The sequence below is a fragment of the Halobacillus litoralis genome, assembly GCF_009856355.1.
Taxonomy (GTDB): Bacteria; Bacillota; Bacilli; order Bacillales; family Halobacillaceae; genus Halobacillus; species Halobacillus litoralis_B.
On sequence record NZ_WMEW01000011.1, the window covers coordinates 1 to 55,439 of the forward strand.

The window sequence follows — 55,439 nt, forward strand, 5'->3', positions numbered from 1 at the left end:
AGCGACCCATGTAAATCTTGTGTTCTCACGTCTTGCTTACGATCTTAGACCATTTTTAGTGAACCGCCTTCGACCGGTAGGAACGCTAAAACATCCTTTTCAGCCACCGCCTTTTTATAAGAGAACCGTTAGTTCAGGAACGAAAACGATTTATATCAATGGTACGTATCTATTTCCCATTGGCAATGTGAAAACATCCAATGCAATGAACTTCAGTTCAAAGCTTTCGCTTTACACGAAGAAGGGCAGAGAACAAATACACAAAAGTCTCCGCCCGGATATCCAGATAGAAATTGGACATTTAATGAGGGCTTCTCTACCGAAAAGAAGTATTGAATATCTGGATAATCGTATTAGTCGGTATAGTATGAAGATGGGGAAATGCGAAATTACAGGTGAGTACCTCCATGCATCAGACGTTCACTGTCACCATTACGTGCCCAGGAACCAGGGAGGATCTGATCAATTTCAAAATCTCCGTATTCTTCATAAGGATATTCACCGACTTATCCATATGAAAGATGTAGAGAAGATAAAGGTTTATCTTGATAAGTTACCACAGAATCGATTGATCTTAGATAAAATCAATCAATACCGAAAGGTATGTGGGGTGGAAGGGATCGTTGCATCCAGTCTCGAAGAGTAACAAAGGAACTTATAATGTAGTACATACCTTTAGATGGAGCGCCGAATGCTGGGAAACTAGCACGTTCGGTGTGGAGCAGGGGAAAAGCTGGAGATAACTTCAAACGCTTACCTATTGCTAACAAATATTCAATTAGGATGGTTGCCTTTTTCTATATATTCAGTAGTGAACAGTGCTTCTAAGATAGTGAAATTATTAAAGGTTGTTCATTATCTTTTAGCGAATTCACGTAAATAGAGCTTAGTTGTAAAAGGGGGGTATTATTTTGAAGAAAATAAAGATCGCATATGTTCTTAACACGATCTTGATTGGTTTAATCGCTATTCTTATATCTACTTTTTTTGCTGGAGGTACTATAGCTGAGAACTATACTGACGAGACTTGGGTCTCCCCAGTGTTTTTTGTGATTTTACCTATATGGGCTTTAGGATTTCTACTAGGATTGCTTATTTTTAAAAGTAAAAACCCTGGAATATATTTGTTTATATCTATTCTTATCACATGGATTTCAATCCTACTTGGAGTACAATTGGGGTTTAATCTAGCTACATAATATTCCATAGTGAGTATATGTCTTGAAATAAAGTCTTGCGGAAACGGTGGCGTTTCTTCAATTGAAGGATCGCCTTTTTTACATTGGTATAGTTTGGGAATGTACTCCGTTGGTAATAGAGGTCAGTAAGGACAGAGATTAAATATAGGTAGTAGGAGGAGAATCGTAATATGAACAAAAGAATTGAAGACGGCATAATCTCTGCATTTGCTTGTGCAGTCGCTGCTATTCTCTTCGAATACTTGATATACGGTGAAATAAGATGGGGACTTGTATTAGGTTTAACGCTAGGCAGTATCACTTTTTCTATAACACGCAAGTTTAGAGATAAAGAAAAATTGTAAAGACCTCTCGTATTTGTTTCTTCACCAACGTGGACAAGTGCAAAATACTTGATTGCTGGGTGGTGCTGGTTTTGAGGAGGGAGACATTATTAAAAATCATCGGTATTCCTGTGCTTGTTTATGTGGTCATATCGTTATATGAATTCATAGTTTGGGATGATATGGCTCTGACTAGCAAGGTGGTTTTTATTGTATCAACTACAATTTTGTTATATATCAGGTACTTCACAAATTTCTTTAGTAAGAAATAAGAAAGGGAATTGATTTAGGACATTTTATATCTTATATCTCGAAAAAGAGTCTTACTGAAACGGGGGCAATTTGTTCAATAGAGCATTAGCCCATTACATAAGCGCAAGGAATATCCTTTCATTTAATTATTTAACTGACGGAGCAGATTAGTGGAAGAGTGTTTTAGTATAATGTTCCGCAAACGGGACATTTTGTTGAGGAGAAATTAGAAAGAAAAAATGAAGGTGGGATGAAAAATGTTCGATGCTGGTTGGCTTAATATCGGCAGTTTGGTACTTGGATTAGTATCTTGGATAATTCCTTTTGTTATTCTTGCGGTAGGTAAAAAACAGATGAATAAGAAATGGATTGCGCTTACCATTATCAGTTTCAGCGCTTGCGCTATTGCAATATGTTTACAAATTTTTTATAACCTTCACTTAGTAAACATTGAAGACTGGTCTGCTCTGTCAGAAATGCGCGCTGTAGCTGTTGCTTCAACTGTACTTGTCATTGTTACCATATTATTAAATTCATCTACGTTGTTTTTATATCGGGATAGGGGCGCATTGTAAAACTAACGGATGAGGTAGTTGAAAATCTGATTAAACATCTCGAAATCAAGTCTTCCGTTATAGGGGACGATTTTTCAATAGAGCGTTCGCCTTTAATACATGAGCATAGCTATACAAAGTCTATAAATAGACAAATAATTGGGGGAGTATATGACAAATAAACAAAAGAATTATTTAGAAGCTAATATCGTAGCTTTATTATTTTAGTCATCTTATACTTTTTAGATGTACCTATATTTCTGTATGTTTTACTTGGTTCATGTATGCTCATAACAATATTTTTTATTGAGATATGGGACTACAATAGAAAAAATTGAGATCAACACTATTTTAAGGGTGGTGTTAGTATTATCAAAAGTTTTCATTCTTGGTAATATCGCCATTGTATTATCCGCTTTCCTATTCGTCATCGATCTATTCATCATTAATGATCTATTGATTTACTGGGACACCTTAGTCCTTATCAATCAATTTACTGTTGGATACAGGTGTTACTTTAAAGAGGGTAGTAAGATATAGGGTACTATTTTGATGGGCACGATTGCGGTAGCATTTATTTTCATAGCAATCATTCTCGTTACTTAAGCTTTGGTGGAGCGGAAATAATAGTGTGGAAGGTAATAAGTATCTTGAATTCAAGTCTTAAAGAAACGGGGCTAATCTAAAAAATCTCCCAATTAATTTTCAGGATTGCATTGACTATATTTGGAAATAAATATATAGTGAAATAAATTTAAAATAATTTGTGATGAAGAGGATAAGAGCTATTATGAACGGTTACCAGAGAGGGAAGAAAAGGTGGAATCTTCCTAACGCAGCGTAATAGCTTACCACCTTGGAGCTGCATGGGCGAATATGAGTAGTTCATGCCGTATTGCTACGATACAGCAAACCAAAGCCGTTACTTTATCCATGTAACGGGAAGTTGGGTGGAACCACGAGTACAGCACTCGTCCCTTTTTTAGGGACGGGTGTTTTTTTAATTGAAGAAGTTATAGTGAAGAAGAGGACAAGAGCTATTAGGACGGTTATCAGAGAGGGAAGAAAAGGTGCGATCTTCCTAACGCAGCGTAATAGCTTACCACCTTGGAGCTGCATGGGCGAAATGTGAGTAGTTCATGACGTGTGCTACGATACAGCAAACCAAAGCCATTACTTTGAAAGGTAGTGGGAAATTGGGTGGAACCGCGGGTAAAACCATACTCGTCCCTTGTAGATAGGGACGAGTATGGTTTTTTAATTTTATCAAAGGATGTGTATGTATGAATCATGACAAAATGGTAATTTCGTTTCCGGATGGCAGCGAAAAATCTTACTTAAAAGGGAGTACATTGGGGGATATTGCCCAATCTATAAGCCCTGGCCTTAAGAAAAAGTCAGTAGTTGGGAGAGTCAATGGATCCTTATATGATATGCAGAGGCCAATCAACTCTAATGCTGAGATTGAATTATTTCCACTTCATTCTTCAGAGGGATTAGAGGTGATGAGGCATACCGCAGCTCATATTATGGCTCAGGCGGTTAAGCGACTTTTCGGAAGCGCGAGGCTGGGTGTAGGTCCTGTTGTGGAGAATGGTTTCTACTATGACATCGATACGGATCAGAGTATATCTAAAGATGATCTATCTAAAATTGAAAAAGAAATGAGGAACATTGTAGCTGAGAACTTGTTTATTAAACGGGAGTTAGTATCTAGAGATGAAGCTGAGAGCATTTTTTCGAATGATCATTTAAAGCTGGAGCTATTAAAGAAAATTCCTAGGGAAGAAGATGTCTCCATCTACAAACAAGGAGAATTTATAGATCTATGCAGAGGTCCCCATTTACCGTCAACGAAATTACTTAAAGCTTTTTCCTTAACAAATATCTCGGGGGCCTACTGGCTGGGGAATAATGATAACCAGATGTTACAACGAATATATGGTGTAGCTTTCTCAACAAAAAAAGAACTCAATGAATACTTTCATTTTGTCGAAGAAGCCAAAAAGAGAGATCACCGCAAATTAGGGAAACAGCTTGAATTGTTTATGTTTTCAGATGAAGCTCCAGGAATGCCATTCTATTTAAGTAATGGTCAGGTGATAAGAAATGAGTTGGAAGCATTCCTTAGAAGTCTGCAGGAATCGTTTAATTATAAAGAAGTGAAAACTCCATTAATGATGAATCAGAGGTTATGGGAACAATCGGGGCACTGGAATCATTATAAAGACAATATGTATTTCTCTGAAGTTGACCAGCAGCATTTCGCTCTTAAACCAATGAATTGCCCAGGACATATGCTTATTTTTAAGGACCGTTTGCGCTCCTATAGAGACCTTCCAATACGTATGGCTGAATTCGGTCAAGTTCACCGTCATGAATTCAGTGGAGCATTAAACGGGTTATTGAGAGTTCGTTCCTTCTGCCAAGACGATGCTCATATCTTTGTCACACCTCATCAGATAGAAGGCGAGATCACTTCAGCCTTGCAGTTGATTGATGATGTTTATCGAACTTTTGGTTTCAATTATGAGATTGAGCTATCTACTCGTCCTGAAAAATCTATGGGGGGTCCAGGGTTGTGGGACCAAGCAGAAGATGCCCTTAAAAACGTTTTGGATAAACTAGGTTATGATTTTAGAGTGAATGAGGGAGACGGTGCTTTTTACGGGCCTAAGATTGATATCCATATAAAAGATGCCTTGAATAGGAGTCATCAATGTGCAACTATGCAGCTGGATTTTCAAATGCCGGAAAAATTCGATCTGGAATATATAAATGAACATAATGAAAAAGTTCGTCCAGTGGTTATTCACCGGGCTGTGTTTGGGTCCCTTGATCGCTTTTTAGGCATACTCATTGAGCATTATAGAGGGGCATTTCCAACTTGGTTAGCACCTGTTCAAGTAAAAATACTACCTGTATCAAACGACGTTCATAAAGAATATTCGGATCAAGTAATGAATCGGTTAAAACAAGAAGGGATTAGAGTGGAAAAGGACAGTAGAGAGGAAAAGATAGGGTACAAGATCAGGGAAACTCAAATAAACAAAACACCCTTCATTCTGGTGTTGGGAGACAAGGAAGTTGAAAAAGGATGTGTGAACGTTAGGTCTTATGGAGATAAAGCAACGAAAGATATGGGATTAGATGAATTTGTAACAAGCATTAAACAGTCTATAGTCAATAAAGATTTACTTGAATAATTATTATCAACATCAAATTACATTATCCTACAAATACAGAAGGTATAGATCCTTACATTGACCACGTCGTCAAGCATAGTAAGAGCGAAAAGAAAAGGAAATTCTTTGCTGATGGTGAGCTTCTTTACTGCATGGCATCTTGGGATATGAATGGTCATGAATAAACAATTTCTTCTGATTGCAGGCTGTTTTAAATATGAATCTTCAGTATAAGGAGGCAATTATGAAAAAAGGATTGCCTCTTTTATTTTTTGCAGGATTGTGGAAGAATCAACCTTGGAAATATAAGGTATATTGAAACTAAATTGGAGAAGTATCGTATGAGTAATAGGAGGAACCAGAATAGGTGAAGGGGGATAACGATTGTACCTCTGAAATGGAGGCGTTAAAACGTTGAGAATACTGGAAGCCATCATAGAACATACGGTAATGCTGGAGCCTAAAATACATTAAAGGTTATTCAATAGATAAGGGGGAGAAGAAAATGGTCATTAAAGTTGTACTCTTAACGCTGCTTCTTTTCCAAGTCTTATATTTATCGGTAAAAGTTAAAAATGATAAATATATCAAATATTATATACCTGCCTTTATTGTAAGTATAGTTACAGCTTGGTCTATTTATAAAACCTTTACAATGAGTGAATTTGGTATTGTTACCTCAGCTATTTTTTCTACTATAGGATTATTCATTTTATTTGTCTTTACCAAGCATCCTCCGTTTTCAAAAGAAAAAATGTAATCCCTTCTTGAAATTGAGTCTTCCACTAACAAGGGCGACTATTCTATACGAGTGGTCGCCTTTTTCATAAAGTTTAGGGTTGTGGTTGATTTCTAAATGATAAACAGTTTGAAAAAAGGTCGGATCTTCTCTCTTAGATACATAATTGGAACGGCTGAAATAATGACGAAGGAATAGTAACAAGTGTACGTCTAAAGATAAGAGGTGGTTAAAGTGCTGGGTTATATTAGGTTTTTCTTCTTCATGATTATTGGTCTTTTACTATGGAATGCATTGTTTTCATCCAATAACCAGTCAACCATTGAAATAATAGGGATCTCTTTTTTTTCAACATTATTTAAATGGTTGTATGAGGAATTTTTCGAAGGATCAGAAGGTACTGATGGAAACTAAATGTAAGGTCACAAATAAAGTAACGATGACAAATGTTCAATACTGATGGTCGTCTTTTCTTTATTTTGGACTGAGGTATCAGGGAAGAAAATGGTCCGGATAGTATTATGCGGTTTGGAGGAGATAACTAATGACCGCTGAGAATAAAGAAATAATGAGTCAGACGAAGAAAAACAAGGATATATGTAGGTTTATTTTCGTTATTCCTATTTATTGTTGCGTGAGTAGAAAGGATACAACGTTTGGAATTTAAGAATGAAAGAATAAGGGTTTTCACCTGTCTTATCGGTTAGCTTAATAACTTATCACTTTTTCGTGGTAGAAACTTATGGAACTTGTTATTCCTGGCTTTAATTATTGTATTCATAGGAGCATTATCTCTTTAAATTTAAAAAGGGTGACCATCTGCCTGAACTAAGTAAGGTGGGAAGGTTAATGAATTACATAACATATCCCGTGATCAAGTCTTATGGAAACGGGGGAAGCTGTGGAATAAGAACCAGCACCAACCGGGATGACATGGGAATACAGATGTCTATCACCTTCTTGTGGGAGTGATAAAGTGAGTAAAAAAATCTTTAACATCATTGGATGGGGTCTGCTTCTGGGAATGGGTGCTTCATGGATAGGGTTTGGTTATTCGAATTGGTATTTATTATTACTTCCAATGACGTACATTTCTTTTTCAATTAATGATGGCAGCATTAAAAATATAGGAAAGATAAAACAGATGTCTATACTCCAAGTGATTCTAATATTGTTTGCATATGTTGTGTCAATTGCTATCGTTTATGGTCTTTTGCAATTATCCAGTTACTTGATAAGCGACATATTACACTTAACTGGAGGTATAAAGACCTTTAGTGTGATTATTGCAGTGATTCTTTCGCTGTATCCTGTTAAGTTCACTTTTGGTAGAGTTGTTTATAAACTAACAAATGGGTTGAGCGCTGCAAGGTAAGAAAGTTCCCTATGTATTAATTAAGTAGAATAGTGAAAACATCATACGGTAAATTGAATATGTTGGAAAAACGGTTATGATCCATCAAACTTTCTGGAGGTAAATATGGCCATAAAAGTCAACTACACTACAAATGCTGAAGATATAGATCCATATATACAACACATCTTAAAACATAGTAAAAATGAACAAATAAGGAAAATTATAACTATTATATTATGGGTCATTATCCTTGTATCCTACGATTTAGTTTATAAGGCCATGAGGCCCGGGGTATATATAGGTCCTCTTAGTTACATTTTTTTGTATACGTTTGGTTTAGGGTTCTATTTAGTTGGAACGTTCATTCTCATAAAAAAACGGAATAAAAAAGCACTATTAAAGAAAAAGGATGTTTTTTTTGGAGATAAGGAAGTCTATTTAACTGGTGATCTTATTCAAGTAATTCATAAAGGAGAAACTAAAGAAGAGTGTTCTTGGAATGAATTGAAATTTTTTGTAAGGAACGACCCTTACATCTACTTACATACGAATAAATATATTCATCAAGTTAAGTTAAGCAGCAAAATAGAAGAAGTACAATACTACCTAAAACAAAAAGGTATTAGAAAAAAGATGTAGGGACAAGTCTGCACCTTTTTTCTAAGCACGAGTCAACAAGGGGATTCACCCACATATTTGTTGAAACTGAATTGGATTGGTATCGTAGGTGTAATAAAAGACATGATTTTTGGTGCGGTTGGATGAGCATGAGAAAGAAGCTTTTAGAAAGTAGAACAAGGGAGGAGGGTTATTAATAATGGACGATATGCTCAGATGCCCGGAGTGTGGGAATGAGTTGAAGGGTGGATATATTTTCTCTCCACGAAGAATTTGCTGGTCAGACTCGCCTGATTCAATTTTTGCTGATTTTGGGAGTGAAATATTAATAGAAGATGCATGGTTAAAAGTCAAAAAAACACCGGCTTCAAGGTGTGAAGAATGTAATTTAGTGCTTTTCAAACACAAGGAAAACAACGAGGAGAATTAGCCGTCATGTATTCCTTCACTTCTTTAACACGGGGGCAGTCTTGAAAGAAAGGAGCTGTCTGGAATGTCTTTTATAATTCCCGGGCTAATCTCTGCAATCGTCATTGCCGTCTTATCTATTAGATATAAAAATAAAGGCAAACAAGACAAAGGGTTTAAACTAAATTATTTTGCACTTTCGTACAGAAGGAAATTGGTAAGGACGGTCACCCTTACACCGGTGGTCATTTTCTCAGCCCTTATTCTTTACTACTCTTCAGCAATTACGACGATGACAAAAATGGTGTTTATCCTAGTATTGCTTATGGTTTTTGTTTTTCAAGTTATTTATAACTTTTATATGTGGAAGAAAAAAGAAGCATGAAGATTCATATGTTCATTTGTGGTTGGTACATGGGTAAGGCCATGGTAATTGGAGGTGCATGATGGATTTTTTTGATTGGAAAATAGAGATGCAGGAAAGCTTCAAGACATATGTAGACCTTGAAAACAAAAGGGTTGCTGTTCTTACAGCTGATGATGATGACATTCATATGGTTTTGGAATTTGATGATTATGATCATTTAGTTATGCACCCCAGGTGGAACATCAGCATTACTATTTTAGGGGAAAAACATTTAAAAATTACTACGAATTCATAACGACATACTTCGTGTGTCGGGTGCGTCCATTGAAAATTACCTGAATGACCTTGAGGTTTAAACAATAAGGTGGTTCAGTTGAATAGAAAAAGGGACTTCCATGAAATTGGAAGTCCCTTTTGTCTTCATAGGACTGTTGAATTTTCAAAGAAACATAGATACGAATACAGCGGTGATGAAGCTGGCAAGTGTGCCGCCGATGATTGCCTTCAAACCGAGGCGGGCAACTTGGGACTGCTTCTCCGGAGCCAGTGATCCGAGTCCGACAATCAACTGGCCGATCGAGGATAAGTTGGCAAAATTGCAGAGGGCCACAGACATGACAGCCATCGTCATCGGAGAAAGATCCCCGGCCATCTGCTTCAGGTTGGAGTAGGCGAGAAACTCATTCGCCGCAAGCTTCGTTCCAATTAAGGAAGCCGCCTGGAAGGCATCGGAAAAAGGAATGCCGATCATCACGGCAAAGGGATAAAAGAGATAGCCGAAAATGGTGGACAGATCTGTTCCGATCAATCCCAATCCCCCGTTGACCAGGGCAATGACACTGATAAAAGCGATCATCAAACCACCGATGCTGGCCGCAAGTTTTACTCCATTAACCGCACCGTCGGAGATGGCTTCAAAGACGTTCGCCTGCCCGGACTTTTCGAGAGAGACGGTTTCATTCAACTCGGAGATTTCTGTTTCCGGCTCCAACAGCTTGGCCATGACAAGAGAAACGAAGGGCACGCTGAAGATGGCGATCAATAGATACGTTAAATCAATGCCCATTTCTACATAGCCGACGAGGATCGCCCCGCTGGCAGAGGCTGTTCCACCGACCATGATCGCAAAGGTTTCCGATTTGGTCATGCGGCTCAAGTACGGCTTCACCAGTAGAGGAGCTTCGGCAACTCCAAGGAAGGTATTCCCAACCGCGCTGAATGACTCCACCTTTGAGGTTTTCAAAAGCTTTCCTACGATCGTGCCGAGGAACTTCACAATGACCGGCAGGATACGGAGGTAATATAATCCGGAAATCAGGGCGGAAATAAAAATCAGGGCCCCTAGGACATGGATGGCAAATACAAAGTTGACGCCTGTTTCCGCAAGCAGTGGACCAAAGACAAAATCGATGCCGGCCGAGCTGTAATCAATGATGTGCTGGATGAAAAGAGCGGCCTTTTTCAAAGCGGCTTGACCGATAGAAATGTTCAGCATCGTATAAACGAACAGTCCTTCAATCAATAAGCCGGTCAGGATCGTCCGCCACTTGATGTTTTTTCTGCTGCTGCTCAACAGCCAGCCCAGTCCAATAAGGGCTGCGAGTGAGAGCAGTCCGGTGATGATCTGCATGATGTAATCCTCCCTGAATATGACGGATCCCTTAAGGAGATTAGACGTCAGACAACAAAAAAGCCTCTTTCCTATAAACATAAGGAAAGAGGCCCGGGGACCTACCTGCGGCTGTAAGATCCCTGTCTATTCTTTCCTTATAGTCCGGCTCTTTACGGCAGCCGGGTAGAAACTTGCGGACCATATCTCCGCATGTATATAAGGAATCCGTGTGAAATTGTATGTTCAGCATTCTAGCAGAATACAGGAAAGGGAACAATAGATTCAAAGGAAGTTGTAAAATTGGAAACTTTCAATCCTATAAAAAGATGGCGGTGATAGGCAGGGAAGCAGCCGCGAGGACTGGAATGACGGACGTCAAAGAAAAGCTCGGCCGGACAGGTGCGAGAAAATCAACAGGGTTATCGGCTGGTGACGCAAGGTAGTGAACCAGGCGGCTCCAACGGCTCTTTTTTCGGGGGATATATGGAACGTCGACGTCGTATTCGGCGAGCTTACGGTCGAGCTCTGTGTGATCATGGAGCTTATTTTTCACAGGTCTTCCACCTCCAGGTGCGTTTTTAATGTTTGAATGGCTTGATGCCGTCTCGATTTCACAGTCCCTAAGGGGATGTGAAGGATGTCGGCGATTTCTTTTTGAGGAAGGTCATGGTAGTAGTAGAGAAGAATCACGGCACGCTGCAGATCCGGAAGGCCGCTGACTGCCTGCTGGACCGTCAGCTTTTCTGCAGGATGGAGCGTGCTCTCCTGTGAAGGAACTAAAAAGGGAAGCAGGCTCCGCCACTTTTTTCTCCGGTTCAATTTGTTGACCATCAACCGGTAGGCGATCTGAAACAGGTAGGATTTCAAAGTCCCCTTGGAAGACACATACTGGTGCTTATGTGTCTGCAGGCGGAGAAACGTATCCTGAACGATATCAACACTGAATGGTTCGTCTCTCGTATAGCGGTAAATAAACGCATACACCGGCCTGTGAAAGGCGGTATAGATCTGTTCGAAAGCTTCTTCATTTCCCTGCTGCCAGTCCTCCATGACGGCTTCCGGGTGGTTCACGAAGCTTCTCCCATACGGGCGTGTACAGACTTTAATGTGCGGCTTAAACGACTGAATAAATACAGGATGACGACAATCGTCCATGCCTGTGCCTGGTTCGTGAAAAACTGGACATATGGATTTTCAACGGTGGCGCCTGAGCTGATCATCAGGTTGAGAACCTGTACGCAGATAATCGTATATACGGCAAGGATGACGGTTAAGGTATCAAAAACATTCCAGCGCAGAAAAAGCTCCGTTTTCTTATAATCAATCTTTCCTTTGCTGCGTATGATGTACTTTTTCTCCATTGGTATCGTCACGGCCAAAATGACCCCCATCCAGACAAACATGACCCCCATTGAAATGATAAAACCGATGCCCATCTTCATTCCTCCTTTGATCTCTTCTACCAACTATACCAATGAGAAGCAGGAAAGGTTCGCTCGAAAAGGAAAAAATTGTTTTATTTTTCGCCATCTGAAATAATTGAAGAAATATAGAGAAGGAGTGGAATGGTATTGAGACGCTTACGTAAAGGGGATACCATTGGTGTATTTACACCTTCAGCACCTGCGACGGTTACAGCTGAGAAGCGCTTCACCAGGGCGAAGGCTTTTCTTGAAGGAAAAGGATTTCATATCAAAGAAGGCAGCCGGACAGGTAAACAGGAAAGCTACCGTTCCGGTACACCAAAAGAACGGGCGGAGGAATTGAATGAGCTGCTGAGGGACCCGGAAGTCACAATGATCATGCCGACGATTGGTGGAACGAACTCCAACAGTCTGCTCCCGTACATTGATTATGAAGCCTTTCAAAGGAACCCGAAGCTTATCGTGGGCTATTCGGATGCTACCGCTGTTTTGTTGAGCCTGTATGCCAAAACAGGGAGGACGACCTATTACGGCCCAGGCTTGATTCCGTCGTTCGGGGAATTTCCACCGTTTGTCGGAGATACGTATGATTATTTCAAGAGCTATTTCATGGAGAAGCCGGACCTTCCTTACACCGTTCCAATGCCCGCCTACTGGTCGGATGAACCGGTGAACTGGCTGGACAAAACGACAGAAAAGACCCTGTATGAGAACGACTGGGTGACCGGTCAGGAGGGGCAGGCGGAAGGGCGTGTCATCGGCGGCAATGTCAATGCCATGTACGGATTTATCGGGACGGAATACTTCCCGGAGATCCATGAAGGAGATGTTTTATTGTTGGAAGACTGTCGGAAAACCGCAGCCGTGGTCGAGAAGAATTTTGCCATGCTGAAAGCACACGGTCTTTTCCATAAAGCCGGTGGTATTCTGATCGGGAAGCATGAGTTGTATGATGATCTCGGTACAGGCAAGCGTCCTCTCGATCTCCTGTTGGAGCAGCTGGATGGTCTTGAAATCCCGGTGCTGGCTGAGTTTGATACGTGTCACACACACCCGATGCATCCACTTGCTATCGGTAAAAAGGTAAGGATGGATGCCGGCAGGAAAACCGTTCATAGTATAGAAGAATGGATAGAGTAGAGGGGAAAGCAGGAGTAATGAGAGAATACAGACAGGCTTTTTTCAAGCAGGACTTTGTGATGTCCTATGAAACAACCAAATCCATGGAGTTCGAACAACGCGGCACAGGTGAAGTCATCCATATGTTGATGAATAAGGAGATTACGATTGTCAGGGACCCGGACAGGGTGGAGGATACGGAGAGTTGGAGGCCGGTCCATAACACATCCCTCCGCCGGTTCTGTAAAAAAACGAACCAGGGACAGACGCCTACATCCTATGGATACCCGGTCACATTCAACAGCGCAGAGGAATTGAGTACATACCTGCAGAAGCAGATTCAACAGCCTGAACGGTAAAAATCCTGCGATTTAACACTTCCGTAAACCACAAAGGGCCTTCATCCATGTATAATAGAGGAAGAGAGAAAACGGAAACAGTGCCTTTGTTTCCGGTCGTTCTTGGACAATACTGGAGAAGAAAAGGAGGCCCTGCATGCGACACGATATACAACCGAATGAGCGCGCTTTTTCAACGAAGGAAGTGGCTGAAGAAGTAGGGATCGCAACAACTACCGTTCGTCGTTATGGGCAGATTCTTGAACGGAACGGATACGAGTTCTTTAAAGATGGGGACAGGCGGATTTTCGTCGCGTCTGATATAGAAGCCTTGAAGGAAATCCGCGACACGGACCTTCCTCAGGATGAACAGGCAAGGATTGTCGTGGAGGAGCAGAAGGAGAAATTGAAGGGATACACAGAAACGGCGCTGACTGTATCAGATACATATTCCTCAGCTCTTGGAAACCCTGGACAGACCGGGGAACTTCTGAAGCTGCTGGCCGGTGAACTTGCCGCCTCAAGGGAAATGAACGTCCAGCTGAAGCAGGATATGGCCGAGTTGAAAAATACGGTTTCTCGTCTCCAGCAGGATCACCACGTCATCAGTTCAGGTGTCGGCAACTTTTCACAGAAAACTCATACGAAGCTTGACCGGATGATGGATGATCAGAAGGAGCAGTATGAAGAGATGCTGGAGCGGGAGAAAGAGAAAAGCGATCTGTTGAAAGAAGAGCTCCGGGCGATGCGTGCCGAACAGAAGCAGGAGTGGCAGGCACAGAATGATTTCAACCGCCGTCTGGAAGTCACCGTGAAAAATACCAAAGGCCCATGGGAAAAGCTGTTTTCCCTGTTTCGGAAATAAATCGAGCGGGAACGCTCTTTAACGTAAAGAAGACGCAGCCGTTTTTGTGAAGGTAAAAAGGCCGGGCTGTACGTAACAGGTTTTGGACAATAAAAGGGGGATCTCATTGATTGAAAATCTTCTTTGGGGCGGTACGCTGCTCCTCGTCGTGATGTTGATGGTGTTTGTGGACATCAAAAGGGAAGGGCACCACAGAAGCCATCCCAGCCGCCTCCAGATTCCCGAAGATCAGCCGGAACAGGACCCGATCAGAAAGGGAAGTATCCGGCACTGACAAGAAAACCTGTTGAAAAAAGATGCATCTCCAGCTGAGATGTTTCTTTTTTTATGGTCAAGCCCGGTCGAAAGGTTCACACGTCTACAAGAAGGATGGTTGTCGAATGGAAGTATTCACGGAGAAAGTCCTTTACATAGCTTTGTTCATTTTAGTCATCCATACCATTGAAACGCTGGCCTAGGCGGTGCGGCTCATCATTGGAGCGTCGACGGTGGGTACTGGTTTACGACGTGTATCGTTTAGTATAAAGGAGAGAATGGAATGATGTTTACATTTGTCCCTCTGACCATGGAGCTGGTCGATGAGATTGATGCGTGGGATTACGAAGGGTTCGTTGAGCAGGTGGGGATGACTCCTTATTATGAGTCCCATAGTGAGGAGGGGAAGCTGAAGGGGCCCGGCGGCTGTGAAGGGTATGCCGCTCTTTTGGATGGAAAAACAGCGGGGCTGTTCGAGTTTATTCCAAAGAAGGCGTCTCTTGAAATCGGACTCGCTCTGAAGCCTGAGTGGATCGGGCGGGGGTTTGGAGTGACCTTCGTCCGTGACGGCATCGCTTTTGGTCTTCAACAGTATGAGGGGATCCGGTCGGTGACCCTCACTGTTTCCGTGGAGAATGAACCTGCCGTGACGGTCTATAAGAAAGCGGGTTTTTCCATTGTACGTGAACAGGCCGGGGAAGTGGAGATGGAGAAGGTCATGAATTAAACACCCGCTCTTATGTACTGGTGGTACCTTCAGGTGCTCCGACGATTCCCTTTCCGCGGACGAACGTCCGAGCCTCCTCGGGAAAACCACCCTGTGGGGTCTCGCCCGCCCGTTTTTCCGCAGGAGTGGAATCGTCTGCACACCTTCCGGAATACAAATAGATTCGCTTCCACTCGCTCTCAGCCGTATGAATCTGGAGTTTTTTTGCAGTAAAAAGGGATGATCTTATGTTTAATAGATGTCATCCCTCGAGGTTCTCCTTGTATGGCGGTCACGAGGAGCGTTCGGTGGTGACGCCTGCGGGAACAGCACGAGCTGAAGATCCACTTGGGCAGGTGCTTTCCCTGACCAAGTTAGCTGAAGCCGTGCCCGCGGCAAGCATCCACCGATAAGCGGCATGTGACCACTTCAAGAGCCTGATGGCAGATGCACGTAGGATTACTGCATCTGTTGTTCGTGCAGGTGGAGCTTGGTTTCTTTCGGCTTCGTTTCGGCGATAATTTTTCCTTTGCGGATCGACCAGCGGACAGCGGCCTGGTGGCGGATGGCTTCATATTCATCCGCTGCATCTAAAACGATCAGGTTTGCCGGCCTTCCGACCTCAATGCCGTACGCTTCATCAAGGTTGAGAATGGCGGCGCTGTTCGTTGTGATAAAATTCATCCCCTGTACAATCTGGTCATAGCCCATCAAGTGGGAGAGGTGCAGCCCCATATGGAGCACTTGAAGCATATTCCCTGTTCCGAGCGGATACCACGGATCGAAAATATCATCATGTCCGAATCCGACGTTGATTCCGGCTTCCTGAAGCTCCTTGATTCTTGTCAGTCCGCGGCGCTTCGGATAGCTGTCGAAACGTCCCTGCAGGTGAATGTTGACAAGTGGATTGGCAACGATGTGAATGCCGGAGAGCTTCAGCACACGGAACAGTTTAGATGTATAGGCATCATTGTAGGAGCCCATCGCTGTTGTATGACTGGCCGTAACTTTATGCCCGATGCCACGCTCAAGGGCTTCTGTCGCAACGACTTCTACGAATCGGGACTGTTCATCATCGATTTCGTCACAGTGGACATCGACGAACCGGTCGTATTGCTCGGCGAGGTCAAAAGCGATTTTCAACGACTGCACGCCGTATTCTCTTGTGAACTCAAAGTGAGGGATGGCACCGACACCGTCCGCGCCTAACCGAAGCGCTTCTTCAAGGAGTTCGGCTCCGTTTTGATACGAAAGGATGCCTTCCTGTGGAAAAGCGACCAGCTGAAGGTCTACGTAAGCCTTCATTTCCTGTTTCACTTCAAGCAGAGCCTTCAAGGCTGTCAGGTCAGGGTCCGTCACATCGACGTGTGTGCGTACGTGCTGGATGCCATTGGCAATCTGCATGGAGAGCGCCTGTGCTGCGCGCGTTTTGACGTCCTCATGCGTCAATTTTTCTTTTCTTTCCGACCAGCGCTGAATCCCTTCAAAAAGCGTTCCGCTGTGGTTCCAGTCCGGATCACCGGCTGTCATCGTCGTATCCAGGTGAATATGTGGTTCTACAAAAGGAGGCAGGACAAGATTTCCACCTGCATCCAGTATTTCTTCTTCGTGGCCATTCACAACTTCCTTCGTAATGGATGTGATCTGTTCACCCTCTATTTTTATATTCCAGGTTCCAGCTTTACCCCTTAGTCGTGCGTTGGTGATAATCATATAACTTCTCCTTTTTCTTCATTGATTTCAGATGCTTCAGCTTTCCAGGGAATTTTTGTAATGATGATATAAATAAGCGCTGCTCCGGCAAGAGCGTTGACAGGGGCGAGTCCCGGCACGAACTGGGAGGCACCCACGCCGGCTGCCCAGGCAGCGAGTCCCTGCCAGCGGAAGTTTTTCAGTGGTGTATCCTGGTACGCCTGCTTCCGGTAGTGTAAGAAGTAATCGGCAAGCAGCACCGCGCCAATCGGCGGCAGGGCTGTTCCAAGGACTGTCAGCCAGCTGACGAAGTTGTTATACAGCCACATCGCAAGCAGTGTGCCGACGATTCCGTTGAAAATGACTACTTTATTTTTCGTGATTTTCGTGATGCTGGAAAATCCGAGACCGGAGGCGTAGAGCGCGTTGTCGTTGGTTGTCCAGATGTTCAAACCGAGAACGAGGATGGCCGGAATGATCAGCCCCTGCGTGAACATGACTTCAGAAATGTCCGCCTTGCCCGTAGCCATTGCTCCAACAGCCCCGAACAGGAACATGAGTGAGTTTCCGATGAAAAAGGCAGTCACGGTACTGAAGACAGCCGATGTCTTCGTCTTTGCGAACCGGGTGAAATCAGGTGTCAATGTCCCTGCACTGATGAAAGACCCGATACAGATGGTTAAGGCAGCTGCAAGACCAATCGATTTCTCCGGTGTATGCTCCCAAAGACTGCCCAACCCTCCCATATCCGACGTCGCCTGGAAGACAGAAAAGCTTCCGAGCACCGTAATCATCGGCACAGCGATAAAGCTGAGCAGCATGAGGGCTTTCATTCCGAAAAAGGCAGTGGCTGTCATAAGAAGGCCGGCCCCGCCAATCAGCCAGATCATATCAATGCCCGTCGCCTGATGAACGGGCAGGGCGAACATGACCACCCCTACACCGAACCAGCCGACCTGGGTGCCACCAAGCAGGAACGAAGCCAGGTATGAACCTTTTTCTCCAAACGCCCAGCGGCTCAACAGATGGGTGGAAAGTCCGGTTTTGGCGGAAATGTAAGCAAGACCACCGGTGTAGGCTCCTAAAATCAGATTGCCAAGCAGGACGATCATTAAGAATTGCGGAAAGGTCAAGCCTGTTCCGAGTGTCCCCCCGGACCACATGCTCGCGGAGAAAAATGTCAATCCCATCATGACCATCAGCATTTTCCAAAACCCCTGCCGCTCCGACTGCGGGACGGCGGTTAATGCATAATCCTTCATATCTCATTCCTCCAGTATCTTTTGATAAGACACTGGTACCAGGCGCGGAAGGGTTCAGGAAACGAAAAGAGGCTCCCTGCCGTTTCCGACAAGAAGCCTCACAGACGCCACCAAAAAGAAGAGGCGCTGCGTCTGCCGGCTTCTCTGGTGGTCGTTTCCTATACGCTGTCCTTGTCAGCCTCACGGGACTGAATTAAAGGTACCAGTATGATATTGCGTTCATTATGCAGGTATCTATTAACGTTGTCAACGCCGTTTTCTTAACTTTTCAACATCAAGCGCTTTCAATTAAAAAGAGGAGTGGATCGTATGCTAAGATAGAATGAAAGAGTCTTAGAAAAGGGAGGAGAAAGTTCATGTCTTCGATGTCTGAGCGTTTTTACATGTTTGCAGAGCAGGAGTGTTCCGGGTCGAGTCCTTTGTATGAGCACCTGGCTGAACAGATGGCTGGAGACGACGATATCCTTCAGCTGGCAGAACAGGCACCGGATGGTCAGCCCGTGCCAAACCTGCTGTTCGGGGCTGTCCACTACCTTTTAATGGGAGAACGGGACCATCCGCTCCAGGCGTTTTACCCAACATTCACGAATCACCCGAAGCCGAAGGAACGGGCGTATCCCGTTTTCCGGAGTTATGTATTTACGAATAAACAGGCGGTTCAAAAGCTCATACGGGAAAAGCGTGTGCAGACGAATGAAGTGCGTCGCTGTGCCTATCTCTATCCGGTTTTCTGTCACATTGCCGTCCGTACGAACCGTCCGCTCGGCCTGATCGAAATCGGCACGAGTGCCGGCCTGCAGCTGCTTGTTGACCGGTATTCGTACAGTTATGGCAGGGATACGATCTATGGCTGTGCCCGATCCCAGCTGTATCTTAATTCAGAGGTCCGTCACGGGAAGCTGCCGGGTTTTATGCATCAGCCGCCAGTCATTAAGGAAAAGATCGGAGTGGATCTGCACGTTTGTGATGTGACCCATGAGGAGACGATGCTGTGGTTGAAGGCGCTTATCTGGCCGGAACATAACCAAAGGCGGGAGCATCTGGAGCAGGCCGTGCAGGAACTGCGCCTGAACCCGCCGGATTTCTACGAGGGGGATGGGGTGGAGGTTCTCCCTGAACTGGCTCGACGGATACCGGAAGATCAGGCGTTGTGCATCTTCCACACCCATGTGGCCAATCAGATGCCGGTTGAAGTCAAGACACGACTTCATGAACGCCTCGTGGAAATCAGCGGAACCCGACAGGTGTTTCATATCTATAACCATATGAATGACTCCGATCTTCATATGGATGTGTATGAGGACGGGAGAATTGAAACCCATACGATTGGAGCGACGGACGGCCACGGCCGCTGGTTCGACTGGTATCTTGAAGAACCCGTTCCAGAGAGGACAGAACAATGACAACGACCTTTGAAAAACTAACCGTTCCCACCGAGGAACACGTCGCAGCCTTCAACCGTTGGAACAACGATGATCAGCTGATTCCGCTGATCCGTCCCAACAAAAACGAAGAAGAGCTGTCCGGCCGAAGTACTATGACCCTCGCGGACTTGGAAAAACGCCTGAGCGACCATACGATTTTTCTGATCTATGCGGATGGAAAACTGGTTGGGGAAATGAATTACATGATTGACCCTCCACACCTTTTCAAAAAAGCACCCCGGTCGGCATGGATCGGCATTACAATCGGTGAACCTGAAGGGCGTGGGAAGGGGATTGGTGTTCTCGCCATGGCTCATATAGAGGAAAAAATCAAGGAAGCCGGGTTGGAGAGGATTGAACTCGGCGTATTTGAATACAATACAAGAGCCCGGCGGCTGTACGAAAAAATGGGGTACAGCGAACTGGCACAGCAGGCTGATTTCACGTACTGGCAGGGCCGGATGTGGGCAGACGTGCGCATGGAGAAGCAGATCTTTCATCTATAGGGGAAGTTGAGAAAGGAGCGGCCTGTCGGCAGCTCCTTTTCTATATCTCACTCTTCTGTTTCTTTGAAAAAAACGTGTACACAACGTAAGCAATAACAGCCACAACCCCGATGTCTTTGAACGTCGTATATCCAATGTCACCTTGAACGATTTCAAAAACAATAAACCCAAGCATAACCAAGCCTCCGAGCGCTATAAGGATGGCTTTCGTTTTCTTTTTCATAATATCCTCCCTTTCCTTTTCTTCTCCACTACCCTTTCTGATGAGTGGTAAACAGAAATTGGAAAGCGGGGAATATCCGTTCTTATGGAATCCTTTTCTGATAATTTGCGATTTTTCTGAAAAAAGGATTGCCAGGAAGTGAATAAACTGGCATAATTATTCTCGTCATTACATTTCAGGGGGTGGAAGGGTGGAACATGTAGTAGCCATTTGGAAAGATGAGAAGAATGGGCTCGGCATTATTGAGGTGAAAGATCAAGTGTTTGGTTCATCATTTCACCCGGTCTGTTATCAGAAAGAAAGCGAAGGAAAATACTCGATTATCAATGGGTTGTGGTATACGACCTATCACGGTGCGCGCCAGTATTTCCGTGCGAAAACAAACCCATACAGTGGTTACGGACGTATGCGCAAAATCCAGTAGCTTATCCTTTAGGGAGGCAAAGCTGTAAAGGGGAACATAGAATAGCTGGACACAGCCGGTGCTCTCGCTGGGTTACATAGGTACGCCCGGCTGAAGGAGCTTCTTTTTCTTCTTGAAAGCTGGAACAAGGCCTGTGCAGCTCAAATGCTTCATCAGCAGCCCTTAGTGACTCGTAAAAGGCTGGCTGATGACCTCTGCTTTTTGTCAGACCTATGAAAAGATTACGTGGCCTTATAGAATTGTATTTTATATTGAACGAACCCCGGAGGGTGCTCCGGGGCTTTTTTGATTCAAAAGAATTAGTCTATTTATCCTAAATACGTGAAATTAGTTAAAAATGAGAGAAATATTGAAATATCCATTGGTTTTTTGTTCGTTATAATGGAATATCCGGAAAAATAGAACTTTTCTATTCGGAAAAAGCATTTTATAATGAACACAATCATTCTCTAAAACGAACGAAAAGAACGAGGCGTTCTGCTGGGACTGTCATACAGGACTACGGAACGAACCAATGGAGGTAATGAAATGGAAAATGTGGTGTCCATCCCGTCTGTCCAGGAAGACCGGCCGTCGCTGAACATCCACGGTGTCAAACATACGTACATGAAACCGAGAATTACAGCATTCATTCCTGCTCACAATGAAGAAAAGTCCATCCGTGACTGCCTGGCCGGCCTCGGTGATCAGACGCTGCCCAAAGACGTGGAACTTGATGTTATTGTGATCGCCGACAACTGCACAGACCGGACAGAGGAAGTTGCTCTCGCTGCAGGGGAAGAATTCAATCTCAACTTGAAAGTGTTGACGACTGTCAATAACAAGCAGCGGAAAGTAGGCGCGTTAAATGCTGCCTGGAAGAGCATTTACGGTGACCCTCTGGACCTCTACGATAAGAAACCGAGCGTTTATGAGGAATTTTACAAAACCTCCGTCAAAGCGGTTCTCGGGATGGATGCCGACAGCCGGCTTGCTCCAGATGCCCTGACACAGCTGTGGGAAGGCCTGATGAGCGCCCGGAATATCGGCGGGGTGATGGCGAAGTATACGATGCGCATGCCGAAAAAGAAGAGCCTGATCTCTAAAGATGATGTTCATTACGAGGAAATGATTGCAAGTGGTCAGTACGGCGGTCCGATAACGCGCTGGTGGACCCACCAGCAGAAGCAGGATATGGCGAGCTGGCTGCTTGATCTGCAGTACCGGGGCGGGAGCACCTATGTTCTCGGAGGACAGGCGACACTGTTCCGCCCGGAAGCTCTTCAGGACATTATTGAGGAAAACAAGCTGGATGGCCCATGGCAGGATGAAAGTGATGTAGAGGATATGCTGTTAACCTGGCAGATCCAGAAAAGGTGGAAAACCCTCATCAGTCCTAAGGCCCGCTGTTTTGTAGATTCCATGCGTTCCTACCACACCTTCCGTCAGCAGCGGAATAAATGGCAGGGAGGGACGGTGGAGCTTCTGACCAACAGTGACATCGGCGTAAAATCGAAACACCGTTCGAAAATCTGGCGGTCCCAGATTAAAACATTCATTGATTTGATGATCCGCCTGTTGTTCCTCAGCCTTCTGACCGTATCGATAGCGACTGATCAATTCTTCTGGTCATGGATCTGGTTGACGCCGATTATTCTTGCGTCCGTCCTGAATACGATCCTTGCCTTGAAAACACCGATGCACCGACCCATTGATGTGATTCTCGCCGGGTTGTTGATCAGTCCTGAAATGTATATGTGGGTCAACTTTGTGACCTTCTCCCACGTCTGGCTCGGCAAGCTTTCCGCCCACAAAAAAGATGGATGGGCGATCCAGTACAGTGCCGAAAGAGGAGCAACGCGGAGTAAACTGGCTGAAGGACTGGTCGGCATCGCAGCCGCTGCTGGAGTGCTCGTCTATCTGGCTTTCCATTACCGTGACTTCCTGACAAGTACCCCTGTACAGGAAGCGGTGTACCCTTATCTCGATACAGGCTGGGTGATCTTAACCGCGCTTACCATTTATACCTCATTGCTGATGGCGTACCAAATCTGGACACTTCGTGGCAGACATACAGCGTGACCACTCGATTTGAAGGAGGACATAACGATGAAAGTAAAAAAAGCGATCATTCCAGCGGCTGGTTTTGGAACGAGGTTTCTTCCGGCTACGAAAGCCCAGCCGAAGGAAATGCTGCCGATTGTCGACAAGCCGACGATTCAATACATTGTAGAGGAAGCTATTGAAGCGGGCATCGAAGAAATCATCATCGTGACCGGGAAGGGGAAGCGGTCAATCGAGGATCATTTCGACACCGCCTTTGAATTGGAGAAAACACTTCTGGATAAAGGAAAACAGCAGCTGCTTGACCAGGTCCGCTACACATCAAACCTCGCTGATATTCATTACATCCGGCAGAAGGAGCAGAAAGGTCTCGGCCATGCAGTCTGGTGTGCCCGCCATTTCATTGGGGACGAGCCGTTTGCTGTTCTGCTCGGCGATGATATCGTAAGGAGTCCACGGCCGGGGATCCGCCAGTTGATGGATATCTATGAAGAAACCCAGTCGCCAGTCATCGGTGTCAAAGCTGTGCCGATGGAAGACACGCACAAATACGGTGTTATCCAGCCGGCTGCCCAGCAGGGACGCTGGTATGATGTGGAAGGTTTTGTTGAAAAGCCGAAACCGGGGACAGCACCTTCCAATATGGCGATTATCGGTCGCTACGTCCTGACACCTGAAATCTTTGCCTTCCTGGATCGTCAGGAAATCGGAGCCGGTGGTGAAATCCAGCTGACTGACGCGATCGATCGTTTGAATGCCATCCACTCCGTCTACGCGTGGGAGATAGAAGGACGCCGCTATGATGTAGGAGAAAAACTGGGATTTGTCCAGACGACCATCGATCTTGCTCTCGAGCGGGAAGAGCTGCAGGAGGATCTCTATCATTATATGAAAAAGGTTGTCGCAGACTATGAAGCGGTCCGCAGAAAAACACAGATCTCTTAAACGAAAAATGTCTCCGCCTCTTAAGGGCAGGGGGCGTTTTTTTTTGTAAAGAGCGTCCAGGAATGATGGTCCTTGTCACGGTTCATCCATGTTACGATGGAAAAGGTGTACCAAAAGTAGGGAATCTCTCTTCAGGGCCTTTAGAAAAAGAAGAAGGAGGAGTGGACATGGACAATGAACAGGCGGTCAGGTGGGGAACGCCCGCCTTGATGAATGCCGCCTTCCGTTTGAAATAGACGTCATACATAAAAAAAGATCGATCACCTGATGACAAAAGGTGAGGTGGAGGGATATAGATAGTGATTGTCGGTCGGATTGTTTTTGTTCTAGGATTGTTTTTTGTATTTTTTAGTGCGATCGCTGCAATTGAGATGCTTTTTTTAGGCGGGGGAGAATCCGTCCTCCCCTGGTTTGGCTTGTTGAATGGATTCACAGCCATGGGCGTCGGCGACCTTGTAACCAAAGCGAATCAGACGGTGGAGTAGGTGATGATGGTGAATGGATTTATCGTTCTTGCAGGCGCAGGTTTGTTTTTATATGTCGTCTTTACGGTAAGTTATATAGATAAAAAGATGAGCAAGCAGGAGAGGGATATAGAGGAAGTGAAATCTCTTTTAAAAGTAGTGATAAAGGAGCAGCACAGTAAGGAGAGTACAGGAAAGGAGTGAATGTTGTGAATCTATGGTTACTCATCGTTGGCGGGATTATTCTCCTTTTTGCTCTGGATGTTTTGTTGAAAAAGCTGCTGGGGGTAAAGAAGAGGAGGTCCGTTCATGAAACATCTGGAAAAAAGGCTTATCAATGGGTGAGAGGTGTGGCGGCCGTTGTTTTTGTAAGTCTGCTCTGGCCTGTGCTCTCCTTGGATTCCCCCTTTTATCTAAGGGTATTCTGGGTCAGCTTTTTTGTCATCATGACAGGCATTGAGGTCTGGTTTGAATACCGATACATCAAAGCATCCAGACAGTTTATCAAAACGCTCGCCCTCGGGTCGGTATTGATCACATTTGCCCTGTTTCTCCATTAAATAGGAAAGGCGGGAAAGACGATGAAGCTTGAAAATGCCGTGTTTTTGAATGCGGAAGGATCTTTGGAAAAAGGTGGATTCCGTATTGTGAACGGGAATATTACCTTTCAACCCGGGGCTCAAGGAGAAGAAGTGATGGACTGTGAGGAGTACATCATTGTGCCTGGTTTAGTGAATGCCCACTTTCACAGCTATTCCCCTTTAGCAGCCGGGCTGATGAAAGAGATGGCCATCCAGGACTGGGCTGGTGATTCGGACCAGGGCCGCATCCAGCAGCTGTTTTTTGATTATCTGGATCACCATATGCCCCGGGAGCTTTTCTATAAGGTGGCGCAGAAGAGTTACATCGAAATGGTGAAAGGCGGCGTCACCTTCGTGAGTGACTCCGACCCCGGACCATCCCCGTGGCAGCTGAGTGAAGCCGTGAACGACCTGGGAGTCCGGGGAATCGTGGATACCTATGAGGAAATCGGCGGGTATCATAACAAAATGAACGGACGGGTGATGTTCGGCACGCATCTCCTGGAAGAGGAAGACCTGTCCGAAGAGGAGCTGCGGAAGCTGCAAGACGAGAAAGAAGCGTACAAGGCCGTCCGGATGACTCACTGCATGGAAAACAAGTGGCGCCATGACCTCGTTTACGAGGCGTTCGGCCGGTCCAGCGTCGAGCTCTATCAGGAGCGCGGCCTGCTGGATAAGGAAACCGTCCTTTTTCACGGCGTCTATCTGTCAGAGGAAGATATCGGGATGATTGCGGATCAGGGAAGTTCCGTTGTGCACTGTCCGTTATCCAACCTCGACACCGGAGCAGGCGTGGCGGATGTTCCTTTAATGCTCGAAAAAGGGGTGAATGTCTCTCTAGGCACCGATTTTGTCCACACGAATATGTGGCATCTCATGAGGATGGTGTATTACGGCTTGAAGATCCATCAGCCGGTTGAACGCTTTTCCGCTGCGGATGTATGGAAGATGGCAACAGTGAATGGCGCGGCCGCGTATGGACTGCAGGACAGGCTGGGTCGAATCGAAGAGGGATGTGAAGCGGATCTCGTCTTTATCAAAAAGAACGAATATACAGGCGCCCCTTTTGAAGATGAAGGTTTTTCCACTGCCCTGAACAACCTGATGTTTCAGACGAGGGAAGCGGATGTGCACCACGTCATGGTGGCAGGGGACTGGGTGATGAAAGAGAGCAGGATGACGAAAGTCGATGAACAGGAAATCAACGAGGCGTTCTCCAAAGCGCTGAAGGGGTTTCAGGAATATGTGAATGAGCGGAGGGATGGCTGATGCAGGCGGTTTTGTTTGATCTGGATGGAACGCTGCTTGACCGGGACGCTTCTGTCCGGGCGTTCATCACCCGGCAGCATGAGCGGTGGCAGGGAAGGCTCGGCTTTATTCCTATAGAAACGTACGTGCGGAGGTTTCTAGAACTGGATGACCGCGGATATGTGTGGAAGGACGTGGTCTATCAGCAGCTGATCGACGAATTTCATATCAAAGGTGTCACGTGGGAAGAACTGTTGGACGACTATTTGACACACTTTCAAGATTCCTGTGTACCTTTTCCTTTTCTTGTCGAAACCTTGGAAGCTTTGAAGAACACGGGATGGAAGCTCGGCGTCATTACGAATGGCCGTGATCCGTTCCAGATGGATAACATGAAAGCGCTCGGTATCGATGGTTTCATGGATGACATCCTCATTTCTGAATCCGAAGGCATCAAGAAGCCCGATTCCGTGATTTTTCAAAGGGCGGCCTGGAGACTGGGGGTCCCTGTGGAAGCCTGTGTTTTTATTGGGGACCACCCGGAAAAAGATGTCCAGGCGGCTGCCGCAGCAGGCATGAAAGCCGTTTGGAAGAAAGACCCGCATTGGAAAACAGCACCAGCGGACGCCGTGATCACTGGCTTAAAGGACCTATCCGGAGTCCTTGAGAACCTGCAGGAAAAAGAAAAGCTGAATCGGCTGAAAGAGTGCTGGCCCGATCTGGTGCTGCACCGGTTTACAAAGAATGAGCTTGGTCAGAACAATGATGTGTACGTTGCCAATGGTACGTTCGTGTTCCGCTTTCCGAAATATAAGGAAGGGATCCGCAAGCTCATCAAGGAAACGCATGTCCTTGACCATGTTCAAGGGAAGCTTCCCCTGACCATTCCCGTCCCCATATACAGATCTCTGGAGGATAGGGAACCGGGGAACGTCTTTGCGGGCGCCCGTTGGATCGAAGGAGAGCCGCTGTGGCCGGAGTCTATGAAAAAGCTGTCGGAGTCTTCTCAGAGAAAGCTCGCAGGACAGCTTTCCTTCTTCCTGCAGACGCTGCATGCCATTCCTCCCGGACAGCTGAATGTAGTGAAGACGACCGCTGAACAGATCAAAGATGATCTTAAGACGCTTTACCATCGTATCCGGGGTCAATTGTTCCCTTATATGACCCCCATGGCCCGTCGTCATGTGAATGACACCTTTGAACGCTTTTTTGAGAAAGAAGCTTTTACGTTTTCGACGACACTTATCCATGGGGATTTCGGTCCGTCCAATTTGCTTTGGGACAGAAAAGAAGAGCGCATTACCGGGGTCATTGACTTCGGAGAAGCAGGCATCGGCGATCCAGCTTATGACTTTGCAGGTCTTCTGGCCGGCTACGGCGAAGCCTTTGTTAAGGAAGGCTTATCTCAGTATCCGGAAGGGGAGCGTTTGTTTGGGCGGGCCCTTTTTTATAAGCAGACGTTCGCTCTGAAAGAAGCTCTTCATGGGTTGGATCATGGAGATGCCGAGGCATTTGAAAGTGGAATGGCCGGATATCGGTAATCGGAGGAAAGAGCGGTACAATTCGAAGGAGGGATTGCAATGATCAACTACCATAACCGTACGTTCGTATCCGTTGAAAACAGTGCAGGGGGAGAAGTATCGTCCAAAACACAGTTTACGTATTATCAGGAGGGCAGCATCCTTTATGCTGATTATGCAGGTGGAGATATTATCAAAGGCAGATTGATCGGCATTGTCCATGAGGATGACACGCTGGAGTTCAGGTACAACCATATCAATACAAATCATGAAATTAGAGGCGGAAAGTGCCGGTCTGTGCCACACATCAATGAGGACGAGCAGCTGGAGCTGCATGAAGAGTGGCAGTGGATGGATGAGGAACAAACGACAGGGACCTCTGTCATTAAAGAGGTACAGTCCAGAGAACTGCACCGCACATTTAAAGAGAAGAACCTGTAAATGCACCATCCAGAGTAAGAAAGGCACGATCGCGGAGCCTGCGACCGTGCCTTGTTTTTATTCCTTTACATACTTTTCAAAATACCGTCCCCAGTGCGGCTGGGTTCCATCCGCATCCTTAAATCCATACATGTCGGAAAGGCCCCACGTGCTCAAGGCCTGTCCATTGAAACGAGCAGTATCCGGATCAAGTACGAGGTGTTTCAACGCTTCTCCAATGTAAGCCGGCGATTCGGAGGCGATGAAGTGGGGGTCGACCTCGGCGCCCTCCTTCCAGTTTTCCTCTGTAACACCAAAGTGTTCCAACATCGCTTCTGAACGGAGGAATCCCGGTGTCAACGAAACAGCGGTAATGCCAAAGGCTTTCAAGTCCTCCGCCATCGCTTCGGCCATGTGAATGTTTGAGATTTTGGCCAGGCTGTAATAGAAGCTGCCGCGGTACTTGTCATCGGTGCCATCGGTTATTTCTACTATCAAGCCGGAGCGGTTCTTTTTCATAAGCGGTACTGCATAATGAGCCGTAATGATGTGAGCCTGGACAGCCTGGTTCAGCAGCTGCAGCCCTTTAGTCAGATTATGCTCTGCGATATCTCTGCCCCATTCAGTCAGCGGGTCGCCGCCCCAGATGTCATTGACGAGGATATCCAGCTTTCCGCCCTGTTCCTCTTCAATCTTATGAAAAAGCCTTTGAACCTCTTCTTCCTTTGTATGGTCGACTTTCACAGGGATGCCGGTCCCACCGGCCTTCGTAACCAGTTCTGCACTTTCTTCAATCGTCTCCTTCCGCTCCATCGGAGACTGTTCTTCTCTTGTCGTCCGTCCCGTTACGTAAACGACAGCCCCGGTTTCTCCGAGCTTGACGGCCATGGCTCTTCCTGCGCCTCTAGTGGCTCCTGCGACAACAGCGACTTTATTTGTGATGTCCATCGGATCATCCTTTCTTTTGCATTATCTTTATCCTATCTTTAATCTATGACAAAGAGTGTCATACTTTAAAAAAGGGAGGGATTTTTTTATGAAAGCGGAACGATTGATCAAAATCCTTCTGCTTCTCCAGCATGGCCAGACAGTGACGACCCGCCGGATGGCTGAGGAGCTGGAAGTATCGGAACGGACGATTCACCGTGATATGGAATCCTTGAGTGCCGCAGGACTTCCGATTTATGCAGAAAAAGGGCGCACAGGGGGATGGAGACTCGTCGATCATTGGAAACAGAAGCTCAGCTGGCTGAAGGAGCAGGAGATGCTGGCCTTATTCCTTCCACCCGCAGGAAAAATCATACAGGATCTGCATATGGATGATGGCGGGGAGGACCGGATACAGAAGCTCCTGTTATCGCTGCCGGAGCAGTCAAAAAAGACGGCCTGGAATGTGTGGTCCCGCATTTATGTGGACATGGGCACCTGGAAAGATGGTCAGGAGGAAGCAGGCCCGGAGCTGGATGTTTTGAAAAAGGCGGTCATGGAGGATAGAAAAGTTCAGATGATCTACGAAAAAGCAGATGGAACGGTGACAAAGGGAACCATCTGCCCGCTCGGTCTGATTGCAAAGGCGAACCAATGGTACGTAGCTGCGTTGAATGATAAGGGAGAATACCGAAGCTATAAACACGCGCGGGTCAAAATGGTAACCGGAACAGAAGAAACGTTCGAAAGACCTGTGGACTTTCATCTGGCCTCCTATTGGGAAGAATCGAAAAAGCATTTCACCCGTAACCTCCCGACGTACGCGGCAACCCTCCGTGTTTCGCCGGAAGCGTATCCCCGCCTTCGATTTACCGGGCGTTTTGCAACGCTGGATGGAGAAGGACGTGCAGGGGCTGATGGCTGGGTGGACCAGTCCTTGTCGTTCAATACAGAAGAAGAAGCCATCGGTTTTGTGACAGGTTTCGGAAGCCAGGTGAAGGTGATAAAGCCTGAAGCACTCATTGAAAAGATTAAAGCAAGAGCACAGGGCATTCTGGACCTTTATAAATGAATAGCGAGAAAGACATGAATCATCCGTTTTTTTTGATATGATAAAGAAGAATATGGCAGGAAAAGGGAGGACGAAATCATGGGGAAAACTAAAGTAGGCCTTCTGTTCGGTGGGAAATCCTCGGAACATGAAGTATCGCTGCAGTCAGCTAAAAACATTATGGAAGCGGTGGATCATGAACGGTATGAGGTCACCTTGATCGGCATTGATAAGCAGGGGGAGTGGCACTTAAGCAGTCCGGATAATTACTTGATGAATGAAGACCATCCGGATAAAATCGCGCTCCATAAATCGAACAAAAACGTCGCAGTCGTCCCGGGGCGGGAGAAGGATCAAATGATTCCGGTCACAGGATCAGAAGCATTAGACCAGCTGGATGTCATCTTTCCGATTCTCCACGGTCCGCTCGGAGAAGACGGCAGTATACAGGGAATGCTCCGGATGGCCAATCTTCCTTACGTAGGCCCGAATGTGCTCAGCTCCGCCGTATGCATGGATAAAGACATAACCAAGAAACTCCTGCAATCCGCCGGGTTTCAGGTCGCTGACTGGTTCACCGTGAAGCGGTCTGCATCAAACGCCCCGTCTTTTGAAGAAGTGAAGAACAAACTTGGTGTTCCTTTCTTCATTAAACCGGCGAATCAAGGATCCTCGGTCGGTGTCAGCAAGATCAGGACTGAAGCAGAATACAAGGAAGGCTTGGAAAAAGCGCTGCAGTATGACCACAAGGTAATGATTGAAGCGTTCGTGGAAGGCAGGGAAATCGAGTGTGCCGTGCTTGGAAATGACCATCCCGCCGCTTCCACCGCTGGAGAAGTGCTGCCCAACAGTGATTTTTATTCCTATGAAACGAAGTATATTGATGAAAACGGAGCGTCTCTGCAAATCCCAGCTGACTTGGATGAGAAGGTTATGGAGAACATCCGCACCCAGTCCGTACAGGCGTTTGAAGCTCTGGAATGTCAGGGTCTTGCACGGGTGGACTTCTTCCTGAAGGAAAACGGGGCGCTGATCATCAATGAAGTCAACACCCTGCCCGGCTTTACAAAAATCAGTATGTACCCAAAACTGTGGGAAGCGAGCGGCATTTCTTATCCGCAGCTGATTGAGAAGCTTCTGGATCTCGCCATCGAACGGCATCATCAGGATCAAGCATTGAAGAATACCGTCGACTGATCCCTGGAGTATGCTTCAAAAGCGAGGCTTCCCTTGTAAGAAACACCGATAGCATAAGGTGAAGGCGTGAGTCTCAAAGTGTAGAAGATCATAAATGAAGCGGCTGTCCCGATCAGGATTTCTGTGATGGGGAGGCCGCTTTTTTATGTACAAAAGGGAAACGTTGATATATTTTCGATTTGGTCGATATATTTGGATTTTGACTGATATATCTCCAAAATAATTGATATATGCCTGAAAAGATTGATATATCCCATATTTAATGGATATCCTTCCAAAACCGCATAAGAAAGAAAGCCATCTCTCAACCGCTTTCTCAGGCAAACCTGCTTTTTTTTACTTCCCACTGTTTATCCGAATCAATGACCCGGTTTAGTTTGGCGCAGAACGTTTCTGCTTCCCAGAGGGTTGTAAATTTCTTAGTAAGATGGCTGCTTGAATCTTTTAACGTTTCCACTTTTCCATTCCGTGTTCGTTCAATAAGGAACATCATTGCTCAGCCTTTCTATATCAGCAGGGTTGTTTATTATATTAATATAATATTATCTCATGGATTAAAGAGGAAGGGAACAGCTCGATGTGTTTTGAAATATTCCTTTAATATTGTAATGGCTGATGTAATAAAAGGCATGAGAAAACCCTCCAGCAAAAGCTGGAGGGTTTTTATGATGATTTATTTGGCTTTCTTCCAATAAGCAGCGTCCTTATTGGAGCGGGTTGGCGGGAATGTATCTCCATTGCTCAGTTCGATATGTTTTTCATCTTCCGTAACGTCCGCATCGTTACCGCCGTTTACCAAACCATCAAATTCATACGTGCCGTTTTCAGGTGCTTTTTCTCCAGTCTTATAACGCTCTGCCATTTCAAAAAACCCCTTTTCATTTATTTTTGTTACATAGAGAATATACCCATATCCATTTCCTATAAACGTAAAAAACACATAGAAATGGTAAAACATTTATTATTTAGGAAAAATGATATATGTAATAAAATGTAATGGGTGTACAAAGAAGGAGGAAAGATCATTCCGCCTGTTACGATTGGGTGGATCGGGTCGGGAGGTATAGGTCGGATTGGTGTTGGTTTTGCTGCGCTTTTTTTACAAGTTCCTTCCTAGGTATCAAAAAGGATACCATGCCACAAAAATGTGCATACTTACATGGTCTTTGCGGCTGTGCTATGCTATGTCTGCATCACCGAAACAAACCAGATTCGTGCAGGGAAGTGTGCGTTTGAAACCAGCATAGGGACGCTCGTTAGTCCGATGAGGGACGGGCAGCACGGAACCTGTGAAGCCCCGTTGTTGGAGAGCGGTCTGAAGATAGAGAGAAAAGATCATCTGCAACGTGTGGGGTGGCGTTGGTGACGTTTCTACCCTTAAACGTGACCAACAGGCGGACGCGGTAAGATTCCTGAATGACTTCAGTCATATCTGGTCAATCGGAGATCTCGAAGCTTTTTCGACAGACAAAATAGAGAGAAACAAAAAACTGCATTTAAAGGAGACGATTGGAATGGAACCGATTCAAGCACTAAATCAACGTTATTCAACAAAGGAATTTGATCAAGAGAAAAAAATCTCTGCAGAAGACATTGAAAAAATCAAAGGGATGCTCCAGCTTGCTCCATCTTCTGCAAACGTACAGCCGTGGCATTTCATCCTGGCAACGACAGAAGAAGGGAAGAAACGTGTAGCCAAAGGTGCAGAAGGGACGTTCAGCTTCAACGAACCAAAAGTGCTGGACGCTTCAGCGGTCGTTGTTTTTGCAACGAAAACAGACATCACGGATGAGTTCCTTCATCATATCAGTGAAAAGGAAGACCAGGACGGTCGTTTTGCTGAACAGAAATTCAAAGAGATGAACCATAACGTACGAAAAATGTTTGTGGATACCCATAAATTTGACCTGAAGGATCTATACCACTGGTCTGAAAAGCAGACGTACCTGAATGTAGGAAGCTTCCTGCTTGGTGTGGCTGAACTTGGGATTGATGCTGTCCCAATGGAAGGTATGGATATGAAGGCCTTGGATGAGGAGTTCAACCTACGCGAAAAAGGATTCACTTCCAGCGTGGTGGTTTCCCTGGGCTACCGTAAGTCAACGGACTTTAACGCGGAGCTGCCAAAATCCAGACTGGATCAGGCGGAAATCATCGAGGAAGTGTAACGGTATAGAGGAACAACGAAAACAGGTGGGGCTGGCAGCCCCGCCTGTTTTTTATTTTCCGCTGTTTCGAATGGCTTTTTCCATCAGAAACTGTACGCCGTATATGATGATGGATAAATGAACGCAGATGAAATACCAGATTGTATGATTGATTTTTTTTAATTTGAATAACCCGAGCCGCTCCCAGACCTCTGCTAATGCATAGGCATTTATGATATTTAAGAGCGCATTCAGCCATACATACTTTTTGAATGTCCCATAGGTGAATTTGAAAATCCAAATGGTTGCCAGAAAGAACGGTCCGATTTTATACGTGTAATCCACAGGTCCGGGGGAGAGGGGGTTTTTGTTCTCCCACCATTTCCTCTGATTCGAAACAACGCTGAGGACGCTGATGATTAAACTTGTAAAGCTGGCGATCGGTAAATACCTGAAAAAGGTCCGCTTACCGAGGAAGAAAGCTGAAAGCCAGGAGAGGATGAACAAAGTTACCGGGAATATAATCTTCAGCTTAGGTTTAGCCATTTTTTCCGCTCCTTACATGCAATTGTTGCAGTTAGGGTGTCCATCATCCTGCAAAACCATGCCTGACAGAGGCGTTACATTAAAAAACGTCAATACCTGACCAGCCATCTTGGGGAGGTAACCAGGCATTAACTCTCACTCTGAGGTTCTGAAGCGTGGTTTTCCGGATGGTCAAAGGAAAGTGAGTGATTTCTCATCTTACTTTGGGATGGAACACATGCAGGGACCCGCTCAAGGCAGGCTCGGGTAGTTGGTATAGAGGAATTGTTACAAAAATGCACAAAAAAAGACTTCCCGGAATGGGAAGTCTTTTTCAACGAGTAACGATTACTTTTGAACGTTAGCCGCTTGTGGTCCGCGGTCGCCTTCAACGATTTCAAACGTTACTGTTTGGTTTTCTTCTAGAGTTTTGAAACCTTCGCCTTGAATAGCAGAGAAGTGTACGAATACATCGTCTTGTCCTTCTACTTCAATAAAACCGAAACCTTTGCTTTCGTTAAACCATTTCACATTACCTTGTAACATAAATTGTTACCTCCTGCGTGGATCTGATCCACATTGTATTACTATAATTGCTCTGCATATTCATTCCAGACGAAAGTCACTGAGTAGTTCCTTCTGCTTTCATTCCTAAACGAACAAGAATAATTAATTACTACTATATCAGGGAGATGAGGATACGTCAACCATACAAGAAAAAAAGCTTTTATATGCCATTAGAAAAAGGGTTGAGTATCATTTTCAGAATAGGGCTAATATTGACTATTATTGAAAGCGCCTTCAATTTTCTTTCAATAACTTATATACTGAATACGACAGGAGTAGATTAAAAACGGCAGAAGTTTTTTTCCTTGCCGTTTTTTATTTTTGCAACAAGAGAGGAGAAGTCTGTTTTGGAAAACAAACGTAAAGGATTGTTTCAAAAAGGGTTGGATGTCATAGAGCGTGTGGGGAATAAGCTTCCGCATCCAATCACATTATTTGCTGTCCTGGCTCTGTTGGTTGTTCTCATTTCGGCAGTGGTTTCCAGCTTTGGTGTAAGCGTGGAGCATCCCGGGGAAGAGGGGGAAACGGTCGAAGTGACCAATCTGCTCAGCGCAGATGGCATTGAATACATCTTTTCCAGTATGACGGAAAACTTTATCGGTTTTGCTCCGCTGGGCGTTGTACTTGTGACGATGATTGGAATCGGGCTCGCGGAACGGACCGGACTGATCAGTGCCTGCCTTCGTGGATTCGTTTTATCTGTTCCAAGATCATTGATTACATACGGACTCGTTTTTGCGGGTGTCATGTCCAGTGTGGCCTCTGATGCAGGTTATGTAGTGCTTCCGCCGCTTGGGGCTGTGATTTTTGCCGCCCTCGGACGTCATCCGCTGGCCGGACTGGCTGCGGCTTTTGCAGGGGTATCCGCCGGCTTCAGTGCCAACTTGTTTTTATCTGCGACCGACCCCTTGCTGGGTGAATTGACGATAGATGCAGCAGCGATCATTGATCCGGCTTATGCAGACGGCATGAATATTGCGATGAACTATTACTTCATCATCGTATCTGTCTTCCTGCTGACCTTTGTCGGTGGAATCGTCACGGAAAAGATAGTCGAGCCGCGTCTCGGTGAGTATAAGGGACAGTTCCGTGAAGATTTGAAGGGACTCAATGCGATCGAAAAGAAAGGATTGAAATGGGCCGGCATTTCCATTGCCATTGCTGTTGTACTGACGGCCCTGTTGATTCTTCCGCCGGGCGCACCGCTGAGAGGTGAGGATGGAGCAATTATCCAGTCACCGTTCATGAGTTCTCTTGTACCGATCATAACGATTCTGTTCTTCATTCCGGGATTGTTTTACGGAATAGCGACCAAGAAAATCAAAAATGATAAGGACGTCGCCGAGCAGCTTTCGGATACGATGGCATCCATGGGCATGTTCATTGTGCTCGCCTTCACGGCCGGACAGTTTGTCGCGTATTTTTCAGAAACCAATATGGGACTCGTGATCGGGGTTTATGGAGCTGAACTGCTGGAATCCGCCAATCTTTCAGGGATCCCATTGATATTAGGGTTTATCCTTGTGGCTGCTGTCATCAACTTATTCATCGGCAGTGCCTCGGCGAAGTGGGCGATGATGGCCCCGGTGTTTGTACCAATCATGATGCAGCTCGGCTATTCCCCGGAGCTGACACAAATGGCTTACCGGGTAGCCGATTCAACGACGAACATTATTACACCACTGATGACCTACTTTGCCATCATTATCGCCTTTGCTCAGAAGTACGATAAAAAAATGGGAATCGGAACACTGATTTCCGTTATGTTCCCGTACTCCGTTTTCTTCCTTATTTCCTGGACGATCATGCTGATCATCTGGATGATGACAGGAGCGGACTTAGGGCCGGGATCACCGATTCATTATTAGAAAAACAAAGGACGTCCGCCGTTATGGCGGGCGTCTTTTTTTACCTTCTTCAGAACATCATTATGTTAAAATACAGATAATTACAAATGTGGGAGGTGTCATGCCTGTAGAAAAATCGAAAGGATACGTACGAAAAGAACAGTTGTATACGGTAAAAGAACGCCGGAGTTTCATCCTTAATAAGCGGACTTTAAGAGCTGGGTAAAAACGACGGAAGAGGGGACGGTTCTAATCAGTTCGGAGCATCCCTGCAAGCGTGAATCAGGGAATATCGGTAACAAATAAATCATAGGAAGAAAGTGAACAAATACCGCAGGCAGCAGAACAGCATCCTTCATCTAGATGTTTCCTACATACATCACACCTTTTTAACACTTCACAGTTGTACACAAGAGATTTTTCCCACCAGGCTGCGGTCGTCCATTCCAAGCTTTGTGATAAAAAAATCAAAAGGTGGGGTTGTCGTGAAGCACTATGCCGTCTTTCAAATGCCTGAAACGATCAACTATGGCCGTAGAGCCTTTCAAACGATTGGAAAAGAAGCGTCTCTCAGGGGAAGGAGAGCGTTGGTCATCAGCGATCCTGTCATGGACAAGCTGGGATATGTCAACGAAGGAAGGAAGTACTTAACAGAATCTAATATGGAAAGCGTTGTTTATTCAGGAGTTGAATCTGAACCGACAGATGTTTATGTAACCGAAGCTCTCCAATTGTTCCGGACGAAGCAGTGTGATGTGGTGATCTCTCTGGGAGGCGGAAGCTGTATAGATACAGCTAAAGCTGTTGCTGTCCTTGCATCGAATGAAGGGTATATTGGTGATTACCGGGGCGGGAAGAAAACAGTGAATGTAAAGCCGGCTCCTCATCTGGCGGTGCCGACGACAGCGGGAACTGGTTCTGAAGCAACGGATGTAACCGTCATTACGAACACCACCGATGATGTGAAAATGATGATCAAGCAGCCGGCCTTTATGCCGGATGTGGCGATTGTGGATCCTGCGCTTACTCTTTCTTCACCGAAGCATGTCACGGCAGCTACAGGAATTGATGCCTTAAGTCATGCGATTGAAGCCTATGTATCAAAAAAGTCCCATCCAATGGCCGATTCTATGGCTCTTTCCGCAATGAATTTAATTGTGCAGCATTTGAAAACAGCTTATCGTGAGGGGGATAACTTGGATGCGAGAGAAGCGATGTCCCTGGCAGCGATGCAGGCAGGGATTGCGTTTTCCAACGCCTCTGTCTGCCTGGTTCACGGCATGTCGAGACCGATCGGTGCATTATTTCATGTTCCCCACGGTTACTCAAACGCGATGCTGCTGCCCGCTGTGCTGGAGTTCAGCAGAAAAGAGGCGGTTGATCGACTGGCCGATGTAGGAAGGATTTTTTCTCCGGGCGGGCTGTCTTCCAATGAACAAGCGGCGGATCATGCGGTTTCCTCTGTTAAAGAATTGTGCCGGGAGCTGCATATCCCGAACTTAAAGGAATGGGGAATCGATAAACAGGAATTTGAAAGCGTTATCAGTAAAATGTCTGCGGATGCATGGGACAGTGGAAGTCCAGCCAGCAATCCCAGAGTACCGACTCTTTATGAAATGGAAGAGCTTTACCGCGTCTGTTATGACTATGATTTTTCACAAATGTCCCCGGTGGTAAGGAACAGGGGGTAGCATAACGTCCGGACAAACCCGCCCCAGCTTTTACCTGAAGATTCCTGCCGTACTTGGTCCGCCTTTTCGTTGAAATGGGGAGACTCCGGACAATAAGAGATTTCTCTGGAACGTGAGAAGTTCCGGATGATGAAGTGAAACCGCCCGTGTTTTTAACGGCGGGCGGTCTCTCTTCCCTTTTCCGGAGCCGCCGCTTTGTACCAGTGCAGGCAGAGAATGAAAATAATCGCAGCGTCGATCACATCCCCGCCGTAGTACATAAGCTTGGCTCCCTCCTCAGCCTGAAGCTGTGGGACCCCATCCGGTGGAAATGCATAGACATATTTGGAAAGGATTCCGTGTCCGGCAAGGGCGAAAATGAATACGACAATCCTGTACAAAAAGCTGAAACGGTGGGCAACAGGGTCGATATAAATCATCGCGGTAGTGAAAAGGACGCCTGCCAGGAAAACATGCAGGTGAACAGCGCCATGGATCCAGGGATTTCCATGCATCATGCTATAGAGAGGCGTTGTGTAAAGCAGCCATAACCCTCCGATATTCAGGACAGTGGCTGTCACTGGATGGGTGATGAACCCGGCATAAGAGCTCCTGAGCAGACGGGAAACGTTCCGAGCTGCTGATACCGGCAGGGTTCGAAGGAGCAGGGTTACAGGAGCGGCAAGGACAAGCAGTAATGGGCCGAGCATTCCTAAAAGAAGGTGGCCCAGCATATGGGCACGGAAGTCATGGTGTGCCTGGTCGGCGATGGTGCTGCCTGTGGCTCCCCACACGCAAAAAACCCCAGCTGTCCAGCAGACATAACGAAACCAAGGCCAGCGGTGAAGGTGGCGGATACGGCTGGAATGGATACCGCCTCCTATGTATAAGCCGATGAGAAGAAGAGAAAGAACGATAATCCCCGCATCCATCAGGCCTCCTCCCATCCCTCCGTGATGGTCAGGCATGGAAAATCTCACCTTTTCCACTGCTCCGTTTAAGGAGAAACACCCCTGTGATAATCATGAGGACTGCTGATATATTCCATACGAGATCATAGGGAAGAATATTTTCCACATAACGGATTTGATGCAGTCCCATCAGCTTATGCTGGATGATCCCATCATACAATTGAAAGGCTCCTGCGCCTGTCAGTACACCTCCCCACCAGCGGGTGAGGGATAAGCCGTTTCTGCGCCGGACATCTGCAAATAAAAACAAACCTCCAATCGTGGCAAACCAGCTGAAGGCATGAAAAAATCCATCAGAAATCAGCCCCACGTCTGTGGTGGATTGATCGTAAAAGTGATGCCATCTCAAAAGCTGGTGAAAGATGGTTTCATCAATAAAAGCGGCCAGTCCGATTCCGAAAAGCAGTCCTGACCATAACGTTCGCTTTGTATAATGGTGGCGGTTGGGTTGAATATGTTTGGCGCTCATCTATGAACCTCCTGTTTCCCTAAATCCTTCCTATTTTGTACCCAGACCCCCGCTCTTACAAACGTGCCTACGTTAAAAACTGCTATTCTACGCAGGTGGTTTTGGCGTCCTGATTTGTGAATTCCGCATTTTTGAAAAGGAGGGGCTGGGGTTGAAGTGCCGGACAGAAGGGTGGACGAAGAAGGATAAAAATAGAGACATAGGCGGATTTGCACTTATGCTTGTAGTGATAGGGTTTCTTCCCTATCTATATGAAACGTTCTGTATTCCTGTGAATCTCGTTCTTGTATCGTTTGCTTATGGACTGTTGATGATGCTGGTTACTTTCTTTACACGGGGTTAATCTCTCGTTTGAAAACCGTAACCATGTCTACCTCGGATAGGAGGGAGGACGTTGAAACAGATTCCATCATATGGAATGATAGAAAGGTCGTTTTATAAAGCAGGCAGGGGATGTCATGAATAAAGAGAAGGGGTTTTTGTAGTGGGGTGTACATACAGTTTATGGTCAGCGGGTTTAGGAGCTTCCGCGGTTCTGCTGATCGTCTTGTCCTATGGGACTGCTCCGGCTGATCCTCAGGGCTTTCATAAAATGATGATACAAATCTTCTTTTTCGGAGCGCTGGCTTCAGCGGTGGCAAGTCTCGCCCTGAGCTTTCTAGCCTGGAAGAACAAAGAGAGAGGTTTCTTAAAATGGACGGCTCCACTTATTCTTTTAGGGATCCTGCTGGTGTTTCTCACTCTATTCGTTTTAATGGTCATCAGTTTATTGTAGTCGGAAGGAGAAGAGAAAATGGAAAAAGAAAGGGTATACAGGAGGACAGCTGCGTCCAGTCTGGTCATCAGCCTGCTCATATGGGTGCCGAATCTCGTTTTTCAGGTGGCCAGCCCATTATGGCTCCTGATTTTTATTATCGCCCCCATCGGTACTGCCTTTGCCGTGCTTGCGAAAAATTACTGGCTCGCAGCCGCAAATACGGTGATGTTTTTCAGCTTTTTTATTCTTATGGCGGGGGGCTATTGGATTCAGTCCATCACAGACGGGCATCCTTGAGCCTGGTAACGAAGGTTTTTGAAGGTTCCTGCTTGATTGTAAAGAGGGGGAGCTCTTTGCAGTACATAAAGAATACAGGGAGGTAACAGTACAGGCTGCGTAACTTCCGTTTGCGTGGGGAAGGCCATATTCGTGACCAAGGGTTGATGACAACCCCTTTGGAGGCAATAGAAAAGGGCTTTTTCTACAAACTACCCCTGCTCAAATTGAGCAGGGTTTTTTGCATTGTGGATGTGAATGTGGGGGTTAACATTTATACTCCTATAATAAATGGAGAGTTTAGTGGGATATTTATGCACAATAACCTTTGTGAATAAGCTGTTTGAGTTCTATGGAACCCGGGTAATGCTATTCCAGAAAAACTACACAGAATACAAAGGATGGTTTTATGGCAAAACGAATGGAAATACCCAGGATATCAATCATTGGTTTACTGGCTTTATCTATTATATTTGGTTGGTTCAGGTATGGCTACGGCTTATTGTTCACTGAATTCAGGAGTTCCTTCGATCTATCGGCATCGCTGCTCGGAGTGATTTCCAGCCTGACGTTTATTACGTTTTTGGCCGGGGCGCTTATGGTGATTCTTCTTGTATCTAAATTCGGAGCCCGGCCGATGATTCTGGGAGGGATCTTTGCGGCCTCCACGGGTCTTTTAACCGCAGCGCTTACAGACAGCTGGCTCATTTTTGCGGCTTCCTGTCTGCTGGCCGGCTTCAGTCCTGGATTGACCTGGTCGTCCTTTTCGAAGAGTGTGACCCAGCACGTAGAAGAGAGGGTGCAGGAGCGGACACTGGCGATTATCAGTACAGGATCTTCTGTCGGATTGATTTTTATATCCCTTTTATATTTACTCCTGGATGGGGACTGGCGGATCATCTGGGGCGGAGGTGCCGTGTTCGGTTATCTCATTCTTCTATGGGCCTGGCGTTCTGTCCCTGAAAAAAATGCGGAAACGATTGGGGCTCCGATTAAGATGGCGGACCTGCGTCCTATTTTTACAAAAGAAGCCAATCCCTTTTATATCGCTTCCTTTCTCTTTGGCATAACCGAAGCAACCTACTGGACGTATGCGGCGGATTTCGTCCAGGAAAACTTCTCGATCACGAATGCCAATGCCGTCTTCTTTTTGATTACAGGTATCGCCGGTCTTGCCGGTTTATGTGCCGGAGACATGATCAGCAGACTGGGAATGCGGATGAGCTTTATTGTGACCATCCTTGTTTATTCACTGAGTATTGCCGTCCTGTATCTATTCCAGGGATGGATTCTGGTATGCATTTCCGGTGCTTTGTTCGGAGCTTCCTTTATGCTGTATGCGGCTTACCTGCCGATATGGAGTGCGAAGGTCTTTCCGAATATACCAGCTCAAGGCTTCAGTATCTGTATTGTTATTTTGAATGTCGGAGCGATTATCGGTCCGGCAGTTTTCGGCTGGATTCTGGCCTATTCCCCGTATGAGCTCATTTTTCTGCTGCTTGGAATCATCGGCTGCCTGAAAGTTTTTGCTCTTCCTGTCACAGAAAAAGCATAGAAGAAGCCCGCCGGGGAGGAGGTTTTTCAGTCTGTAGAAAAAGTTGGTCCTATCCAGTTAGAGTCGTCCGCATGTCGTGTTGAGCGGACACGTTCTGCTTATCGGCGGATGCCTGCCGCGGGCATGGCCTCCGCTGACTTGGTCAAGAAACCATTTGACCAAGTGGATCTTCAGCTCGCGCTGTTCCCGCAGGTGTCACCACCGAACGCTCCTCGTGCCGGTGCCTGTGGAAAAACAGCTTTACGCTATCATAAAACGGAAAGGTGAGCATAGCTTCTTCGCCGTTTCAATAGAACAGTACAGGCTGCGTTACTGCCGCTTGCGTGGGAATGATCCTATCCATGACCAACTATGGATGCCTGCTCCTTTGGAGTCACTGGAAAAAGAGTTTCTCTTCAAGCTGGAAGCCCGCCTCCTGGGCGGGCTTTTTTTCGTGAAAAACGTACCTGGCCCCCGTACATAGACGGCCTTTTTCGTGATACAATTAAATTCCAGTTATTGGAGGGAGGAAGGGGCATGGATTGGATCGATATCATAGGGTTGTCTGTCTTTACGGTCATTTTTCTATCCATTTATAATTATCTGTTTGAGTCCGGGCAGTAACATGGATTTGTACATAGGAAAGGCTCCAGACCATCGGCCCGGAGCCTTCTTCTTATGCTTCTGCTTTTATAAGCTCATAGTATTTGTATAACGCCTGTGTTCCGTTATTTTCACCACCGGCCTCTGCCAGCTGGTCATACAGCTGCTTGGCAAGCTTCAGACCTGGAACGGGAATGTCGAGTTTTTCTGCGGATTCAATGGCAATCTGCATATCCTTAATGAAGTGTTTGACGTAAAACCCGGGGTCGAAGTTACCGTCGATCATACGCGGGCCGAGGTTGGAAAGGGACCAGCTTCCGGCTGCTCCGAATTCGATGCTTTTCAAGACGGTTTTCGGGTCGAGACCGGCTTTTTCTGCATACAGGATGGCTTCTGTTACACCCATCATCCCGGAAGCAATGGCAATCTGGTTGGACATTTTCGTGTGCTGACCGGCGCCGGCTTCTCCTTGAAGGACGATGTTTTCACCCATGGATTCAAACACGGGCTTTATTTCGTCAAAAGACTCCTGTCCGCCGCCGACCATAATCGTCAGCTTTCCGTTACGCGCCCCGACATCGCCGCCGGAAACAGGGGCATCAAAGGCGTGGATGTCTTTTTCCTTCGCCTTGTTGGCAATCGTTTTCGCCAAGTCAGGGGAAGAGGTCGTCATATCGATAACGGTTGAACCCGGACCGGCATTATGTAGAATCCCAGCTTCCCCGAAGTATACCTCTTCGACATCCTTGGGATAGCCGACAATGGTAATGATGATGTCAGATGCTGCTGCGAGGGAAGGAATGTCCTCATACCAGCGGGCACCGTCCTCGATAAGTTCGGCAGCTTTCTCTTTGGTGCGGGTGAAAAGCTGCAGCGGGTACCCGGCCTGCATTAGATTGCGGGCCATGCTTTTTCCCATTACTCCGGTACCGATAAATCCAATCGTCGGTTTGTTCATGAATAACCACCCTTTCCAATAGATTTACATGTAGTATAACAATTCTGAAAACGAAGAGATAGGTAAAGGCTTGGAATATTTTCTAAAAAAGGAGGGGGAGAAACAATGAAGAAAATATTCTTTATCAGTTCAGCGGCCATCATTATTTTGGCAGCGACGGCTTTTCTATTGATATACCAAAGTCATGCAGAAGTGATGAAGAAGACGAATGACTGCTATGATAACGGAGGCCTGCCTGAAATGGAGAAGTCCGGGATCGTGTTGGAGCATGTTGAGTGTCAGATGGAAAAGCAATAAACGTCAAGCAGGAATTCCAGCAGGGGAACGGGAAGTTAAATAAGGTAGACCATTATGAATGGAGGCTGACCATGAACTCTAGTGTCAAAGGGAATAAGCTTGTCTTGGAACGTGTCTTTCAGGCGCCTGTGGAACTTGTTTTTCAAGCCTATTCGGAGCCGGATCGTTTGGAAAAATGGTGGGGACCGGAAGGCTGGGAAACGAAAGTGAAGACGTTCGAGTTTATGCCGAACGGTGTCTGGCATTATGGAATGACGTGTGTAGATGAAGGCATGGGAGAGTTTTATGGGATGCAGTCATGGGGGCTGGGGATTTTCCAGTCGATTGAACCGATGAAAAGAATACAGTACAAAGATATGTTTTCAGACGCGGAAGGCATGGTGAATGAACAGCTTCCGATGATTGATATTGACCTGCGTTTTATTCCTGAGGGTAAGGAGACAAAGCTGGTTATTGAGAGTGAGTTTGAATCAGAAGCAGAGCTCCAGAAATTACTGGAGATGCAGGTCATTGACGGGATGACCTCCCAGTTCAACTGTCTGGATCAGTATTTGGCAAAAGTAAAGATGCATTAATGAAAAAGCCTGGAGAAAAACGTGACGTTCTTCTCCAGGCTTTTTTTCTGTTTATCGGCTATTAAAATTCTTGGTAAACGGCTGGGTCCTGATTTTGGATCCGGCCATCCTCCTTGGTAAGGGCGGCAATGTCATTCATTTGGTTTTCACTCAGGGAGAAATCAAAGATGGACAGGTTTTCCTTCTGACGTACCGGGTTGGATGACTTTGGAATCGATACCGCACCGATCTGGTAATGCCAGCGTAAAATCACCTGGGATACCGTCCGGTTCTGGTCATCCGCGATTTTCTGGATCACATCATGATCGAGAATGTCCTGTACACGGGCGAGCGGACTCCACGATTCCGTTGCAATGTTGTGCTCTTCATGGAAACGCCGCTGCTCTTCCTGATTAAAGTAGGGGTGAAGTTCTATTTGATTGATGCTCGGCAGGACGCCGGTCTCATTTTTCAAACGCTCCAAGTGTTCAGGAAGGAAATTACAGACACCGATCGAACGGATGAGTCCCCATTTCTTAGCATCGATCAAGGCCTGCCAGGCTTCGACGAACCGGTCTTCCTCCGGGTTCGGCCAGTGGATTAAGTATAAGTCATAGTAATCAAGACCTCCTCTATACAAGGATTCCTGAATGGCTGCCACCGCTTTATCATACTCGTGATAGCGCCCGGGCAGCTTGGATGTAAGGAGCAGTTCTTCTCTTGGAACAGCGCTGCGGCGAACCGCTTCGCCGATGGTTCCTTCATTTTCGTAGTTGTAGGCACTGTCGATCAATCGGTAGCCCGTGCGGATGGCACTTTCGACAGCCGCGGCCCCTTCATTCCCTTTCAGACCTGATGTTCCAAATCCCATGACAGGGAGACGGAGTCCGTCATTCAATACCATTTCCGGGATGGATGATTTCATACGTTTTCACTCCTTGAATAAATGATGGTTCTTCCTTTATCTACCACTTCTTTCATGTAATAAACTTCTTTTGTCAGATAATAAAAGATTTTGTATGAACAGCGGATGTCGAATAGACATGTTAAAATAGAAAAAAAGAAATCATCATAGAGACCTCCCATTTTCATCTGGTTGGATCGACAGGCAGACTGCTGCCTGACTACAAGGAGGACGAAACATGATTGAAAGCATTACAGACGTGGATTACAAAGAAGTGATGGAGTATTCGCTCGATCCTTTGATCATTCACACCGATTATAAAATTATTTACATAAACCAGGCAGCAGAAAAGCTGTTTCAAACGACAAAAGAGGAAGTTGCGGGCAGCAGCCCTCTTGATATTTTCCAGGAAACGTCCAGAGGGGCAATTAGAAACCGGATTACTGCTGCTTATGAAAAACCGGCAGACGTGATTGAAGAAACGGTCTACCGGACGGACGGGACGCAGGTCCCTGTCGAATTGTATTGTCATCCCGTCAGGATGGGAAAGCGTAAAGCCATTCAGTCCTATATCCGCGATATCTCCGACAGGAAGGTCATGGAGGATAAACATCAGGCGGTGGTGAAGGAAATCAACGAATTATCAGCAACCATCGTGCCGATTTTGGAAGACACAGCTGTGCTTCCGTTGACCGGGAAGATCGACCAGGAAAAGGCCGGGCAGATTCTAGCGGTGATTCCTGAAAAAGTACAGAAGCAGCAGCTGAATCATTTGATCATTGATTTTTCCGGTATTTACACGTTCGACCACGTTGTGATTGACTCGTTGTTTAAAATCAACGGGGTGCTCTCACTTCTCGGCGTCAAAACGATTCTTGCAGGACTGCGGCCGGAAATGGCCATGGAGGCCGCGCGCATGCAAATGGATTTATCGGAAATCCCGGCTGTCGCTGACGTGAAGGAAGCTCTTTCCTACCTTGGTGTCCATTCATCACGGTAGAAAAAATTGTCGGAAAAAAGGACTCTGTATTTATGAGTCTTAACTTTTCTATCCTATCAGTCGTTTCATATTCGCTGTAGAAATTTCATTGGCACCTTGAGGCGTATGCCTTCGAGACAGAAGTTGAGGTAAACCTATATCCGTGTGTTTATGTATTCTTTACATTGTACAAGAAAAAAAGAGTGATTTTATTTTTATATCAAAGTCAAATCACTTTTTTAAGATGGGACACCGTTGATTCCACGATGAGCGTTCGATGGTGACGCCTGCGGGAACAGCGCGAGCTGAAGATCCACTTGGTCAAATGATCTTCTTGACCAAGTTAGCTGAGGCCGTGCCCGCGGCAAGCATCCATCGAAAAGCGATTCGTGAGAATCAACAACAACCTTTAACCACTTCTCTTGATTAGGAAGGAAATTTTCAGTAGCCTCATATTCATATGGGGCTTTTTTTCTGTGAAGGCGAACGTCCTCTCAATGGTTTGTGGAGAGGTAAGATGAGACAATGGGCTCATGTTTGCCATTCTCAAAACGTATTGCTTTCGTTTGTTCCTTTGCTCTGCAATAATGACTAGCAGAGAAAAAGGAGGAGGAAAGACAATGACAAAGAATGTTCCAACATCTGTCCAACCATTATTCGAAAAATTCAATAGTGATCAGCTAGAACTTGCAAACCGGACCGTTATGGCCCCGATGACGCGTGGATTTTCCCCGGGTGGTGTACCGAATGAGGAAGTCGCTGCGTATTACCGCCGCCGTGCGGAAAACCATGTCGGTTTGATTGTCACAGAAGGTACAGGGATCGGTCATCCGGCCTCTGTGTCTGGAGAAAACATTCCTCTTTTCTACGGTGAAGAAGCGTTGAAAGGCTGGGAGAATGTCGTGAAAGAAGTGCATGAAGCGGGCGGTAAAATCGCGCCGCAGCTCTGGCATGTCGGCATGACCCGTAATGAAGGCGATCTTCCGAATCCGGAAGCCGCCGCTGTCGGTCCATCCGGTTTGAATCTGGATGGAGAAAAAGTCAACGAACCGTTGACAACAGAAGAAGTGGAAGATCTGGTAGAAGCGTACGCGTCAGCCGCCGGCCACGCAAAACGTATCGGATTTGATGCGATTGAGATTCACGGAGCCCACGGCTATTTGATTGACCAGTTCTTCTGGGAACAGACAAACAAACGGACCGACCGCTTCGGTGGAGATCTTGTAGGACGTACCCAGTTCGCTGTGGAAATCGTTGAAGCCTGCCGCCGTGAAGTCGGTCCTGATTTCCCGATCATTTTCCGTTTCTCCCAGTGGAAGATGAACGATTTCCAAGCGAAACTTGTAGAAACTCCGGAAGAGCTGGAGCAGTTCCTGAATCCGCTTATCGAAGCCGGTGTGGATATTTTCCACTGCTCGACCCGCCGTTTCTGGGAGCCGGAATTTGAAGGCTCTGACTTGAACCTTGCTGGATGGACGAAGAAAATCACTGGCAAGCCGGTCATATCCGTTGGTTCTGTCGGTCTTGACGGTGTGTTCACATCCTTCTCCAGCACAGAAACATCAAGTCTTGATGGGTTGATGGAGAAACTGCAGAACGATGAATTCGACCTTGTCGCCATCGGTCGTTCTCTGCTTCATGACCCGGCATGGGTGAAGAAGGTGGAAGAAGGCCGTTCTGATGAACTGAAGCCATTCGACAAAGAAGCTCTAGGTAAACTCTACTAATATAGAAGAAAGGCAGGCACGGAACTTCCGTGCCTGCTTTTTTTGATTGTGTAAATAAGAATGAACATCCAGTGGTACGGCTCCGATGGCTGGTCACGTGCGGCTTATCGGTGGCGCAGGTACGGCCTCACCTGCCCGAGTGGACCTTTGGCTCGCGCTGTTTCCGCAGGCGTAACCCACGAACGCTCTTCGTGACTCCATTGCATGAGAAGATCAAAGAAGAAGGATCCTTTATTTCATATAAGGTCCTGACTTTTTCTATTGCCGAAGGATTGGCTCATCATCATTGCTGCACCTTTGTCTTCAGTAGAGAGAAGGATAACGGAGGTTCAGGAGCGAATGATGTGTAGAGGAGTTTTCTATACTTTCTTTTTGAAGGAGGAAGATCAATGGATGTGAAGACAGCAGATTTATGTGATGACTATTCGGACCAACTGCGCACAGCCTCCCCGGGATTAAAGAGCTATGGAAAGAAGAAAAGCTTTCACGGACCCATATCGACCGTTCAGGTGAAGGACGATAATGTGCTTGTTAAAAAAGCGCTGGAAACTATACCGGCCGGAAATGTATTGGTCGTGGACGGCATGGGCTCGCAGAACTGCGCCCTTATGGGAGGAAATTTAGCCGCTGTCGCTGAGAAGAGGAAACTGGCGGGGATTATTATTCACGGGTACATAAGAGATTCACTTGAAGTGGCAGGTACAGATGTCGGAGTGCTTGCGCTGGGTACTTTTCCACTGAAAAGTAAAAAGGAAGGAAAAGGGGAGGAGGGCATTCCGTTAACATTCGGGAACGTCGTGTGGCACCCGGGGGATTATGTGTACGTCGATGAAGATGGGGTCGTTCTTGCAGAAGGGAAGCTTCACGATTGATTCATAGAATCTCCCATGTATAAAAAGCTATCATTCTGGCTATCCTTCTGATAGAAAGGGTGATGGTCATGCATTATATGGAAAGAACGAATCAAGTGATGCTGGAGCTGATGTCTGGAGAACGGAAGTCTTTCGGGAACTTTTCCTACGAAGACGGCAGGTTTACGGATGGGAGAAGTCCTCTTCCGGAATGGGAAGTGCGTCAGTTTGTCCTCAACTATTTTCTGACCTTGGAAAACTTAAAAATCAACGCTTAAAGCTTCTGATATGATCAGGAGTTTTTTGTTTTTGTAAGAGTTTTCATGTTTGGAAATAAGAGAGAAGGGTTAATGGTTCCCATAAAAAGGAAGGGGGCTCACTGATGGAAAAAGTAAAGCTTGGACGCAGTGAAGTGGAAGCGACCCGCATTGCCCTCGGTACGTGGACCATCGGGGGCACAGGCGGGGGTGGGACGGATGAGGATGCATCAATCCAAACGATCCAGGCCGCATTAAGCAGGGGGATTACTACGATAGACACCGCGCCTGCCTGTGGAAAAGGGCTTTCGGAGGAACTTGTAGGGAAAGCGATGACCTGTTCACACGTCCCGAGAGATGAACTGGTTGTTGCTGCGAAAGCAGGAATGGATTGGACTGGGGAAGACCGTTACAGGGGCAGCCGTCCGGATCAACTGGAAGAGGATTTGGAAAACAGCATGAAAAGGCTGCAGACCGATTATATTGATATCTATCAGATGCATTGGCCCGACTCCGATTTTTCGATCAAGGAAACAGCGGAGAAAATGAGATCATTTTATGAATCCGGCCGCATCCGGTCGATAGGTGTGAGCCATTTCAGTCCGGAACAGATGGACGAGTGGCAGAATTATGCTCCGATCCATACCGCTCAGATGCACTTGAACATGCTGCAGCGCTACCTGTTGGACTGGTTTGAATACAGCCACAATCACGAGATTGCCACTCTCTCCTGGGGGTCACTCGCTCACGGAATGCTGACAGGAAGGTTTGATAAACATGCCTCTCTGCCTCAAGAAGAATCCCCGGGGGACAGCGGCCTGTTTCAAGGCGGACGCTTTTCACAACTGGTTGATGCGGTTGAATCGTTGAAAAAGTTTGCTGCTGAACGAGGTCACGACCTCATTCCATTAGCCATTCGCTGGCTGCTTGATCATAAACCCGGTGCTGACGTAGCTTTGTGGGAAGCAGCGACCCCCTCGCAGCTGGCGGGTGTGGAAGATGCGGATGAATTCCAGCTGTCGCGGGAAGATTTATGGATGATTGATGAAATTCTCTACAGCCATACGAATGACCTTCGAAACGGCACGCTGAAGGAGTTTAGTCCACTTGTCAGGTCTGATATGTAAAACGTATGGATAGAGTAGGAAATTATGTAGTCCTTCCTGCTCTATTTTGTTGTATACCGAACGGTTTAACTGGATAATATCTTTCAGAATGTTTATCCTGTACATAGAGAAGCAGACTTGAAGGAGGTTATTTAATAATGAAAGCTATGCAGGTCACAGGATATGGCGGCATTGAAAAACTCGAAGAAAAAGAGGTGCCGGTACCGGAGCCGAAAGCCGGCGAGGTCCTCATTAAAGTTAAAGCCTGTGCGATTAACAATACGGAAATCTGGATGAGGGAAGGAGCTTACGGACAGGGCAGTCAGTCCGGCTGGCGTCCCGAAGGTGTCCAGTTTCCACGGACTCCCGGTTCAGATATTACAGGAACGGTTGTAAAGACAGGGGACCAGGTCGAGTCTTCTCTTGAGGGGGAGAACGTGGTTTTATTTCCGTTCACGTCCAGCGGTGAAGAAGGGCTTGAGCATATCTCTGAGGACATGTCCTTCATCGGTTCCGAATATGACGGAGGTTATGCGGAGTATGTTGTCTGGCCGGCTGAACTTTGTATGCCGATGCCGCTCAAAGACTTCACGAAGAGTGCGGTTTTTTCTGTCAGCGGACTCACCGCCTGGCATATGGTTGAACAAATTCAGATCAAGCCTGGTGAAAAAGTGATGGTTACAGGGGCCAACGGAGGCGTTGGATCTTTGAATGTCCAAATCGCCTCCCAGGTATTTGGAGCTGAGGTGATCGCTGTCGTCGGAGATCTTGGTAAAGCAGCTCAATTAAAAGACTTGGGAGCAGCCCATGTGGTTTCCTATAAGTCGGAAACCTTGAGTGATGACATCCTGGAAGCGGCCGGGGGACCTGTGGATGCCGTTCTTGATGTTGTCGGAGATGCGTTGTTCTCCACAGCGCTACACGTCCTGAAAAAAGGCGGACGTTTCTGTACATCCGGTTCCGCCGGCGGTCAAAAAACAGAGCTCGACTTCCGGACCCTTTACTTGAAGCACATTACGATGTATGGATCTGTGCTTGGAACGAGAGATGAATTCAAGAAGATGCTGCAAGCGATATCCGATGGCAGATTAAAGCCTGTGATTGAACGGACCTTCCCACTGTCGGAAGCGAAGGAGGCGCAGAAATACTTCAAAGAAGCCGGAAAGCTCGGGAAAATCGTCCTGCTGCCGGAAGGTAAATAAGTGAAAAAAGCCGGACCCCTGAGTGGTCCGGCTTTTTTCTTTCTTGCCGCCAGGAGCAAAAGCCCCTTCCCTTTCCGCGGACGAGCGCCCGAGCTTCCTCGCAAAACCCACGCTCGGCGATCTCAGACCACTTGTTCTTCCGCAGGAGTGGGAGGGGCACCACTCCTTGGGCAATCTTTAAAATCGACAAAGACTCCCCTTCACCCCGCTCACCCTTGTTGGATGGAGGGCAATCTTTTTCATATTTCGGCAGGCAGCCGTCATCAGCGCGTGTTCTTTCCCTCTTTCTTTTGCACGCAAGCGGCAATCGCTCAGCCCATGCCGTTCCCTTGAATCTGCGAATCTACGCTCGATCTTCTCTTTTCTCATACGGTATATCCACTTTCCTTCATTTTATCGCAGCGTAGTTTTCCACAGGGGCCGTGCCCGTGGCAGGCATCCGCCGATAAGCGGAACGTGCCCTCTCCACACGACATGCGGACAACTCTAACTGGTTAACTCAGGCTTTTTCTACAGCCAAGCCGGACCCTTGTGTGATCCGGTTTTTCTTTTTGTCAGAAAGGAAAGTTCACCCATTTATGATAAAATCAGCAATAAACATAGGGAGGAGGTTGGGGCAGGATGAAACAAATCTCTTCAATCCTGTTCATCGTTCTGTTATTCGGGCTTACAGCAGGATGCAGCCAGGGGCAGGCCGTTCAGGATGAAGAGGAGGAGTCTTATTCCTCTGAGACAGAAGCCGTGGAGCGAACACCCTGGAAGTGATGTGGAATCCATTGTGACGACGGTCGGTGAAAAATTGTGGCTCACACGTTCAGCCCATCACGTGTACAGCATCTTCGGGATGGAAGAAAACAGGGACCGGTATGCCGTCGTACGGATTTCCGCCCGATTATCCCTTCATAATACGACTGGTGGAGGAGTGGAGGTCACGTCTCCTCAAGGAACAGATTATACGGTCCTGTTCGCAAAGAAAGGAAAATGGGAGGAACGGGCAGGAGCGGGGACAGCATCCTATTCCTCTATTTTGAATGGCGGGGCAGAGGCTGCTGTTCATAAGCACCACACTTTGGATGGGGAAGAACATGCCCCTCCGGAGAGTGCAGTGCAGTCGTCGGAAACCATACAAATGAGGGAATAGGTAAAAGGAGTGCGGAGAATGGCTTCCTATAAGGGAGCTTTTTTTCTTTTTAAAACCGATTCAACCCTCCGCTCTGCCGATAAATAGTAGAGAATTGTCGAAGGGTGTGGTTAGATGATAGGTAGAAGGATGCAAATATTCCTTTGTGGCGTGTTCAGGAGTTTCAGAACAAGACAGAAAGGCAATAGATTCCCAGGCCATTGATTTCCAGATTCGTAGTCCGTACAGGTAGTCTGTTCAGGAAGGGGGACACCATCAATCTGTTTCTGTTGATTTTCCATACACCACGAGCGACCCCTTGTCGAAATGTGTCGGCGCATTTGTTACAGCCGTTTACAAGATCTGCTTCTCTTACAAGGGAATGCAGGTTTTTTGTGTGTAAATATAACTATAAATTCCTTTAATTTCCTTGAAAGCGTATAACTTGTGTCGATTTATTAACAATGTCTTGACTCTTCTTTGACAAAATTGTGAACGGTTGTTTGCATTTTTGTAATTTCTGATATAATTTATCAAGCGTTATGATCTATAAGAACAATATAGATTCTTAGTTTCATACTTATATAGGTTTGGTTGATAGGAGGGTGAAAACTAATGAAAGCTAAGCATCTTCGCAAAAGATGGTTAGGGCTGCTTCCACTTGGATTGATTTTGTTCCTTAGTGGGTGTGGGCAGCTTGAGATGACAGTGCTCGATCCCAAAGGGCCTGCAGCAGAAAGTCAATATGAACTGATTAAATATTCTCTTTGGTTTATGTTCGGCATCATCGTTGTCGTATTCGCTCTTTTTGCGTTCATGGTCATTAAATATCGTGAAAATCGTCCCGGACGTAAAGAAAGCGATTATGATCCGAATCTGCACGGCAATACCACGATTGAGATTATCTGGACTGTCATTCCGTTAATCATCGTTATTCTACTGTCGATTCCGACAGTAACAACATTGTTTGACCTGGAAAAACCCGCAGAGCCTGCTGAAGGGGAAGAGGCCAAGGAGCCGCTTGTCATTCATGCAACAACAGCCGACTGGAAATGGTTCTTCAGCTATCCTGAGGAAGACATTGAAACAGTCAACTATCTGCACATTCCGGTGGATCGTCCGATCGAATTCCATCTGACATCCGCGGATTCCATGACAGCCTTGTGGATTCCTGCTCTTGGCGGGCAGAAATACAACATGGCGGGAATGATGAACATTCTTTATCTGGAAGCTGATGAGGAAGGCGTCTATGACGGACGTAACTCCAACTTCAACGGCGAAGGGTTCGCTGCACAGACGTTCAAAGTCCACGCAGAACCTGAAGAAGACTTTAACAACTGGGTCAGCGGCATCCAGAATGAAGCACCTGAGCTGTCGAAAGAACAGTATGAGGAGCTTCTCAAGCCGGGCTTGACGGAAAAAGATGCTTATTCATCCACACACCTGGAGTACTATGATCACGGTACTCATGAGGGAATGGGCTTTGTAGCCGAAAACTATGCAGAACTCTTTGAAGAGAAACTGCACTTGGATGAAATTGAAAAACAGGAAGAATTTCAATAGAACGTTAAGAAAGCAGGTGAAAACATGGGCATTACAGATATATTAGTCACCGGTGAGCCGATTATATATGCCGCCATGGTCTCCATAGCGCTTGTATCCATCGCCATTCCTGTCCTATTAACTTACTTTAAGAAGTGGGGCTGGCTCTGGCGTGAATGGCTGACGACCGTTGACCACAAAAAAATCGGTGTCATGTACATTCTCAGTGCATTACTGATGTTATTCCGAGGCGGAATGGACGCCTTGATGATGCGTGTCCAGCTCGCTTTTCCAGACTTGGGATTCCTTGATTCCCAGCACTATAACGAAATATTTACAACACACGGAACGGTCATGATCATCTTCATGGCGATGCCGTTCCTGATCGGATTAATGAACATTGTAGTTCCATTGCAGATTGGAGCCCGTGACTTCGCGTTCCCTTGGTTGAACGCCATGAGTTTCTGGTCCTTCTTCATTGGAGCGATGCTCTTTAACATTTCCTTCGTCATCGGTGGATCACCAGATGCCGGTTGGACAAGCTACACACCACTTTCCGGTGCGGCTTTAAGCCCGGGACCGGGACAGAACTTCTACCTGATGGGACTGCAGCTATCCGGTATTGGTACACTGGCAACGGGTATTAACTTGATGGTAACCATTCTTAAGATGCGCGCTCCTGGAATGAAGCTGTTCCATATGCCGATCTTTACATGGTCTACTCTTGTCACATGTTTTATTATTGTTTTTGCATTCCCGATCCTAACCGTGGCGCTTGCACTTCTTACTATTGACCGTATCTTCGGTGCTCACTTCTTTACGCTTACAGCAGAAGGACTGCCGATGATGTGGGCCAACTTGTTCTGGATGTGGGGACACCCTGAGGTTTATATCGTTATCCTTCCGGCTTTCGGTATCTTCTCAGAAATCATTGCCACATTCGCGAAGAAGCGTTTGTTCGGTTATCACGCGATGGTCTGGTCGATGATCATCATTGCTCTGTTAAGTTTCCTTGTATGGGTGCACCACTTCTTTACAATGGGAGCCGGAGCGTTTGTTAACTCTGTATTCTCTGTATCTACGATGCTGATCGCAGTGCCGACAGGGGTTAAAATCTTTAACTGGCTTGCGACACTGTATAAATCGAAAATCGAGTTTACGGTTCCGATGCTTTGGTCTCTGGCCTTTATACCGAGTTTCATTCTCGGCGGGGTTACAGGGGTTATGCTCGGTATGGCCGCAGCGGACTATCAGTTCCATAACTCGTACTTCCTTGTAGCGCACTTCCACTATGTACTGATTGCGGGTACAGTCTTTGCCTGCTTTGC

At 46.3% G+C, this 55,439-nt stretch carries 64 protein-coding genes, 1 pseudogene, 1 riboswitch and 2 other annotated features (1 of these 68 running past the window's edge); of the genes and pseudogenes, 49 read left to right on the top strand and 16 right to left on the bottom strand.

Features of this window, described 5'->3' with window-relative positions; translation table 11 throughout:
• From GLV97_RS20030 to GLV97_RS14715, 10 genes are all read left to right on the top strand, one after another.
• The coding region (locus GLV97_RS20030; protein ID WP_237418631.1) for an HNH endonuclease at window positions 1-646 on the top strand (646 nt) is incomplete at its 5' end.
• Window positions 647-1,369: 723 nt separating this feature from the next.
• On the top strand, window positions 1,370-1,543 hold the full coding sequence (locus GLV97_RS14675) for a hypothetical protein (protein WP_160889954.1): 174 nt from the start codon (window positions 1,370-1,372) through the stop codon (window positions 1,541-1,543).
• Between the two features lie 488 nt (window positions 1,544-2,031).
• Window positions 2,032-2,349, top strand: coding sequence for a hypothetical protein (locus GLV97_RS14680; RefSeq protein ID WP_160889955.1), 318 nt, complete (start codon window positions 2,032-2,034; stop codon window positions 2,347-2,349).
• 739 nt (window positions 2,350-3,088) lie between these two features.
• Window positions 3,089-3,310 (top strand) — a binding site (T-box leader).
• 30 nt (window positions 3,311-3,340) lie between these two features.
• Window positions 3,341-3,563: a binding site (T-box leader), on the top strand.
• Between the two features lie 48 nt (window positions 3,564-3,611).
• Complete coding sequence (gene thrS, locus GLV97_RS14685) at window positions 3,612-5,534, top strand: threonine--tRNA ligase (protein WP_160889956.1); 1,923 nt, start codon at window positions 3,612-3,614, stop codon at window positions 5,532-5,534.
• Window positions 5,535-6,018: 484 nt separating this feature from the next.
• Entirely contained in the window at window positions 6,019-6,273 is a 255-nt protein-coding gene (locus GLV97_RS14690; RefSeq protein ID WP_160889957.1) for a hypothetical protein, read from the top strand.
• A 955-nt stretch (window positions 6,274-7,228) separates the two neighbouring features.
• Window positions 7,229-7,627 (top strand): disulfide bond formation protein DsbD, encoded by a 399-nt coding sequence (locus GLV97_RS14695; protein ID WP_160889958.1) that lies wholly within the window; start codon window positions 7,229-7,231, stop codon window positions 7,625-7,627.
• A gap of 105 nt (window positions 7,628-7,732) precedes the next feature.
• Window positions 7,733-8,248 carry a hypothetical protein gene (locus GLV97_RS14700; RefSeq protein WP_160889959.1) on the top strand — a complete coding sequence of 172 codons (516 nt, stop codon included), beginning with the start codon at window positions 7,733-7,735 and terminating at the stop codon, window positions 8,246-8,248.
• A gap of 178 nt (window positions 8,249-8,426) precedes the next feature.
• Window positions 8,427-8,657, top strand: a complete 231-nt coding sequence (locus GLV97_RS14705; protein ID WP_160889960.1) for a PF20097 family protein — start codon at window positions 8,427-8,429, stop codon at window positions 8,655-8,657.
• A 63-nt stretch (window positions 8,658-8,720) separates the two neighbouring features.
• Window positions 8,721-9,020: an ATPase gene (locus tag GLV97_RS14710; RefSeq protein ID WP_160889961.1), complete on the top strand. Its 300-nt coding sequence runs from the start codon at window positions 8,721-8,723 to the stop codon at window positions 9,018-9,020.
• Window positions 9,021-9,081: 61 nt separating this feature from the next.
• On the top strand, window positions 9,082-9,297 hold the full coding sequence (locus GLV97_RS14715) for a hypothetical protein (RefSeq protein ID WP_160889962.1): 216 nt from the start codon (window positions 9,082-9,084) through the stop codon (window positions 9,295-9,297).
• Between the two features lie 144 nt (window positions 9,298-9,441).
• On the opposite strand, the gene GLV97_RS14720 is transcribed toward GLV97_RS14715, so the two are convergent.
• The 4 genes from GLV97_RS14720 to GLV97_RS14735 form a co-directional block, all read right to left on the bottom strand.
• The gene (locus GLV97_RS14720; protein WP_160842302.1) at window positions 9,442-10,632 is read right to left on the bottom strand and encodes a NupC/NupG family nucleoside CNT transporter; all 1,191 of its coding nucleotides are present in this window, start codon (window positions 10,630-10,632) and stop codon (window positions 9,442-9,444) included.
• Window positions 10,633-10,752: 120 nt separating this feature from the next.
• Window positions 10,753-10,854, bottom strand: a riboswitch (purine riboswitch).
• A 76-nt stretch (window positions 10,855-10,930) separates the two neighbouring features.
• Complete coding sequence (locus GLV97_RS14725; protein ID WP_160835084.1) at window positions 10,931-11,167, bottom strand: hypothetical protein; 237 nt, start codon at window positions 11,165-11,167, stop codon at window positions 10,931-10,933.
• On the bottom strand, window positions 11,164-11,664 hold the full coding sequence (locus GLV97_RS14730) for an RNA polymerase sigma factor (RefSeq protein WP_160836432.1): 501 nt from the start codon (window positions 11,662-11,664) through the stop codon (window positions 11,164-11,166). The genes GLV97_RS14725 and GLV97_RS14730 overlap by 4 nt, the downstream gene beginning before the upstream one ends.
• 17 nt (window positions 11,665-11,681) lie before the next feature.
• Window positions 11,682-12,050 carry a group-specific protein gene (locus GLV97_RS14735; RefSeq protein ID WP_160835085.1) on the bottom strand — a complete coding sequence of 123 codons (369 nt, stop codon included), beginning with the start codon at window positions 12,048-12,050 and terminating at the stop codon, window positions 11,682-11,684.
• A 129-nt stretch (window positions 12,051-12,179) separates the two neighbouring features.
• Between GLV97_RS14735 and GLV97_RS14740 the strand changes: the two genes are divergently transcribed.
• The 5 genes from GLV97_RS14740 to GLV97_RS14760 all read left to right on the top strand — a co-directional run bounded on the left by GLV97_RS14740 (window position 12,180) and on the right by GLV97_RS14760 (window position 15,342).
• Entirely contained in the window at window positions 12,180-13,178 is a 999-nt protein-coding gene (locus tag GLV97_RS14740; RefSeq protein WP_202409551.1) for a S66 family peptidase, read from the top strand.
• Between the two features lie 17 nt (window positions 13,179-13,195).
• Window positions 13,196-13,516, top strand: coding sequence for a hypothetical protein (locus GLV97_RS14745; RefSeq protein WP_160889963.1), 321 nt, complete (start codon window positions 13,196-13,198; stop codon window positions 13,514-13,516).
• 136 nt (window positions 13,517-13,652) lie between these two features.
• Window positions 13,653-14,360, top strand: coding sequence for a hypothetical protein (locus GLV97_RS14750; protein WP_160835088.1), 708 nt, complete (start codon window positions 13,653-13,655; stop codon window positions 14,358-14,360).
• Window positions 14,361-14,466: 106 nt separating this feature from the next.
• A complete protein-coding gene (locus GLV97_RS14755; RefSeq protein WP_160835089.1) occupies window positions 14,467-14,634 on the top strand; it encodes a hypothetical protein in 168 nt (55 codons plus the stop codon).
• Window positions 14,635-14,898: 264 nt separating this feature from the next.
• Window positions 14,899-15,342: a GNAT family N-acetyltransferase gene (locus GLV97_RS14760; RefSeq protein ID WP_160889964.1), complete on the top strand. Its 444-nt coding sequence runs from the start codon at window positions 14,899-14,901 to the stop codon at window positions 15,340-15,342.
• A gap of 438 nt (window positions 15,343-15,780) precedes the next feature.
• Here GLV97_RS14760 and codA read toward each other — a convergent pair whose 3' ends face one another.
• Together codA and codB are read right to left on the bottom strand one after the other, a co-directional pair.
• Complete coding sequence (codA, locus tag GLV97_RS14765; RefSeq protein ID WP_160889965.1) at window positions 15,781-17,034, bottom strand: cytosine deaminase; 1,254 nt, start codon at window positions 17,032-17,034, stop codon at window positions 15,781-15,783.
• A complete protein-coding gene (codB, locus tag GLV97_RS14770) occupies window positions 17,031-18,275 on the bottom strand; it encodes a cytosine permease (RefSeq protein WP_160889966.1) in 1,245 nt (414 codons plus the stop codon). Before codB ends, codA begins: the two co-directional genes overlap by 4 nt.
• Before the next feature lie 356 nt (window positions 18,276-18,631).
• Between codB and GLV97_RS14775 the strand changes: the two genes are divergently transcribed.
• Window positions 18,632-19,678, top strand: coding sequence for a DUF2332 domain-containing protein (locus GLV97_RS14775; RefSeq protein ID WP_160835091.1), 1,047 nt, complete (start codon window positions 18,632-18,634; stop codon window positions 19,676-19,678).
• Window positions 19,675-20,205 carry a GNAT family N-acetyltransferase gene (locus tag GLV97_RS14780; protein ID WP_160835092.1) on the top strand — a complete coding sequence of 177 codons (531 nt, stop codon included), beginning with the start codon at window positions 19,675-19,677 and terminating at the stop codon, window positions 20,203-20,205. The genes GLV97_RS14775 and GLV97_RS14780 overlap by 4 nt, the downstream gene beginning before the upstream one ends.
• Before the next feature lie 40 nt (window positions 20,206-20,245).
• Here GLV97_RS14780 and GLV97_RS14785 read toward each other — a convergent pair whose 3' ends face one another.
• Window positions 20,246-20,428, bottom strand: a complete 183-nt coding sequence (locus tag GLV97_RS14785; RefSeq protein ID WP_160835093.1) for a hypothetical protein — start codon at window positions 20,426-20,428, stop codon at window positions 20,246-20,248.
• A gap of 190 nt (window positions 20,429-20,618) precedes the next feature.
• On the opposite strand from GLV97_RS14785, the gene GLV97_RS14790 reads away from it, so the two are divergent.
• The 10 genes from GLV97_RS14790 to GLV97_RS14835 all read left to right on the top strand — a co-directional run bounded on the left by GLV97_RS14790 (window position 20,619) and on the right by GLV97_RS14835 (window position 28,094).
• The gene (locus GLV97_RS14790) at window positions 20,619-20,852 is read left to right on the top strand and encodes a hypothetical protein (protein WP_160835094.1); all 234 of its coding nucleotides are present in this window, start codon (window positions 20,619-20,621) and stop codon (window positions 20,850-20,852) included.
• Window positions 20,853-21,380: 528 nt separating this feature from the next.
• Window positions 21,381-22,913, top strand: a complete 1,533-nt coding sequence (locus GLV97_RS14795) for a glycosyltransferase family 2 protein (RefSeq protein WP_160835095.1) — start codon at window positions 21,381-21,383, stop codon at window positions 22,911-22,913.
• 27 nt (window positions 22,914-22,940) lie between these two features.
• Window positions 22,941-23,840 carry a UTP--glucose-1-phosphate uridylyltransferase GalU gene (gene galU, locus GLV97_RS14800; protein ID WP_160835096.1) on the top strand — a complete coding sequence of 300 codons (900 nt, stop codon included), beginning with the start codon at window positions 22,941-22,943 and terminating at the stop codon, window positions 23,838-23,840.
• 62 nt (window positions 23,841-23,902) lie between these two features.
• Window positions 23,903-24,076, top strand: a complete 174-nt coding sequence (locus GLV97_RS14805) for a hypothetical protein (RefSeq protein WP_160889967.1) — start codon at window positions 23,903-23,905, stop codon at window positions 24,074-24,076.
• A gap of 63 nt (window positions 24,077-24,139) precedes the next feature.
• The gene (locus GLV97_RS14810) at window positions 24,140-24,325 is read left to right on the top strand and encodes a hypothetical protein (RefSeq protein WP_160889968.1); all 186 of its coding nucleotides are present in this window, start codon (window positions 24,140-24,142) and stop codon (window positions 24,323-24,325) included.
• Between the two features lie 6 nt (window positions 24,326-24,331).
• Window positions 24,332-24,508 (top strand): hypothetical protein, encoded by a 177-nt coding sequence (locus tag GLV97_RS14815; RefSeq protein WP_160889969.1) that lies wholly within the window; start codon window positions 24,332-24,334, stop codon window positions 24,506-24,508.
• Window positions 24,509-24,513: 5 nt separating this feature from the next.
• Window positions 24,514-24,864 (top strand): DUF4181 domain-containing protein, encoded by a 351-nt coding sequence (locus GLV97_RS14820; protein ID WP_160889970.1) that lies wholly within the window; start codon window positions 24,514-24,516, stop codon window positions 24,862-24,864.
• 21 nt (window positions 24,865-24,885) lie between these two features.
• Window positions 24,886-26,154, top strand: coding sequence for an amidohydrolase family protein (locus tag GLV97_RS14825; RefSeq protein ID WP_160889971.1), 1,269 nt, complete (start codon window positions 24,886-24,888; stop codon window positions 26,152-26,154).
• Window positions 26,154-27,674: an HAD-IA family hydrolase gene (locus GLV97_RS20280; RefSeq protein ID WP_337194111.1), complete on the top strand. Its 1,521-nt coding sequence runs from the start codon at window positions 26,154-26,156 to the stop codon at window positions 27,672-27,674. The genes GLV97_RS14825 and GLV97_RS20280 overlap by 1 nt, the downstream gene beginning before the upstream one ends.
• Window positions 27,675-27,713: 39 nt before the next feature.
• A complete protein-coding gene (locus GLV97_RS14835; protein WP_202409552.1) occupies window positions 27,714-28,094 on the top strand; it encodes a n-acetylglutamate synthase in 381 nt (126 codons plus the stop codon).
• Window positions 28,095-28,151: 57 nt separating this feature from the next.
• Here the strand turns inward: GLV97_RS14835 and GLV97_RS14840 are convergent, their stop codons facing one another.
• Window positions 28,152-29,021, bottom strand: a complete 870-nt coding sequence (locus GLV97_RS14840; RefSeq protein WP_160889972.1) for an SDR family oxidoreductase — start codon at window positions 29,019-29,021, stop codon at window positions 28,152-28,154.
• An 88-nt stretch (window positions 29,022-29,109) separates the two neighbouring features.
• Between GLV97_RS14840 and GLV97_RS14845 the strand changes: the two genes are divergently transcribed.
• On the top strand, window positions 29,110-30,072 hold the full coding sequence (locus GLV97_RS14845; RefSeq protein WP_160889973.1) for a helix-turn-helix transcriptional regulator: 963 nt from the start codon (window positions 29,110-29,112) through the stop codon (window positions 30,070-30,072).
• 78 nt (window positions 30,073-30,150) lie between these two features.
• On the top strand, window positions 30,151-31,248 hold the full coding sequence (ddlA, locus tag GLV97_RS14850) for a D-alanine--D-alanine ligase (protein ID WP_160889974.1): 1,098 nt from the start codon (window positions 30,151-30,153) through the stop codon (window positions 31,246-31,248).
• Between the two features lie 673 nt (window positions 31,249-31,921).
• Here ddlA and GLV97_RS14855 read toward each other — a convergent pair.
• Window positions 31,922-32,110 (bottom strand): YjzC family protein, encoded by a 189-nt coding sequence (locus GLV97_RS14855; RefSeq protein ID WP_160835105.1) that lies wholly within the window; start codon window positions 32,108-32,110, stop codon window positions 31,922-31,924.
• 652 nt (window positions 32,111-32,762) lie between these two features.
• Here GLV97_RS14855 and nfsB point away from each other — a divergent pair.
• Entirely contained in the window at window positions 32,763-33,416 is a 654-nt protein-coding gene (nfsB, locus tag GLV97_RS14860; RefSeq protein WP_160889975.1) for an oxygen-insensitive NAD(P)H nitroreductase, read from the top strand.
• Between the two features lie 51 nt (window positions 33,417-33,467).
• On the opposite strand, the gene GLV97_RS14865 is transcribed toward nfsB, so the two are convergent.
• Entirely contained in the window at window positions 33,468-33,941 is a 474-nt protein-coding gene (locus GLV97_RS14865; RefSeq protein WP_160835106.1) for a hypothetical protein, read from the bottom strand.
• Window positions 33,942-34,268: 327 nt separating this feature from the next.
• On the bottom strand, window positions 34,269-34,466 hold the full coding sequence (locus GLV97_RS14870; RefSeq protein ID WP_027953723.1) for a cold-shock protein: 198 nt from the start codon (window positions 34,464-34,466) through the stop codon (window positions 34,269-34,271).
• A gap of 368 nt (window positions 34,467-34,834) precedes the next feature.
• Between GLV97_RS14870 and GLV97_RS14875 the strand changes: the two genes are divergently transcribed.
• Window positions 34,835-36,355 carry an AbgT family transporter gene (locus GLV97_RS14875; RefSeq protein ID WP_160889976.1) on the top strand — a complete coding sequence of 507 codons (1,521 nt, stop codon included), beginning with the start codon at window positions 34,835-34,837 and terminating at the stop codon, window positions 36,353-36,355.
• 464 nt (window positions 36,356-36,819) lie between these two features.
• The gene (locus tag GLV97_RS14880; protein WP_160889977.1) at window positions 36,820-38,025 is read left to right on the top strand and encodes an iron-containing alcohol dehydrogenase; all 1,206 of its coding nucleotides are present in this window, start codon (window positions 36,820-36,822) and stop codon (window positions 38,023-38,025) included.
• 152 nt (window positions 38,026-38,177) lie between these two features.
• Here the strand turns inward: GLV97_RS14880 and GLV97_RS14885 are convergent, their stop codons facing one another.
• Both GLV97_RS14885 and GLV97_RS14890 read right to left on the bottom strand, forming a co-directional pair.
• Window positions 38,178-38,972 carry a cytochrome c oxidase assembly protein gene (locus tag GLV97_RS14885; RefSeq protein WP_237418632.1) on the bottom strand — a complete coding sequence of 265 codons (795 nt, stop codon included), beginning with the start codon at window positions 38,970-38,972 and terminating at the stop codon, window positions 38,178-38,180.
• A complete protein-coding gene (locus tag GLV97_RS14890; RefSeq protein ID WP_160889978.1) occupies window positions 38,965-39,444 on the bottom strand; it encodes a DUF2243 domain-containing protein in 480 nt (159 codons plus the stop codon). The genes GLV97_RS14885 and GLV97_RS14890 overlap by 8 nt, the downstream gene beginning before the upstream one ends.
• Window positions 39,445-39,595: 151 nt before the next feature.
• Between GLV97_RS14890 and GLV97_RS14895 the strand changes: the two genes are divergently transcribed.
• From GLV97_RS14895 to GLV97_RS14910, 4 genes are all read left to right on the top strand, one after another.
• A complete protein-coding gene (locus tag GLV97_RS14895) occupies window positions 39,596-39,787 on the top strand; it encodes a hypothetical protein (protein ID WP_160889979.1) in 192 nt (63 codons plus the stop codon).
• 141 nt (window positions 39,788-39,928) lie between these two features.
• Window positions 39,929-40,219 (top strand): hypothetical protein, encoded by a 291-nt coding sequence (locus tag GLV97_RS14900; protein ID WP_160889980.1) that lies wholly within the window; start codon window positions 39,929-39,931, stop codon window positions 40,217-40,219.
• 18 nt (window positions 40,220-40,237) lie between these two features.
• Window positions 40,238-40,498 carry a hypothetical protein gene (locus GLV97_RS14905; protein WP_160889981.1) on the top strand — a complete coding sequence of 87 codons (261 nt, stop codon included), beginning with the start codon at window positions 40,238-40,240 and terminating at the stop codon, window positions 40,496-40,498.
• A 388-nt stretch (window positions 40,499-40,886) separates the two neighbouring features.
• On the top strand, window positions 40,887-42,032 hold the full coding sequence (locus GLV97_RS14910; protein ID WP_160889982.1) for an MFS transporter: 1,146 nt from the start codon (window positions 40,887-40,889) through the stop codon (window positions 42,030-42,032).
• 655 nt (window positions 42,033-42,687) lie between these two features.
• Here the strand turns inward: GLV97_RS14910 and GLV97_RS14915 are convergent.
• A complete protein-coding gene (locus GLV97_RS14915) occupies window positions 42,688-43,572 on the bottom strand; it encodes an NAD(P)-dependent oxidoreductase (protein ID WP_160889983.1) in 885 nt (294 codons plus the stop codon).
• Window positions 43,573-43,677: 105 nt separating this feature from the next.
• Between GLV97_RS14915 and GLV97_RS14920 the strand changes: the two genes are divergently transcribed.
• Entirely contained in the window at window positions 43,678-43,869 is a 192-nt protein-coding gene (locus tag GLV97_RS14920) for a hypothetical protein (protein WP_160842280.1), read from the top strand.
• A gap of 71 nt (window positions 43,870-43,940) precedes the next feature.
• A complete protein-coding gene (locus GLV97_RS14925) occupies window positions 43,941-44,444 on the top strand; it encodes an SRPBCC family protein (protein WP_160835120.1) in 504 nt (167 codons plus the stop codon).
• Between the two features lie 61 nt (window positions 44,445-44,505).
• On the opposite strand, the gene GLV97_RS14930 is transcribed toward GLV97_RS14925, so the two are convergent.
• Window positions 44,506-45,348, bottom strand: coding sequence for an aldo/keto reductase (locus tag GLV97_RS14930; RefSeq protein WP_160842278.1), 843 nt, complete (start codon window positions 45,346-45,348; stop codon window positions 44,506-44,508).
• A gap of 217 nt (window positions 45,349-45,565) precedes the next feature.
• On the opposite strand from GLV97_RS14930, the gene GLV97_RS14935 reads away from it, so the two are divergent.
• The 7 genes from GLV97_RS14935 to GLV97_RS14965 all read left to right on the top strand — a co-directional run bounded on the left by GLV97_RS14935 (window position 45,566) and on the right by GLV97_RS14965 (window position 51,449).
• Window positions 45,566-46,327 (top strand): PAS domain S-box protein, encoded by a 762-nt coding sequence (locus GLV97_RS14935; RefSeq protein ID WP_160889984.1) that lies wholly within the window; start codon window positions 45,566-45,568, stop codon window positions 46,325-46,327.
• A gap of 256 nt (window positions 46,328-46,583) precedes the next feature.
• The gene (locus tag GLV97_RS14940; RefSeq protein ID WP_160889985.1) at window positions 46,584-46,736 is read left to right on the top strand and encodes a hypothetical protein; all 153 of its coding nucleotides are present in this window, start codon (window positions 46,584-46,586) and stop codon (window positions 46,734-46,736) included.
• 190 nt (window positions 46,737-46,926) lie between these two features.
• Window positions 46,927-48,033 (top strand): NADH:flavin oxidoreductase, encoded by a 1,107-nt coding sequence (locus GLV97_RS14945; protein ID WP_160835124.1) that lies wholly within the window; start codon window positions 46,927-46,929, stop codon window positions 48,031-48,033.
• Between the two features lie 389 nt (window positions 48,034-48,422).
• Entirely contained in the window at window positions 48,423-48,905 is a 483-nt protein-coding gene (rraA, locus tag GLV97_RS14950) for a ribonuclease E activity regulator RraA (RefSeq protein ID WP_160835125.1), read from the top strand.
• A 68-nt stretch (window positions 48,906-48,973) separates the two neighbouring features.
• Window positions 48,974-49,162, top strand: a complete 189-nt coding sequence (locus GLV97_RS14955; protein WP_160889986.1) for a hypothetical protein — start codon at window positions 48,974-48,976, stop codon at window positions 49,160-49,162.
• Between the two features lie 104 nt (window positions 49,163-49,266).
• Window positions 49,267-50,268, top strand: coding sequence for an aldo/keto reductase (locus tag GLV97_RS14960; RefSeq protein ID WP_160889987.1), 1,002 nt, complete (start codon window positions 49,267-49,269; stop codon window positions 50,266-50,268).
• 137 nt (window positions 50,269-50,405) lie between these two features.
• Window positions 50,406-51,449 carry a zinc-binding dehydrogenase gene (locus GLV97_RS14965; protein WP_160889988.1) on the top strand — a complete coding sequence of 348 codons (1,044 nt, stop codon included), beginning with the start codon at window positions 50,406-50,408 and terminating at the stop codon, window positions 51,447-51,449.
• Window positions 51,450-51,626: 177 nt separating this feature from the next.
• Here GLV97_RS14965 and GLV97_RS14970 read toward each other — a convergent pair.
• Window positions 51,627-51,839 (bottom strand): annotated as a pseudogene (locus GLV97_RS14970) (transposase); the annotation flags it as partial.
• 231 nt (window positions 51,840-52,070) lie between these two features.
• Here GLV97_RS14970 and GLV97_RS14975 point away from each other — a divergent pair.
• From GLV97_RS14975 to qoxB, 4 genes are all read left to right on the top strand, one after another.
• Entirely contained in the window at window positions 52,071-52,214 is a 144-nt protein-coding gene (locus GLV97_RS14975; protein WP_160835131.1) for a hypothetical protein, read from the top strand.
• Window position 52,215: 1 nt separating this feature from the next.
• Window positions 52,216-52,590: a hypothetical protein gene (locus tag GLV97_RS14980; protein WP_160889990.1), complete on the top strand. Its 375-nt coding sequence runs from the start codon at window positions 52,216-52,218 to the stop codon at window positions 52,588-52,590.
• Between the two features lie 594 nt (window positions 52,591-53,184).
• Complete coding sequence (gene qoxA / locus GLV97_RS14985; protein WP_160835133.1) at window positions 53,185-54,132, top strand: cytochrome aa3 quinol oxidase subunit II; 948 nt, start codon at window positions 53,185-53,187, stop codon at window positions 54,130-54,132.
• A 24-nt stretch (window positions 54,133-54,156) separates the two neighbouring features.
• On the top strand, window positions 54,157-55,439 hold the 5' portion of the coding sequence (gene qoxB / locus GLV97_RS14990; RefSeq protein WP_160835134.1) for a cytochrome aa3 quinol oxidase subunit I. It continues 661 nt past the right edge of the window; the window shows 1,283 of its 1,944 coding nt (coding positions 1-1,283); the start codon lies at window positions 54,157-54,159; the stop codon falls past the right edge of the window.

Excerpts from the sequence above, each read along its gene's own strand:
- GLV97_RS14675 (WP_160889954.1), top strand. The coding sequence starts at position 1,370 with ATGAACAAAAGAATTGAAGACGGCATAATCTCTGCATTTGCTTGTGCA.
- GLV97_RS14680 (WP_160889955.1), top strand. The coding sequence starts at position 2,032 with ATGTTCGATGCTGGTTGGCTTAATATCGGCAGTTTGGTACTTGGATTA.
- thrS (WP_160889956.1), top strand. The coding sequence starts at position 3,612 with ATGAATCATGACAAAATGGTAATTTCGTTTCCGGATGGCAGCGAAAAA.
- GLV97_RS14690 (WP_160889957.1), top strand. The coding sequence starts at position 6,019 with ATGGTCATTAAAGTTGTACTCTTAACGCTGCTTCTTTTCCAAGTCTTA.
- GLV97_RS14700 (WP_160889959.1), top strand. The coding sequence starts at position 7,733 with ATGGCCATAAAAGTCAACTACACTACAAATGCTGAAGATATAGATCCA.
- GLV97_RS14705 (WP_160889960.1), top strand. The coding sequence starts at position 8,427 with ATGGACGATATGCTCAGATGCCCGGAGTGTGGGAATGAGTTGAAGGGT.
- GLV97_RS14710 (WP_160889961.1), top strand. The coding sequence starts at position 8,721 with ATGTCTTTTATAATTCCCGGGCTAATCTCTGCAATCGTCATTGCCGTC.
- GLV97_RS14715 (WP_160889962.1), top strand. The coding sequence starts at position 9,082 with ATGGATTTTTTTGATTGGAAAATAGAGATGCAGGAAAGCTTCAAGACA.
- GLV97_RS14720 (WP_160842302.1), bottom strand. The coding sequence starts at position 10,632 with ATGCAGATCATCACCGGACTGCTCTCACTCGCAGCCCTTATTGGACTG.
- GLV97_RS14730 (WP_160836432.1), bottom strand. The coding sequence starts at position 11,664 with ATGGAGGACTGGCAGCAGGGAAATGAAGAAGCTTTCGAACAGATCTAT.
- GLV97_RS14735 (WP_160835085.1), bottom strand. The coding sequence starts at position 12,050 with ATGGGCATCGGTTTTATCATTTCAATGGGGGTCATGTTTGTCTGGATG.
- GLV97_RS14740 (WP_202409551.1), top strand. The coding sequence starts at position 12,180 with ATGGTATTGAGACGCTTACGTAAAGGGGATACCATTGGTGTATTTACA.
- GLV97_RS14745 (WP_160889963.1), top strand. The coding sequence starts at position 13,196 with ATGAGAGAATACAGACAGGCTTTTTTCAAGCAGGACTTTGTGATGTCC.
- GLV97_RS14750 (WP_160835088.1), top strand. The coding sequence starts at position 13,653 with ATGCGACACGATATACAACCGAATGAGCGCGCTTTTTCAACGAAGGAA.
- GLV97_RS14760 (WP_160889964.1), top strand. The coding sequence starts at position 14,899 with ATGATGTTTACATTTGTCCCTCTGACCATGGAGCTGGTCGATGAGATT.
- codA (WP_160889965.1), bottom strand. The coding sequence starts at position 17,034 with ATGATTATCACCAACGCACGACTAAGGGGTAAAGCTGGAACCTGGAAT.
- codB (WP_160889966.1), bottom strand. The coding sequence starts at position 18,275 with ATGAAGGATTATGCATTAACCGCCGTCCCGCAGTCGGAGCGGCAGGGG.
- GLV97_RS14775 (WP_160835091.1), top strand. The coding sequence starts at position 18,632 with ATGTCTTCGATGTCTGAGCGTTTTTACATGTTTGCAGAGCAGGAGTGT.
- GLV97_RS14780 (WP_160835092.1), top strand. The coding sequence starts at position 19,675 with ATGACAACGACCTTTGAAAAACTAACCGTTCCCACCGAGGAACACGTC.
- GLV97_RS14785 (WP_160835093.1), bottom strand. The coding sequence starts at position 20,428 with ATGAAAAAGAAAACGAAAGCCATCCTTATAGCGCTCGGAGGCTTGGTT.
- GLV97_RS14795 (WP_160835095.1), top strand. The coding sequence starts at position 21,381 with ATGGAAAATGTGGTGTCCATCCCGTCTGTCCAGGAAGACCGGCCGTCG.
- galU (WP_160835096.1), top strand. The coding sequence starts at position 22,941 with ATGAAAGTAAAAAAAGCGATCATTCCAGCGGCTGGTTTTGGAACGAGG.
- GLV97_RS14805 (WP_160889967.1), top strand. The coding sequence starts at position 23,903 with ATGATGGTCCTTGTCACGGTTCATCCATGTTACGATGGAAAAGGTGTA.
- GLV97_RS14815 (WP_160889969.1), top strand. The coding sequence starts at position 24,332 with ATGGTGAATGGATTTATCGTTCTTGCAGGCGCAGGTTTGTTTTTATAT.
- GLV97_RS14825 (WP_160889971.1), top strand. The coding sequence starts at position 24,886 with ATGAAGCTTGAAAATGCCGTGTTTTTGAATGCGGAAGGATCTTTGGAA.
- GLV97_RS20280 (WP_337194111.1), top strand. The coding sequence starts at position 26,154 with ATGCAGGCGGTTTTGTTTGATCTGGATGGAACGCTGCTTGACCGGGAC.
- GLV97_RS14835 (WP_202409552.1), top strand. The coding sequence starts at position 27,714 with ATGATCAACTACCATAACCGTACGTTCGTATCCGTTGAAAACAGTGCA.
- GLV97_RS14840 (WP_160889972.1), bottom strand. The coding sequence starts at position 29,021 with ATGGACATCACAAATAAAGTCGCTGTTGTCGCAGGAGCCACTAGAGGC.
- GLV97_RS14845 (WP_160889973.1), top strand. The coding sequence starts at position 29,110 with ATGAAAGCGGAACGATTGATCAAAATCCTTCTGCTTCTCCAGCATGGC.
- ddlA (WP_160889974.1), top strand. The coding sequence starts at position 30,151 with ATGGGGAAAACTAAAGTAGGCCTTCTGTTCGGTGGGAAATCCTCGGAA.
- GLV97_RS14855 (WP_160835105.1), bottom strand. The coding sequence starts at position 32,110 with ATGGCAGAGCGTTATAAGACTGGAGAAAAAGCACCTGAAAACGGCACG.
- nfsB (WP_160889975.1), top strand. The coding sequence starts at position 32,763 with ATGGAACCGATTCAAGCACTAAATCAACGTTATTCAACAAAGGAATTT.
- GLV97_RS14865 (WP_160835106.1), bottom strand. The coding sequence starts at position 33,941 with ATGGCTAAACCTAAGCTGAAGATTATATTCCCGGTAACTTTGTTCATC.
- GLV97_RS14870 (WP_027953723.1), bottom strand. The coding sequence starts at position 34,466 with ATGTTACAAGGTAATGTGAAATGGTTTAACGAAAGCAAAGGTTTCGGT.
- GLV97_RS14885 (WP_237418632.1), bottom strand. The coding sequence starts at position 38,972 with ATGCCTGACCATCACGGAGGGATGGGAGGAGGCCTGATGGATGCGGGG.
- GLV97_RS14890 (WP_160889978.1), bottom strand. The coding sequence starts at position 39,444 with ATGAGCGCCAAACATATTCAACCCAACCGCCACCATTATACAAAGCGA.
- GLV97_RS14905 (WP_160889981.1), top strand. The coding sequence starts at position 40,238 with ATGGAAAAAGAAAGGGTATACAGGAGGACAGCTGCGTCCAGTCTGGTC.
- GLV97_RS14910 (WP_160889982.1), top strand. The coding sequence starts at position 40,887 with ATGGCAAAACGAATGGAAATACCCAGGATATCAATCATTGGTTTACTG.
- GLV97_RS14915 (WP_160889983.1), bottom strand. The coding sequence starts at position 43,572 with ATGAACAAACCGACGATTGGATTTATCGGTACCGGAGTAATGGGAAAA.
- GLV97_RS14920 (WP_160842280.1), top strand. The coding sequence starts at position 43,678 with ATGAAGAAAATATTCTTTATCAGTTCAGCGGCCATCATTATTTTGGCA.
- GLV97_RS14925 (WP_160835120.1), top strand. The coding sequence starts at position 43,941 with ATGAACTCTAGTGTCAAAGGGAATAAGCTTGTCTTGGAACGTGTCTTT.
- GLV97_RS14930 (WP_160842278.1), bottom strand. The coding sequence starts at position 45,348 with ATGAAATCATCCATCCCGGAAATGGTATTGAATGACGGACTCCGTCTC.
- GLV97_RS14935 (WP_160889984.1), top strand. The coding sequence starts at position 45,566 with ATGATTGAAAGCATTACAGACGTGGATTACAAAGAAGTGATGGAGTAT.
- GLV97_RS14940 (WP_160889985.1), top strand. The coding sequence starts at position 46,584 with ATGGTGACGCCTGCGGGAACAGCGCGAGCTGAAGATCCACTTGGTCAA.
- GLV97_RS14945 (WP_160835124.1), top strand. The coding sequence starts at position 46,927 with ATGACAAAGAATGTTCCAACATCTGTCCAACCATTATTCGAAAAATTC.
- rraA (WP_160835125.1), top strand. The coding sequence starts at position 48,423 with ATGGATGTGAAGACAGCAGATTTATGTGATGACTATTCGGACCAACTG.
- GLV97_RS14955 (WP_160889986.1), top strand. The coding sequence starts at position 48,974 with ATGCATTATATGGAAAGAACGAATCAAGTGATGCTGGAGCTGATGTCT.
- GLV97_RS14960 (WP_160889987.1), top strand. The coding sequence starts at position 49,267 with ATGGAAAAAGTAAAGCTTGGACGCAGTGAAGTGGAAGCGACCCGCATT.
- GLV97_RS14965 (WP_160889988.1), top strand. The coding sequence starts at position 50,406 with ATGAAAGCTATGCAGGTCACAGGATATGGCGGCATTGAAAAACTCGAA.
- GLV97_RS14975 (WP_160835131.1), top strand. The coding sequence starts at position 52,071 with ATGAAACAAATCTCTTCAATCCTGTTCATCGTTCTGTTATTCGGGCTT.
- qoxA (WP_160835133.1), top strand. The coding sequence starts at position 53,185 with ATGAAAGCTAAGCATCTTCGCAAAAGATGGTTAGGGCTGCTTCCACTT.